The organism is Luteolibacter sp. LG18, assembly GCF_036322585.1.
GTDB lineage: Bacteria > Verrucomicrobiota > Verrucomicrobiia > Verrucomicrobiales > Akkermansiaceae > Luteolibacter.
The window spans coordinates 3,281,515-3,339,185 of sequence record NZ_AP024600.1; the positions used below are offsets into that span (position 1 = coordinate 3,281,515).

Consider the following 57,671-nt stretch of genomic DNA (forward strand, 5'->3'; position numbering starts at 1 on the left):
TCATCATGGTAGTGGACCGTGAAGGTCCCGTCCGGCTGCGGTTCGATGCCGGGGATACCGGCGCGCGCCGCCTCCGCCAACTGCAGGCGGTCGATCGCGGCCCGGCTGTTGGCCGCGCGTTGCTCGATGGGCATGGCCTTCCAGATCTCCTGGTGCAGGCGCGCCGCCGCGACCGGATCGGTGAGCGCCATCTGGGAAATGCTCCCCGCCTCCCGCGCCCCGATGCCCGCCAGCTCCAGCCCCTGGCGATCGCTGAAAACCTTGCGCAGCGCGGACGCGTTCGCCCCCTCGATCAGGGTGTGGCTGCCCGCGCCGAAGATGCCGTAGAGAAACGCCACGCCGAAGGCCTCCCCCAGGTGCTCGCGCTCCTGTCGCAGCAGGCTCTCCCACTCCGGACCGGGAATGTCCTTGCTCAGCGCGGAGGCGATCTGTTGGAGACCCGGTTCGGTCAATTGCTGCGCCACCCCGGCCGTGCCGCCCGCCGCGGTCATCTCCGCCAGGCGGATGCCACCGGCCGTGAGCTTGCCGCCCACGCCCCCGGTCGCCAGACGGGAAACCTCCCCCTCCAGCGCCTTGGAAAGGAACGGCATCTTGCCCGCGAAAATCCCGGCGTCCACCCGGTCCAGCGCCGTTTGCACGCCCGCGATGGCCAAGGCCAGCGCCGCCCGTTCCTCCGGCGGTGCATTCGGCGCCATCCGCTCCACCGTGCGCGCGGATCGCCCCAGCCGGGACTCCAGCAGGATCGGCAGCCCCGTGCCATACGGTGCCATTGCCGCGCCCATCTCCACCAGCCCCTGCGAGGCACTCACCGCCGCATTGTCGAAATGATCCCAAAAACCCTTCGCATCCTCCACCCGGGCGCGCGCCGCGCGGATCGGATGGTTGCCCATGTCCCCGAAAAAGGCCGCCGCTCCCTTCGAACGATCCGCGAAGATGCGGAGAGCCTCCTTCTCCTTCTCCGTCAGCTCGCGGCGGGGATCCTGCCCGCCCGGAGCCATGCCCCAGTGCTCCTCATCCCACTCCTGCTGCGCGTTCAGATACAGGGCAGGATGGTGCGGCAGCTCGCTGGCAGGCAGCGAGGTCCGGCCGCCCTCCAGCACCTGCCCGAACACCGCCGCGTTGAACCGCGCGTCCCCCCCACGCGTCCCCATCTCGAACTGATCCGCCCCCGTCCGGAAGCCCTCGAAGATCTTCGCCGCGTGGCCCTTCACATCCCAGCCATCCGCCTCCGCCATGGACATCATCATCCCCAGCACCCGGTCCTGCCCCCTCACGTCCAGCTTGCCATATCCCGATAGAAACGGCCCCAGCTCGTCCGTTGGCGCGCTCGCCCGATCCTTCTCCGCCGCCGCCCGCCATTTCCACAAGCCGTTCGCCACCGCGATCTCCCGGTCCGTGTAGCGGCCCAGCACATCCGCGTAGGCGCTCGAAACCGCGCTCCCGTGGAGCTTCGGATCCGCCCCCGGGAAATCCAGCGCTGCCTTCATCCCCGCCTCCAGCGGCAGCCCGCGGATCGCCGCGAGCCGCGCGTTCTCCGCCGCCCTCCGCAGTTTCACCGTCGTCGCCTCGCGCTCCTCCAGGAACCCCAGGCTCAACCCCTGGAAGCCCTCCTCCGTCCCCGGATCGTCCCGTTGGTAAATCTCCCGGGAAACCTGCGCCCGCGTCCACGGCCACGTCGCCTCCACCTCCGAGGGCGTCTTGCCCGTCCAGTACGAAGCCGTCAGCAGGTTCGCATAGTGGACCTTGTCCGCATCCGCCGCCGTGCCCAGGCGCGCGTCGAATTCCTCCCGCTGCTCCGGCCGGAACGCCTCCCGCATCAATGCCGGCCCGCGGTTGATCCGCCGCAGCACCTCCAGCTGCTCCCTCCGCTCCTGCGCCTGCGCCTCCGTCTGTCGGTCCGCCAGGTATTGCAGCGGCTCCTCGCCCCGGTTTCTACGGAAAGCCTCGTACATCGAGATCGCGGACTCCAGCACCGCCAGCTCCGGCGGCACCCGCCGCCCCGTGATCGGCATCGGATGTCCCGGCAGACCGTGCTTGGGATCCACCACCACGTTCCCCTCCGCATCGAAAAAGCCCGGCGTCGCCTCCACCTGCTTCCGCTCCTCCTGCCTCCGGATCCCGTCCGCCTCCTGGTGCCACTGCCAGGCCAGCTGATCCAGCCGCGCCTGATCGTTCTCCCGGGAAAAGTACGCATCCAGCGTGGCCCCGCTCCGGTCCCGCGTCGCCCGCTCATGCAAGATCGGAACCTCCAGCTCCACCCGCGCGTTCCCGTTCACCGGATCGATCCAGTCCGGAGACCGCTGCTCCACCACCGCCGGGGCCGATGGCACGACCGGAGCCGGAACCGGTGTCGGTGCCGGAACCGGCGAATGGGCAGGGGAGGGCGCCGGCATCTCCCCGGCTGGCAGCAGCTCCTCTCCGGTCGATTCCCCGGACGGATTCTTCAAAAGCTCGATGGACGCCATGTCAGTGGGAAGTCGGGTTCGATTGGGAAACACGGAGCATCGAGGCCGGCGCGCCCGGCTTGAACGCCATCTGCCCGCTGCCCGAAACAAACGGACTGAACGTCGAGACCATCGACGCCACACGCCGCCCCGCGATCGAGCGCTCCACGTGCGCCTGCACCTCCGGGTAGCTCTTCACCCGCCCCCCACGCACCGCCGTCGTCAAATCACTGCACCACATCCGGAACCGGTTCTCCGCCGCCCGCGCCGCCTCCGGTGTTCCTAGTAGATCCCCGAAGGCCCCCTCGTCCAGGTAACGCTTGTACGCCAGCGTTCCCTCCAGCTCCAGATCCTGCGGCGTCATCCTCTCCAGCGAGGCCTCCCGCTTCCCGCGGCTGCCTGGCGAAAGGTGGTCCAGCACCCGCTCCATCTCCGCGTCCCGCCCCCGCGGCTGCGTCCTCAGTAGCGCCGTCCGCGTGTCATTGAAACTCCGCGCGTAAACCTCCCGGCCCACCTCCGGATCCAGGAACTTTTCATAGAGCGAACCCACCGCACTCCACGTGCCCGATACCGCCCCCGCCGGCAGCGGCCGGCCCCGCGCCGCCTTGTACTCCGCCAGCGCCCGCACATCCGCCTCCGGCATTACCGCCGCCACCCCCGGCCAATCCACCGCCTTGCCACTCCCATCCATCGCCGCCTTCACCTCGTTGAAACGATCCGTCCGCAGCTCCTCCCCGCGGATCCCCGCCTTCTCCAGCAGATCCCGCCGCGTGTCATCGTCCAGCGGCATGTGGTGCTGGTAAAGCCCGTCCGCCCCCTTCGCCTCCAACTCCCGCGCCACCCCCCGCGGATCATGCATCAACCGCTCCTCCAGCGTCTCCCGCGCCGTCGTCCGCTCATAGCCCGCCCTCAGCCGCGCCTGTTGCTCCGCATCGATCAACCTCGCCGCCGTCGCACGGCCCATCGCCGCATCGAACCCCGCCCGATCCCGGTGGCGCGTCGCGTTCTCCATCTCCGTCGCCAGCGATCGCACCGACTCCTGATGCACCGAGCGGCTGATCGCCGCCGCGTTGTCCACCCGCATCCGGTGCGCGAAATCCTGGTGCCGCAGCTCCAGCTCCTGCCGCACCACCGGCGTCAGCTCCGATGACTGCACCGCCGCCAGCGCCCCATCCAGAAACTCACCCATCCGCCTCGTCCGGCTCGCCGGATCCGGATCCGCCGCGTTCTCCGCCCGCACCCGCGCCGCCCCATCCTGCCACTCGTTCAGCACCCGGCTCTGGTCCCCCGCGTTCTTCACCTCCTGCACGTTCTCCGCCAGCTTCCGAAATGGCTTGCCCAGGCTCGCGATCCCCTCCGCCAGCTCCCCCAGCGCCGCCCCCGGTGCCCGCGCCGCCGCCGCGCTCATCGGCGCCATCTTCAAGTGTGTTCCTTGCAACTGGGGCGGCACCAGCGCCGCATCGAGTCTCACTGGCATGATCGTTTCAGAAAAATGTTAGAAGTTCGAAAAATCAAAAAGGGCAGGGGCCCTCCTCCGCGTGGCCGCGGGACCGGACGACGGAGGAGGGGAATGCGAGCCCATCGCGCATCACGCCTCATCATCTCTCGGGGACTCCTGCTCCACAGCCTCCCCCGTCACCCGGTCCCACCGCCTCAGCCCATCCGCTTCGTCCTACCCGAATACAACCCGAACGTGTCCGGCATCGTCTTCCTGTACACCGCCTCATCATACTGCGAGATCACCGAGCCCACGCCCTTCACCCCCGTCGCGATCGCCCCGATCGTCGCCGCGCTCTTCTGCTGCTGGCCCTCCCAAAGTCCCATCGCCCCCTGCTGGCGCATCGCCATCGCCTCCAGGTTCGCCTCCCGCACCATGTCCTGGATCCCCAGCTCGAAGTTCGCCGAAGACTCCCCCAGGATCGTCAGCGGCGTCCCCTCCGTGCTCAGGGCCCCGCTGTTCGCCAGCTGCACCCGCACCTGACCCATTGCCTGCTCGTTCTGCTCCCGCTGGCGCTTCACCTGCTCCGCCACCTCCAGCTCCCGGTTCCGCGCCTCCTGCTGCGCCAGCGCATTGTTATACTCCGCCGCCCGCTGCGCCGCCTCCCCCTGCTGGACCTGCCCGTAGGCCGAAAGTCCCGCGCTGATCGCCGTCGTCGCCAGCGCAATTGCCGTAAGTGCTGCCATAATGATGCGTTCTAAAAATTCAAAAATCCGAAATCTTAAATGTGAGATCTGAAGTCTGAAATCCGAGATTTGAAATTTGAAATATCAGATCAGAAATATGAGATCTGAAATCTCTTCCTCTTCCCCTGGACTCTGGATTGCCCTTCGGGCCATGCCAGTCAGCGGCTTCGCCGTTCATCTAGCAGGTCGCTAGCGCTCCCGCCGCATTCTGGATTCTGGGCCTAGCCCTCTTCTCTTACTTCTTCCGTCTTCCCGTCTTCCGTCTGGAGCGAAGCGACATGATGAATCATCCCCCGGTCCATCACCTCGAACTCATGCCGCTGTAGTACTTTCGAAAGCGACTCCTGCCGGCACGTCCCCAGCATCGCCCCGTATCCCAGCGCCCTCGCCTCCGCCTTCAGGAACGCGATCACATGGCCCAGCCCCGTCATCACCTCCCGCGGTCTGGCATCCGGGTCCGCCACCAGCCACTCCAGCATCGCCACCCCCGTGCTGTTGTCCAGGTAGCACCAGCCCGCCGCCACCGGCCGACCGCCCACCTCCGCCATCACCCCCAGCGCCGGCAACATCGCCACCGGCACCGCCTGCCAACCATGCCCCCGCCACCACCCCGCCACCAGTGGATGGTCCGCCTCCTTCTCGATCAACCTCACGCGGAACCCGGATGCCATGCGAAAAAAATGCCACCGCCAGCGCAGGGGAGTAAGTGAACACATGGCCAATGTGCGAAATCCAAAGCACCAAATCCAAAACCAAGAACCAGATCCCCACCCATCCACCCGGCCCTCTTCCTCTTCGTTTCGGATTTTGAATTTGGGAGCCGGTGCTTGCTCTAACAGGAAGCTTGAACCCTCCGGCCCCGCGAACCACCCTCCCATCATGAACCACACCGCCTACCAACGCCTGATCATCGCCTATCATGGCTGTGATGCCGGAGTGGCGGACGAGGTCTTCAATGGAGGATCCCTCAAACCGAGTGAGAATCAATACGACTGGCTGGGAAGGGGAATCTACTTCTGGGAGCACGGTCCCACACGCGCTCTCGAATGGGCAGTCGAACAAAAAAGAAGGAGGCGGTTGAAAACACCCGCCGTGGTGGGAGCGCTGATTCAGCTGGGCAGTTGTTTCGATCTTCTGGACGTCCATTTCACCCGGGCGCTGGAACGTGGCTACCAATGGATGGATTCCATCCATCGGCTGAGTGGGAAGCCTTTGCCTCTAAACCTCCCCGCCAGGGAAGAGGATGGCGACCAACTCCTCCGGCATTTGGATTGCGCGGTGGTCAATTGGACTATCGAGACATTGGAACTCGATGACCCCTCCGTCAGATTCCAATCCGTCCGCGGTGTTTTCCAAGAGGGGCAGGAGGCTTTTCCAGGATCGATGATCCGGAGCAAATCCCACATCCAGATCGCCGTCAGGGATCCCGCCTGCATTGTGGGCTATTTCAGGCCGGTTTCCTGACCCGGATGCTACACGCTTGCCGAATTGCCGGTGAACAGGTAGTGTTCCGCCATGAGTCCAGTGCGCCCCTTTGTCCCCTACAACCCATTGGAAGCGTGGGATCGGGTGGAAGCGCGCCTCGAAAAAATGACCGATGAGGAAAAGATCCAGACCCTCATCGACGCGGGCATCCTGACCCAGGACCGCCAGCTCGCCGAACCCTACAGGACCGGCAAGAGACCGAAACCAGCCACCGTACGGAAAGTGGCCGCCAAGTCCGCGAAAAAGCCTATCGCGAAGCCGACGAAAGAGGCAGGCCCGAAGTGAGCCTGCTTCTTCATCTTCGTTTCGGATTTTGGATTTAGGATTTAGTGCTTCGAAGCTACGCTTCGCACACCTCCCAATCCACCACCGCGCTCCGCAGCGTGAACGGCACCGGCTCCTCGTGCACCACCTGGAATGCCACATCCCGCGAATGCCCCGGCCACAGCGCCGCCTCCAGCCACCCGCTGAAAAGCGGACCCGCCCCCGGATACACCACCGGCTGCGCCTCCGGCACATTCTCCGCCGGCACATACCCCAGCGTCCCGCCCGCCGATTGGTAAACATCCAGCCGCAGCCGGTGCGCCCGCTTCATCCGCCCGTGCGTCGTCCCCGCCTCCGCCTGCACATCCAGCGGCAGCGTCGTCAGCGCCGATGTCAGCCAGAATCCGATCACCAGCCACGGCCGGGACTTCCCGTCATCCGGCAGCGTCACATGCCCGCCCGTCATCTCCAGCCGGTAAGTCAGCCCGCCCGCGTTCACCGAGAGCGTCGGCCCCGTGCTGAACTGCGGATACCCGGATAGATCGATCGTCCTGTTCAGCGGATTCGCGCTGTTGTTGTACAGCACCCCGCAGTCCACGTGCCAGGCCTGCGTCACGTTCCCCGCCTCCTGCACCGCCTGCTGCCCCGCCACCAGCTTCTCCAGGTGCAGCTCATTGTAGCGCAGCACCACCGTGAAAACCTCGTCATCCCCGCCCTCGCTCCGCAGCACGCACACGCTCAGGAATTGCCCCACCGTCAGGTGCCGCGCCCACGCCGCCACCTTCTCCGCCCGGTTGTAGGTGAACGACACCATCTGTCCGTTCCCCAGCACCGCCCACAACGTCGGCTCCCGGCTCTGCTGCCACGCCATCTGCAGCACCCCCGTGTCCGTGATATGCTCCGCCAGCCGCGTCAGATCCGCCGCCTCGTAGGACTGGCTCTCCATCACGTACGCCAGCTCCCGTAGCCGTCGCCTCTGGCGCTCCATGAAAAGCACGCTGTTGCCCGCCGTCAGCGGCGGAAGTTTCCCCGAGCCATACCGCGAATACTCCCGCACCAGCAGCGTCCCCGGTGAAATCGGATTGTCCGTCGTCTCCGAGCCGAACACCCACTCCCCGCCGCTCGTCCCCACGAACAACCGCCGCTGCGACGCCAGCCACCGGATGTCATCCTGCCGGTTCGCCGCCAGCGTCACCTGGATCCCGTCGTCCGCCACCGTCCCCGTCTCGAAATCCAACAGATCGTCCGTCTTCGACATCCACAGTGACATCGGCTCCCGCGTCGTCCCCCCGTAAACCAGCCGCCGCTCATGCACCGCCACCGCCACCGGATACCCCTGCCGCGGCGAAAACGCCCCCTCGCTCCACACCTCCGTCTCGCACGTCTCCACCGGCGTCACCGTCTCCGCCACCGCGTGCATCCCGTCCGTCACCTTCGTCACCCGCACCAGCCCCCGGATGAACGGCTCCTCGGATGACAATACCGCCTTCGGCTTGTTCGTGTAGCTGTTCGTCTCCTCGTCCCACGTCAGACGCAGCAGCACCCGCGAATCCTCCTCACCCGCCTGCGACACATTCCGGTCCCCGCCCGAGGAAAAACTCCGCACCGCCGTCCACGTCGCCCCCCGGTCCTTGCTCCGCTCCACCACCCACTTCCCGTACCACGTCCCATACGTGATGACCGACCACTTCCCCTGCACCACCAGCGGGATCGACGACTTCCCGTCATTCGCATGGCTCGCCTCCAGCGAAACCTCGAACCCCGAAACCTCCCGCTTCTTCGAAATCCGCAACACCGCCCCCACGTGGTCCTCCGTGAAATAGTTCCAATTCGCCACCAGGGTCACCGCCTGACCCACCACCGACGAATGATCCAGGAAATCCCGCTTCCAATACGTCTGCCACGCAGCCCCCGTCCCCGGCTTGTTGCTCGCCGCATACGCCAGGTGCGGCACCACGCACACATACAGATCCGTCCCCACCGACACACGGTCGCCCACCTGGTACGTCACGAAGCCCGGTGAATCCGCCCACGCCGGAGGCGTCGCCGTTCCATCCGTGAAGCTCGTCTTCAGCGTCCGCTTCTCCTCCGTGTTCTCCGTCAGCAGCGGCGGCATTGAAAACGGCACCGGCTCCAGCGTCCACACCGTGTCGCTCGCCCGAGTCAACCGCAGCGGCTCCACACCCGCCGCCACCACGAACGCCACGTCGTTCACCTGGATCATCTGCAGCTCCAGTGGCGCCGGGATGCTCAGGTCATACCGCCAGCACGTCTGCCACCCCGATCCCGTCCCGGGCGCGTTCGTCCCCGTCACCGGCACATGCTCCGCCACACACCGCCACACCACCCCGCTGCGCTCCACCACATCATGGCGCTTGTATCCCGCCACCGATGACGACCACGCCGCCGGTGTCACCACCTGCCCCTGGTAATCGTAGCGCGTGATCGCCGTCACCACCGCCGCCTGGCTCCCATCCTGCTGCCGGAACACATGCACCCGGCTTCGTCCCGCCGCATCCAGCGCGAACACCACCACGTAGCGGCTCCCGTCACTTGCCTGGAATGCCTGCGCATTCACCTTCCCGGCCTCCTTGCCCGCCACGATCGAGCCCGTGTTCAGCCACCGCGTCCCCGGCCGCTTCCGCACCCCTCCATACGGCAGCGGCACGAAATTCTCCAGCCCCGCCAACCCGCTCGCATGCCGGTCCACGTCCGTCCGGTGCACCAGATACGGCGTCACCTCACCACTATTGAATGCCAGGAAACTGCTATGCATAAAAATGAAATGACTAATTCCTAAACCCTAATGACTAAATGAAGACCCCGGACCTCGACCGTTGCAGGGCAGGGGATCTCCTCCCGAAATCACCAACGACCCTCCTGAATCCCAACGCCTCCGATCCACCCATCCAGCCCTCTTCCATTAGTCATTAGGATTTAGTCATTAGTCATTGGCTCTTCGCTCTAGCGGAACCGGCTCCTCACCAACCCACTCTGCCCCACCATATGCGAAGTGCCGAAATTCTCCCCGCTCCGCGTCTCACGCGCGTCCGCCAGCTTCGCCTCCGGTAGCGCCAGCCGCTCCAGCCCCTGCTGCATCTGCTGCGCCAGCCCCGCGTTCTGCGTCACATCCAGCGCGATCTCATGCGCCAGCGCGTAGCTCATCGCCTGCACGAAAAGCCCGTCCCACTTCCCCATCTCCACCGCGTTCGAAACATACACGATCGACGGCCCCTCGCTCCCGTTCACCAGCAGCGACCTCCCCTCGATCGCAAAATCGTTCACCGCCTCGTCCACCGTCGCCCCCGCCACCCGCGTGAACCTCACCAGATCCACCGGCAGCGTCCACGCCGCCTCCCACTCCGCCTGCGGACTACTGGAAACATCGTACGCATAAGCCGCCGTCCAATACGTCAGCCGGCTCGCCCCCGCCACCGGCTCCGCCACCGCCACGCTTCCCGCGTGCCCCAGCACGCACCGGAAATTGCTCCCGTCCTTCGACGCCACATCCCCCGGAGCATACACCGCCGTCCCGCTCCACGCCGCCCCCTGCGGCACATACGTCTTCCGCGCCAGCGCGAAATTCCAATGATGCCGCCTCAGCAGATCATCCCGCACCACATTGAAATGCAGCGCGCAGCTCCTCGCCTCCGGAGTCGTGTCCGCATCCACATCCACCACCCGCCGCGCCCCCAGTCGCGAAAGCGCCAGATTCGAAATCTCCGTCTTTGTCATCGTAAGTAGCACAAGCATTCCTGCTTGTGAGTCAGCCCGGCCCCATTACCGGAAACGCCCGCTGCCATCACCCGCCCCCCCTAACTAGGCCTCCCTGGCTGGGAGTAGGGACATTCCTGTCCCGTTCTTAAAAATCCCATCCATCACTCATGGCTGGGAGTAGGGATATTGCCTCCGGCCATGCCAGTCACCGCTCCGCGCGCTGCTGGACCTTCCGCATTCCTATCCCGTTCTTCCTCTTCGTTTAGGATTTTGGATTTAGTGCTTCGGATTTGAATCCCCTCCACACCACCCGCCCGCGGAAAAATCCACGGGCGGGCAGGGGAGTCATGTATCACACACCTACACCCGGGAAAATCAGCCCTTCACCCGGTACGCGATCGTCACCACCAGCTTCGTGCCCCCTGGCACCGAAGTCACCGTGCCCAGCGTCGCGATCATCCGCACCGGGTCCGTCAGCCGCGCCGGTGTCACCGCCGCGGACGCCAGACCGTTGGATGAAAAGGTCGCCGCCGCGTTGCCCGTCATCGACACCTTGCCGAAACGGTTCGACGTGCCCGCATCGCCGATGTCCAGCACCAGCGTGCCGCTCACCGCACCCGTCACATGCGAAAGCTGCGGCACCACCACCGCTCCCGCCGGTAGATCCACCAACTGCAGCGTGTCACCCGCCGCCGGAACCACCGGGGTCGATCCACCCACCCCCGCGGTCACCACCGCCGTCGCATACAGCAAGTGACCCGCCAGGTCATCCCCATCGCGCACCCCCGCCGACTGCATCTGCGCCGCCGCCTCCTGCTTCGTCACCAAATCCGATTTATAATTGTTCGGCATATTTCTCTAATGTCTGAAATTTGAAATGTGAAATCTGAGATCCCAAATCCACCCACCCCCATCCCTCCACCTCTTCCTCTTCTCTGGACTCTGGCTTCTGGAATCTGGACTCTCGCCGAAGGCGCTTAAACCTTCGCCGCGATCTCCACCACCTTCTCCTCCTCCATGCGCGTCGCCCCGATCGCATACTGCGTCAGGAACTGCACCGCGTTCGAAACCTGCGGCAGCCGGTCGATCGTCGTCTGCATCTCCTGCCACACGTCGAACTGCAGGCCGTCCGTCACCCACACATACGCGTAGTCCACCCCGCTGCCCTTCAGGCCCGGTCGCGTCGACACCGTCCAATCGATCCCCAGGAACGACTTGATCCGCCCCTGGTCATCCAGCACCGGCGGCAGGAAATCCCGCGAAAACAAACGCGAGCCGCTCGCACTGTTCGCATCGATGCGCAGATACTCCTCGCACCGCGGCGTCATCACCCCGTGCAGCTTCATCCCGCTCGATGCCACATCGTCGTTCCACGCCTCCGTCTCCGTCAGGATCCGCAGCGCCGCGATGATCTTCTCCACCTGCAGCGACGTATCCGTGCCGCCGCCACTGTAGGCATAGTTCTTCGCCACCTTCTGCGTGGTCGGCAGGATCGTCCCCGTCAGCCCCTGCGCCCCCGTGTACGAAGTGCCGCCCAGCGCCGCGATGATCACATCATCGCAATCCCGCGCGAACGCCCCCGCGTGCGCCAGCGTGTGCGCCCCGCTCGGAGACACCGTCGGCAGCAGCCCGATCGCGTCCCACTTGCTCTCGCCCGTCGTCACCTGGAACTGGCTCGGACTCACCCACCGCTTCGCCGTCGGCAGATCCTTCAGCGCCGTGTGCTTGTATCGCTGGCCCGTCACGTTCTCCGAACTGACGATCCCCGTGTAATTGTGGCTCTTTCGCTCGCCCGTGCAACCCGTCTCCACCATGCACCGCTCGCGCAGCCGGGAAATCTTCTGTTGGGCGATCGATTTCCAGTTCGTGCTGAACTGGGTCGTGAAATGGTCTGGTACGGTCAAATCCGCGCTCATCGTCTTCTCTTCGTCTTTCTAGGAATCGGTTTTCTCCATCATGTCACCGGCTCCGATTGTCCGCCCGCGCGGGTCGTCACCTCCGGGTCATGCCCCCGTATGGCCGCCGCCTGCTACCAGGGGTCCCGTAAATGGGATTCTCCCCAGCCCTCACGGCCCCGCCACCATCCCACCCCGCCACCCCCACCGCCATGTAACACCTGGCCAAACCCACCCATCACCCCCATGAGTCTTATCGATCCCATGGGTCCTATGGGTCCTATGGGTCCTATGGGTCCTATGGGTCCTATCCACCTCTCCCCCCAAAAAAGAAGCCGTCCCCATCCCGGAGCGGCCCCTTCCACCAGCCACGGCCCACGCCGCGCCTCATCCTCTTCGTTTAGAATTTAGTGCTTCGGATTTAGTGCTTCATCCCACCCGTCCCGGCTGCGCCCGTCCCCATCGCATCCGGCTCCGCCGCGGCGTCCTCCCCCACACCCGCCACGCCTCCCGCGCGCTCTTCAAAAACCTCCACCCCGCGTATCCCAGCAGTGCGTAAAGCAGCGCCCACTTCAGCTTGTGCTTGAAAACGAATACCGGCAGCGAGCCCGGCATCGTCTCCGGCGGCACCCGCGGATCCGACACATTCCCGCCGCAGAACTCCCAATGATCCGCATAATCCCCGTCCAGCACCTCCTCCAGATACTCCCGTCGCTCCACCTCCTCCACCGGCGTCGCCGCGATCATCCGCTTCACCACCCGCCTCACCCGCCAATCGTCGCTGTTCGCCTCCAGGAAATGCGCCTTCCGCCACCACCCATGGAAGCCGCTTTCCGCCACCACATACGGAATCACCCCCTGCTCATACCAATCCAGCCACCGCCCCAGGAACTCCACATACTCCGCCGGCGGCAGCACCTCGCACGCCTGCGCCAGCACCCACGCATTCCCCATCCGGCCCCACTCCTTGGAATCCGTCCGCTCCGGAATCTCCTCCGGATGATCCATCATCCACCGCCAGTGTTCCCCCACATAATTCAAAAACACCCCCTCATCCACTCCCCGGATCACCACGCTCCCATCCCCCTCGAACACCCGGCTCTCCCGGAACCCCGCCTCGATCTCCCCCGGCAGCCCCGCCCGCGCCTCCAGCACCAATCCCGAAAACACCAGCGCCAGCACCATCGCTCTCATCTCTCCCTCCCATACACCCCACCTCCTCTTGATCTTCCAGCCCCACCTCCATCTTCACCCATATTTCACAAACGCCTCTCCCCCCAAAAAAGAAGCCGCCCCCATCCCGGAGCGGCCCCTTCCACCAGCCACGGCCCACGCCGCGCCTCTTCCTCTTCGTTTAAGATTTAGTGCTTAGGATTTAGTGCTTAAATCCTAGTGCTTTCTTCCAACAGGTTGCTCACCTGCAACATCGCATCCCGGTCCCCGTTCCGGTAACGCATCCCCCACACCGGATCCCGCCCCGCCATGATCTCCTCCGCCTGCTGGCGCGGGCTCAGCGCGTTCCCATGCCCCGCCGGCGCCCGCACCGCGTCCTCCGACGTCATCCGCGCCACCTGCAACATCATCTTCGCGAACGCCGGCATGTTCGCCAGTTCCTGCACCACCGGATCCTCCGGCCCGATCCCCGCCGCCTGCGCCAGCTTCGCCGTATAGTGCCGCGCCATCGACGAATTCGCCTCGAACTCCCCGCGCCACTCCCGCACCAGCGCATCCTGCGCCTCCCGCTGCCGCTGCGCCTGCCCGTCCACCAGCGCCTGCACCTGCTCCCCCTGCAGCTTCGAATACTCCGCCACCAGCGCCGCAAACCCCGGCCCCGGCAAATGATGCGCGTGCGCCACCTGCGCCATCCGCTCATACACCGCCCGGTCCTTCTCCGTCGCCAGCTCCGGCACCTTCAGCCCGTAGGCCGCCGCCGTCCCCTCCTTCGGCACCTTCGCCAGCGCCTGGAACCGCGCCACCTCCTCCGGCGTGCTCTGCTCCCCCGGATAAGCCGGCCCCGTCGACCTCAAATGCAGGTAGCTCTTCGCCAGCCCCGCCACATTCTTGAAAGTCCCCAACTGCGCCGCATGCGGGGCAAACTCCTCGCCCAACGCCGCGTGCCAGTTCTTCGAAAAACTCCCATCCGCCTGAAAGGGCGGGGGACCTACTGCCTCCGTCGTAGTCGTGTGTTCGCTCATGGAAAAAATAACCTCTAACCTCTAACCTCTAACCTCTAACCTCTAACCTCTAACCTCTAACCTCTAACCTCTAACCTCTAACCTCTAACCTCTAACCTCTAACCTCTAACCTCTAACCCCCGGCCCCTTCACCGGCTCATCCGCCGCCGTCCGCAGCCGGTCATGGATCTCATCCACCACCGACTTCCGCCCGTCCCGGATCGCCGCCGCCAGTGGATCGTATGGATGCCCCTCCGGCGGCCGCATGAAACTCGGCCTCCCGTAGCCCGTGCTCCGCTCCAGATCCGCCAGCACCAGTCTGCCCGCCTCCCCCGTGAAACACTCCCGGTAAGCCGCCAGAATCTTCGTCCGCGCCTGTTGAATCTCGTCCGCCTTCTTCATCCTTCGTCTCTCTTCCCCCATAGGTCCTATAAGACCCATAGGACCTATGCGTCCTATTCTTCAAAGCCCACCCCAGGCTCCCCCTTCTTCCTGAAAACTGAAAACTGAAAACCAGCAAACTCATCCCCCCATCACTCTCCCCAGCCCCTCGATCCCCTCCGCTCCCCCCAGATCCTTCACCGCCCCCGCCGCCTCCCGCGCCTGCGCCATCTGCTGTGCCTGCGCCCGCGCCGCCCGCAGCTTCTCCACCTCCTTCGCCGGCCGGATGAACTCCTCCGGCAGCCCCTTCGCCCGGAAAAGCGCCGGACCCACCCGGTCCACATCGATGAAATCCACCACCGCCGGATCCTGCGCCATGAACGGCTGCAACACCGACAAACAATCCCGCAAGTTCCCCAGATGCGATTGCTCCAGCGCCAGCGCCATCGAACTCACGAACTCCACCGCCGGATCCCCCACATACGCCCCCAGCTCATCCCGCATCACCACCGCAGCCGGCGGAGCAGGAAACTCACCCTGGCGCAGCAAAATCGAAAACGCCCGCCGCAACAACGGCACCAGGAACTCCCGCGTCAACCCCGCGAAGATCGGATGGAACAACTCCCGCGACTCCGTCACGATCGCCTGCACCTCCGTCGCCGTCGCATCATGCTGCAGTTGGCTGATCGAATTGAACAACGGCACAAAGAACGCCTCGTTGATCGCCTGCCGCTTGTCCCGCACCCGGTCCTTCCCCACATCGTAGCGCCCCTGCGTCAACCACTCCCGCGGAGCCTCGCCCGCCTGCGGATCATAGCACGTCAGCCCCAGCGCCCGGAAATCCACATCCCCCTTCAGGGATGCCCCGTACAGCACCCGCGGAAACACCGCCACCTCCGCCGCCGTGTCCAGCATCTGCTCCAGGAAATTCGCCTGCACCGCCTCCGGCAGCGCCAGATACGATGGCGCCCACCCATACGGCGCATCCCCCCACAACTCCCACCGCGACACCGCGCACGGAAACTCCTCGTAACCACCCTCCGCCAGCACCGTCTGCGTCTCCGGCAGCCAATGCACCGAAGCGAACGCCTTGTTCGCCCCATCCACCTTCCGCGGATCCCGGTCCAGCCGCCTGTACACCGCCTGCCGCACCGTCACCGGCTGATGCCCCTTCGCCGCATCCCGCGCTCTTCGGCGAATCTCCGCCGGACACGTCTCCGGAAACTTCTCCACCAACTGCCGCGGCGTCAGCGTGTAACTCCGGTGCAGCGTCTCCACCTCATCGTTCGCATTCTGCGCAACCGAGTAGCTCCCCACCGCGAACGACCGGAAATGCAGCCCCTTCCCGTGCTGCCCGCCCGTCACCTCCGTCGCCGCCGTCCCGAACGCCCCGCGATCCAGGAAATGCTCGTGCGCCCGCGCGTAGAAATTCGAAGCATAAAGCTTCGCCGCCAGCACCTCCGAACACCGCTGGTACCACGCCGCCGCCTCCGGCTTCACCGGAAGCTCCGCCGGAGGCTTGCACACGAACCACCGCGCCCCCATCGGCGTGATCCTCGCGAACTGCCCGTTCGCCAGCGTCCGGTTCGCCCGCGCCGCCGTCCCATCGAACGCCTCCGCCACCTTCCTTCGATCCGGTACGGCACCCATCGTAGACGATCGCCGTGTCACCATTCCCCGCCGCGGATGCACCACATCCGCCAGCTCCTGCCACAGGGAATCCCACGGCGCGCGCTGCCCATCCAGCACCCCCGCCTCCGCCGTCAACTGCTTCGCCAGCTCCTTGCTCATCCGGTTTCTGCTCTGATCAACCCAGCGTCTCCTTCGTCCCCTCCGGCCCCGGCAGCAGCCCGCCCGGCCTCAGGATCGTCTTCGAAAAATCATAACGGTTCCTCTCCCGCCGCTTCGCCTCCAGCTCCGCCTGCGCCTTGTCGGCGCCGGTGCTCTGGACAGGGGGTGGGGGAGGGGGCGGCGGAGGAGGAGTCTTGCCTGACATCTGGCCACCACCATCCCATCCCCACCGCCCCCCGCGCCACTGAACACCTGGCCAACCCTAACTGGGAGTAGGGACATTCTTGTCCCGTTCTTCTTCTTCTTCTTCTTCTTCTTCCTCCCGTAGCCGCGTTCGTGAGAACGTGGGCAGGGAACACCCCCGCCCACCCCCGCACATCCAGTCCGCCGATGAGTGGCCGGTGGTCAGTGAACCGAACGAAAGAACCACTGAGCCACCTCTTCCTCTCGACTCTTCGTTTCGAATTTCGTGCTTAGAATTTCGTGCTTTCACTCCCATGCCCCTCCCATCCCTCTCCCACAAGCGCCTCGAGCACTCCCGCCACCTCCTCTGGCTCGCCCTCCTCCTCGCCCTCGCCGGAGAAATCCTCCCCTGGCGCGTCGATCCCTACCACACCGGCACCGGGGAGGACATCTTCCGCCATCACCTCCGGCTGCTTCACCACAGCCTGCTCCTCCTCGCCAGCAGCCGCTGGAATCTCTCCAACTTCATCGGCCTCGTCTTGCTCCTCTGGAACCTCATGACCCTCGTCCTTCTCCTCTCCTCCCCCTGGCTCATCTCCTTCCACCGGCGTGCCCGTCCCATCCTCTGGCTCGTCCGTCTCCTCGCCCTCGGCTCCGCCGCCTACGGCACCTTGGAGTGGAGCTTCTCCGGGGCTGTCTTCCTCGATGCCGGCTCCGGCCTTGTCGCCCACGCCATCGCCTGCTGGCTCCTCCTCCTCGGCCTCCTCGCCATCCCACCCGCGGAACCCCATTCCTCCTAGCGGGGAGTAGCGACATTGCCTCCGGCCATGCCAGTCACCGCTTCGCGGGCTGTTGGACCTTCCGCACTCCTGTCCCGTTCTTCTCTTCCTCTCCCCCCGGCCCCTCGGACCACCCGTCCCCGGGGCCGTCCTCCATAGCTCCTATTCATCCTATCGGACCTATTGGTCCCATCTCTCCCGTCAGCCCCCGAGCAGGGCAGGGGAGGAGTTGAGGCTTCAGCCGAGGAAGGTCTTCAGAGGGAGGCGCAGTCCCCCGACCCACCATCGCTCCACCCACGCCCACCTACTCCTCCTCCTGTAGCCGCGTTCGTGAGAACGTGGGCGGGGCAGACCCGCGAACGCCCTCGCACCCCCAGTCCGCCGATGAGCGGCCAGGATTCAGGAGCTGAGGGCCAGGAAGAGAAAGAACCAAAGCAGCCCTCTTCCTCCGGACTCCGGACTCTGGACTCTGGACTCTGGACTCTGGACTCTGGACTCTGGACTCTGGACTCTGGATTCTGGATTCTGGATTCTGGATTCCCCCTCGCCAAACCCTCAACTCCCCGCCATATCCCCCGCGGCACCCATCCATCTCTTCGTCTCGGATTTCGTGCATGGAATTCAGTGCTTTCCCATCTCATGTTCCGCCCCTTCACCCTCGCCGCCTTCACCACCCCGCGCCGCTAGATCGCCCGCCGGGACCGCGAGCGTCCCGGCTCGCCCTCTTCCTCTTTTTCTTCTCCTTCATCATGCTCCCAGCTTTCCTCCTCACCGCTGCCCTCGCCGCCACCGCCGCCCTCCACGCCGCCCCCGTCTTCCAGCCCATCCAGGGCTTTCCCGCTGGCCCCTCGGATCCCGTCGGTGCTCCCGTTTTCGACACGGCCGGCAATCTCTACGGCGTCACCAAAGGCGGCGGCTGCAATCTCTGCGGGGCAGTCTTCCGCATGCCTCCCGGCGGGCCGGTATCCCGTCTCGCCGACATCCCTGCTGGTTCCGACATCGCCCTTGCGGGACTCACCCGTGGAGCCGATGGGAACTTCTACGGCATCCTGGGTGATGCCTCCGCCACCTCCACCACATCCGGTCAGTTTTTCCGCGTCACCGCCGCCGGGGATTTCACCCTCTTCGCCAGCTTTTCCGGAACCGGCCGTCCCTATCCTGTCTCCCGCCTTCTCGAGAGCGCGGACAGCAATGGAATCGAAGCCCGCTTCCACGGCCTCGCGCGTGATCCCGGCAGCTCCGATGGCATCTTCTACCGCGTCACCAGCCAAGGCACCCTCACCCCCCTCGCGGTCATCCCGCACGACGATGGCCTCGTTATCGGAGATCTCGTCACAGGTCCGGATGGTGACTACTACGGCGTCCTCGCGGCCTCCGCCACCGTCCCCGCGAGCCTCTACCGCATCACCCCCACCGGTGTCCGCACCACCATCTGCACCTTTGCGCCCCGCCTGACTCCCACCACACCCGTGCTCGGCCGGGATGGGAATTTCTACCTCACCCTCGCGGGGGAAACGGGAGCCGTGGTTCGGGTCACTCCCTCCGGCACTGTCGCCACCCTTTACGCCTTTCCAGTGAATTCCTCCTTGGGCTGGTTCCCTGGGCCGCTCGCATGCGGACCGGATGGCGGTCTCTACGGCGCGTGCCCTTCTGATGACTGGTATTTGCAAGGTATCCTCTACCGTGTCGGCTTCTCAGGAATCTTCACCAGACTTCACGCCTTCGGAACGCTAGGAAAGGGAGCCTATCCTGCCGGCGCTCTCACTCTCGGTCGTGATGGCTTCCTCTACGGCACCACCTCCAATGTTGATTCCCTTGGCGGCGAAGGCACCGTTTTCAAGCTTTCCCCCATCGCCGGGTTCGCCTCGCTTGGCACGCTGGGAGCCACCACCCCGTGCATGCCCGCAGGGGGCGTCGCCCAGGACAGTGCCGGAAATCTCGTCGTTCTCGCGGCCTCAGGTGGTGCCGAGGGGCGTGGCGGCATCGTTCGCATCTCACCCGCTGGTGAGCTCACTCCGGTTGCCGATTTCGGCCGGGCCTTCGGCTCACAGCCTGAATCCGGCCCGGTCACCGGTCCGGATGGCCATGTTTACCTCACCACTTCCAACGGTGCCGCCAATGGAATTGGTGCCTTCATCCGCGTTCTCTCCAGTGGCCGCGCATCCATCGTGAAACCCTTCCGCTACTCCAAGGAAGGCTACTTCCCCGGCGAACTCCACCTCGCCACCGATGGCTCATTCTACACCATCGGCATTGTGGAGATCCCCGATTGGGCCACCCCCGCCGTCCTCCGCATCACCACCTCCGGCCGTGTCACCCCTGTGGCCGCCTTTGATCCCGAGTCCATCCCAAACCCCGTCTACTCCCTCGTCCAAACCCCGGATGGTCTCCTCCGCGGTGTCATCTCCGGCGATCCCTTCAGCCAGGAGCCCGGCTCCCTCTTCCACGTCACCCCCGCCACCGGGTCACCTCTCGTCAGCGATCTCTCCCTGGTCGTCCCCGGAGGCATCAACCTCTACCCTTACTCCGGTCTTGCCGCCGCCGCTGATGGCACCCTCTACGGCCCCGCTTGCAAGGACTCCCTGACCCCCGATTCCATCTACCGCATCCGCCCCGGCCAAGCTCCCGAAGTCCTCGCTGACTCCTTTCCCCTCGGCACCAGCCCGGACTACAAGCTCGTTCTCGCCCCGGATGGCTTCCTCTACGGTGTCTCCCGTAGCGGTGGCACCCACGACTCCGGAGCCCTCTTCCGCGTCACCCCCGGCGGCGATCTCAGCCTCCTCCACAGCTTCTCCGGTCCCGATGGCATCCACCCCTCCGGCTCCCTCCATCTCGGAGCCGATGGCCACCTCTATGGTGCCACCGAGCTCGGCGGCACCACTTCCGATGGCCACCCCGCTGCCGGTGGCCAGCTTTTCCGCCTCCACCTCGGTGCCTTCGCCGTCATCGGCCAGCCTACCGACCTCACCTGGAATGGAGCCACCCTCCACGGCACCGTCGATCCCTCCGGCACCGACACCACCGTCACCTTCCAATACGCCACCGAGCCCACCTTCCGCCGCCCCCTCACCGTCTCCGCCGGCACCATCCCGGCAGGGCAGGGGAGCACCCCCGTCACCGCCACCCTCACCGGCCTCCAGGCCCGCCGCACCTACTACGTCCGCCTGATCACCACCAACGCCGAAAACCCCGTCCCCCAGGCCAGCGCCACCATCGCCCTCACCACCCCGCGCCGCTAAATCACCCGCCGGGACCGCGAGCGTCCCGGCTCGCCCTCTTCCTCTTCCCTTTGAAATCTCAAATCTGAAATTTCAAATCCCATCCCCGCCCGCCTCTCCCTCTTGTAGCCGCGTTCGTGAGAACGTGGGCGGAGAAGATTCGCGAACTCCCTCGCACGCCCGGTCCGCCTTTGAGTGACCCGTTGCCAGTGGCCCGTGGTCAGTGAAGAGAGCGAAAAAACCAGAGAAGCCCTCTTCCTCTTCGTTTCGAATTTCGTGCTTTCCCCTCCCATGTTCCGCCCTCTCCTCGCCGCCCTCGCCACCACCACCGCCGCCCTCCACGCCGCCCCTGTCTTCCAGCCCATCCAGGGCTTTGAAAACCCGCTGGCCCGGCCCGTGGGCGCCATGGCCTTCGATCCGGAAGGAAACCTCTACGGCTTCGCCACGGTGGGCGGGACCCATGGCGATGGCGGATTCTTCCGCATGGCTCCGGGCGGTCCGGTGAAAGCCTTCGCCGATCCCTGGTGGTCGTCCTACGGAGACCTCTTCCGCTCCGGGCCCACCGGCGGGCTCGTGCGGGCGGCGGATGGAAATTTCTACGGCATCATCCCGCAGGGCGGCTTCGCCGCCTGGGGGCTCATCGCGCGCCTCAGCCCCACCGGGGAACTCACCTCGGTCGTGGACTTCTACGGCACCGGCGCGCAGTTCCCCTCCGGCACCCTCGTCCCCGGGCAGGATGGCAGCCTCTACGGGGTCGCGCAGACCTCGGATGGCCGTGCCTCCGTCCTCTACCGCCTCACCCTCGCCGGAGACTTCACCACCATCCGGCTGGCCGGTGGCATCGCCCGGGATTTCCTCGTCGCCGCACCCGCTGGCGGCTTCTACGCCCACGGGTACGACCCGTACTCGAATGGGACGAAGATCGTCCATCTCGCCCAGGATGGCACCATCACCCCGGTCGGCACCATCCCGTGGGAAACCGGTTCCCCGTATCCCTCCTACATCTACACCATCTCGCCGCTCGTCCCCGGGCCGGATGGCGCGCTGTACGGCATCGCTCGTACTTCCGGATACCGCGGCTCCGTTGCTCTCGTCTTCCGCCTGGCCCTGGACGGCACCTTCACCCCGCTCCAATTCCTCGGCGGATGGTACGGCGACATCGACCCCCTGCAGCCCCTGACCCGCGGGGCTGATGGCCTCCTCTACGGCATCACCTCCAAGGTCATCTTCCGCCTCAATTCCTCCGGCCAGTTCATCGCGTTGCGCCAGCTCAACCAGGCCGATGGCCTCACCCCCTCCGGCCCCCTGGCTCTCGCGCCCGATGGCTCGCTCCACGGCACCCTCGTCGATGCCGGCACCTCGAACACCTTCTTCCGCCTCACCCCCGACCTCGCCTTCCAGACCCTCGGCAGCCTCGCGGAAACCCCCATCACCGCCCCGCGCACCGGCCTCGTCCAGGACGGTGCCGGAAACTTCTACGGCACCACCACCGCCGGCGGAAAACACGGCAGCGGCATCCTCTACCGCATCTCCACCGCCGGAGTCATCACCCCCGTGCGCGATCGCGAGCAAGGCGTGTCCGGCAGCCTCGCCACCGGCCGGGATGGCAATGTCTACGGCCTCGAAGACCGCCACTCCCCCTACGGCGATGTCGTCGACTTCGGCCAGTTCCACCGCATCACCCCGGACGGCACCTTCACCGTCCTCAATGACTACTCATCCTCCGGTATCGCCGCCTGCTGGAACCTCGTCCCCACCCGGGATGGCGATTTCCGCACCCTCGCCTGGGACAGCTTCGAGGCCGGTGCCCAGGCCCGCATCCTCCGCTTCAGCCCGTCCCGCCGGATGACCCCCGGCCGCACCTCCAGCGGTCCGGTCATCACCGACACCGGCACCCTCGGCCTCATGCCCGATGGCTCCTTCATCTCCGTCCTTGCCAATCCCGGCCGCCCCCTCCGCCTGTGCCAGGGCAGCTCCGCCACCGGCATGGCGATCGGCCCCGATCTCACCCTGCCCGGCGGTGCCTACCTCTATCCACCCAGCACCGGAGCTGGAGCCCCCCCGCCGCCGCCCGTCATCGCTCCGGATGGCACCCTCTACGGACTCGGCACCGACCTCCCATCCAGCTACCGCACCATCCTCTACAAGATCCCACCCGGCGGCACCCCCACCATCCTCGTCGATCGATTCCAGGAGCCATACACCCAGCGATTCTTCACCCCCTCCTGCCTCACCCTCGCGAAAAACGGATGCCTCTACGGCACCTCCCAAGCCGGTGGGCGCGCCTTCTCCGGCAGCGTCTTCCAAATCACCCCCTCAGGCACCCTGAGCATCATCCATCAATTCGATGCCTACGATGATGCCGGTGGCGCCTACCCATCCCCCGCGCTGCTCTCCGCCGCGGATGGCCACCTCTACGGCACCACCACCGCCGGCGGTTCCACCCCGGATGGCAAGCGCACCGGCGGCGGCGAATTCTACCGCATCTGGCTCGGTGCCCCCTCCCAGGCCGATGACCCCACCGCCATCACCTGGAATGCCGCCACCCTCCACGGTACCGTCGAACCCGGCGCACACCCCACCACCGTCTCCTTCCAATACGGCATCGATCCCGACCTGAAACGCCCCCTCACCGTCAAGGCCGGCACCATTCCGGCAGGGCAGGGGAGCGCCGAAGTCACCGCCCCCGTCACCCGCCTCCTGCCCGGCCGCACCTACTACGTCCGCCTCATCACCCTGAACGCGGAAAACCCCGTCCCCCAGGCCAGCGAGATCCACACCTTCACCACCCCGAAACGGCCCACCCTGCGCGAGCTCCTCGGCCTCGGCGGCTGAAAGCAAGGGAGTTGAGGCTTCAGCCGAGGAAGGTCTTCAGAGGGGGGCTGAGTCCCCTGAGCTTCCTCCGCTCCACCCACACCCATCCCTCCACCTCTTCCCTTTGAAATCTCGAATCTGAAATTTCAAATCCCACTCTCGTTCTTCTTCATCTTCTTCTTCCGGATTGCCCTCCGGGCCATGCCAGCCAGCGGCTTCGCCGTTCGTCTAGCTGGTCGCCATCGCTTCCGTCGCATTCCTGTTCCGTTCCTTTTGCTCGATTGCGCAATGGAGAAAAAATCTCTAGACCCTTCATCATCGTGAATGCGTGCGAACAATTCAGCGAGGAGGTGGCAAAGGCCATCGGGAACTATGTCTACCGATTGGTAGATCCCCGGAACGGAGAGACCTTCTATGTTGGAAAGGGGAAGGGGAACCGCGTGTTCCGTCATGCCGCCGCGGCTCTGGAGAAGGCGGACGAAGAGGAGATCGGAGGCGCTCCGAAATACGATCGAATCCTCGCGATCAGAAACGCTCACCTCCAGGTGATCCATGTGATCCATCGCCATGAACTCTCCGATGAGGCCGCGTTTGAAGTCGAGGCTGCCTTGATTGACGCCTATCCAGGACTCACCAATCAGCAAGGAGGCCACGGCAGCGGCGCCAAAGGCCCCATGAGCCACCTCCAGATCATTCACAAATATTCACTGCCGGTCCTCGAAGGAACAGCTTCCGAAAAGCTCGTTCTCCTCAACATCAACGATCTCAAAAACCGTGCAGACGTCGCTTCCGTTTACGAACAGACACGCTTGGCATGGCGTCTTTCACCGGCCAAGGCCGAGCAAGCCGACTACGTCCTGGGCGTTGTCCGTGGCGTCGTCGTCGGAGCCTTCAGGGTCGACCGCTGGTTGCCTGCCTCCCGCGAAAACTTTCCCGACTCCGATCTTCCCCTCGATGATCCCAAGCTGTCCGGCCGATACGGTTTCATTGGCACGCCCGCTCCCCCGGAAGATTGGGATCGCTACGTAGGGCTGGCAGGAAAGCGCATTGTCACGGAGGCTATGAAGCATATCCAGAATCCCGTTCGCTACTGGGGTTTTTGAGGGGCCTTGATATTCGGATCAAGTGGCTCTGGGCTCTGGGCTCTGGGCTCTGGGCTCTGGGCTCTGGGCTCTGGGCTCTGGGCTCTGGGCTCTGGGCTCTGGGCTCTGGGCTCTGGGCTCTGGGCTCTGGATTCTGGGCTCTGGATTCTGGGCTCTGGATTCTGGGCTCTGGGCTCTGGATTCTGGATTCTGGATTCTGGATTCTGGATTCTGGATTCTGGATTCTGGATTCTGGATTCTGGATTCTGGATTCTGGATTCTGGATTCTGGATTGCCCTCCGGGCCATGCCAGCCAGCGGCTTCGCCGTTATCTAGCAGGTCGCTACCGCTCCCGCCGCATTCCGGATTCTGCTCGGGCAAATTGCACCCTGCTTCCCACTGGCGCATCCCGCTTCCCGCGTCTATCAGCAGCCACCCTTGCTGCCATGATCCACCACAGCCTCCGCGCCCTCGCCGCCACCTCCGCCCTCGTCGCCGCCCTCCACGCCACCCCCGTCTTTGAGCCCCTCCAGGGATTCGCCCTCCCGCCCCTCCACAGCCAGGGCACCCTCCTCCGCGCCGCCGATGGAAACTTCTACGGCACCTCCGCCCTCGGCGGAGCCTACGGCCAGGGCACCGTCTTCCGCCTCACCCCCGCCGGCGCCCTCACCGTCCTCCACAGCTTCGAATCCGGCGGCCCCCAGGACGGCCTCATCCTCGGCCCCGATGGCGCCCTCTACGGCACCTGCCCCGCCGGTGGAAACCTCGGCGATGGCTGCGTCTTCCGCATCACCACCTCCGGAGACCTCTCCATCCTCGCCGACTTCTCCCAGTACAATTTCAAAGGCTACGCCCCCCAGGCCGCCCTCCTCCTCGGAGCCGATGGCGCCTTCTACGGCACCACCACCCGCGGCGGCCTCCACGGCTCCGGCACCGCCTTCAAGCTCACCACCGGCGGCACCCTCACCGCCTTCCACCACTTCGATCTCCTCGAAAACGACCAGCCCGGCTGCGCCCTCGTCCAGGATGCCAATGGCGACTTCTACGGCTCCACCACCGGCGACCTCACCTACGCCCCCGGAGACGAACACCGCGGCACCCTCTTCCGCCTCACCGCCGCCGGCGTCCGCACCACCCTCCACACCTTCCAGCCCATCGGCTCCGGCCCCACCGATGCCACCCTCATCCGCGGCCAGGACGGAAACTTCCACGGCACCGCCAGCAACACCGGCACCGCCGGAAAAGGCACCCTCTTCCAGCTCACCCCCGCCGGCACCCTCACCACCCGCTACGAATTCGACGGCCTCCACGGCCAGGAACCCGCCGCCCCGCTCCTCCGCACCGCCGATGGCACCCTCTACGGCACCACCGCCTACGACTCCACCTACCTCTCCGGCACCGCCTTCAAGCTCGCCGCCGATGGCACCCTCGCCACCCTCCGCTACTTCGGCACCGCCGCCGCCCCCCTCGGCGTCCGCCCCCTCGCCGGACTCGCCCTCGGCACCGATGGTGCCCTCTACGGCACCACCAGCGTGAACCAGCAGGGCAGCGAGGGTGGGGGAGCCTTCAAGATCTCCACCGCCAACGCCCGCTACACCCTCCTCTCCACCTTCCGCTCCCTCTCGCCCGCCCAGCCCCTCGGCTCCCTCCGCGAGGCCGCCGATGGAAACTTCTACGGCATCTCCCGTAGCGGCGGCACCCACGATGACGGCACCATCTTCCGCATCACCCCCGGCCACGCCATCGCCCCCACCTACCACTTCGATGGCTCCACCTACGCCGCCCGCCCCACCAGCCTCGTCATCGGCCGCGATCGCAACCTCTACGGCACCACCTCCTACGATCCCCTCCAGACCGCCGGCACCTTCTTCCGCTGCACCCCCGGCGGCGTCCTCACCCGCCTCTCCACCTTCGATCCCGCCACCTCCTCCCGCCCCCTCAGCCTCATCCAAGGCAGCGATGGAAACTTCTACGGCACCGCCGAACGCGGCTCCGCCGCTGGAAAAGCCTCCCTCTTCAAACTCACCCCCCGCGGCGTCCGCACCGTCCTCACCGATCTCGACTCCGCCACCGGAAACTTCCCCGTAGGCGACCTCCTCCGCACCTCCACCGGCACCCTCCTCGGCGTCTCCGGCGCCGGCGGCACCCAGGGCCGCGGCACCGTCTTCACCCTCCCGTCCGGCGGCACCGCCACCCCGCTCCTCAGCTTCGATTCCGGCCCCGTCACCGCCGATGCCCCCGCCGCCGGCCTCGTCCCCGGCCCCGATGGCTGGTACTACGGCACCACCCAGTTCGGCGGAGCCTATGGCAATGGCACCGTCTACAAGGTCAACGCCACCGGCACCTACCAGCTCGTCGCCTCCTTCCCCGTCAACTACGGCAGCAACCCGAACTCCAAGCTCCAGCCCGGCCCCGATGGCTCCCTCTACGGCACCACCGCCGGCACCAGCATCTACAACCTCGGCACCGTCTTCCGCGTCACCCCCGCCGGCCAGATCACCCTCCTCGCCAGCTTCGATGGCGACAATGGAGCCCAACCCACCGGCGACCTCCTCCTTGCCAGCGACGGCCACCTCTACGGCACCACCCTCGAAGGCGGCACCACCGCCGAAGGCCGCCCCGCCGGCGGAGGCGAATACTACCGCATCCGCCTAGGCGCCCTCACCACCCCCCAGGCCGCCGATGCCATCACCGCCCGCGGCGCCACCCTCCACGGCACCGTCCAGACCGGCGGCCTCGCCACCAACGTCGCCTTCCAATACACCACCGATCCCACCTTCCGCCGCTCCACCACCGTCCAGCTCGGCACCCTCGCCCCCTCCGCCAATCCCACCTCCGTCCAGACCACCCTCACCCGCCTCGCCCCCGGCCGCACCTATTGGTTCCGCCTCCTCACCCGCAACGCCGAAAACCCCATCGACCAACCCGGCGACGCCCTCTCCTTCACCACCCCCCGCAGCTAGATCCCCCGCACCACGGCCCTCCCGCCGGTACCGCGAGCGTCCCGGCTCGCTCTTCCGCTGGGATCGCGAGCGTCCCGGCTCGCCCTCTTCCTCTTCGTTTTGGATTTAGTGCTTGGGATTTAGTGTTTTCCCTCTCCCATCCCGGCCCCTCGGACCCACTCGTCCCAGGGGCCGTCTCCTTTTCCATAAATCCTATAGGACCTATTAGTCCTATAGGCCCCATCACCCCGCAGGGTAGGGGAGGGGAAGGAGTTGAGGCTTTAGCCGAGGAAGGTCTTCAGAGGGGGGCGGAGTCCCCTGAGCTTCCTCCGCTCCACCCACGTCCATCCTCCCCTCCGGCCTCCGGCCTCCGGGTTGCCCTTCGGGCGGGCCATGCCAGTCACCGGCTGCGCCGTTATCCAGCAGGTCGCCACCGCTCCCGCCGCATTCTGGCCTCCGGCCTCCTCTCATTCATCTTGCTCCCCGGCGAGATATCATGCATTCGCCGCGCGTGATGTCTCTCCCCGGCCCGCTTCTCCTCCGTCTGGCCCTGTCGCTGCTCGCCCTCTGCTCCGCCCTCCGCGCGGACACCGCCCCGGAAATCGTCCCCCTCACGCTCGCCTCACCCCTCGGCGCGTCCTATGGCGATTCCTCCCTCCAGCACTTCGACGGACACGACCAATACTGGGGCCTGAAAAAGCGCCTCCAGCTCGATCCCACCGTTCCCTCCCTCACCGGCGAAACCCACCCCTACACCCTCAACGGTGAAATCTGGGCCGCCACCTACGACCGCCTCCTCGTCAACGCCTACCTCTCCCCCGGCGTCTTCCAACCCCAGGCCCGGGACCTCGCCGATGGCGCCCTCATCGCCCCCGTCACCCTCTCCGATGGCTGGGCCTTCGCCTCCCTCGGAGCCCAGGCCCCCGGCTCCCGTGAGCGCCTCGCCGCCCGCCTCGTCTTCCGCCCATCCCCCGTCACCCCCGGCCGCCAGGAAGCCGGCTGCGCCCTCGTCGATCTTGACCTCGGCTCCGTTCGCATCCTCACCTTCGGCCTCGTCCCCACCGGCCTCGCCACCGCCGATGCCGTCACCGGCCTCTTCCTCAGCCCCGGGAAAATCGCCGCCGTCTTCCGCCTCACCGGCGGCCGCAGCCAGCTCCGCATCTTCGATCGGAACACCGGCTCCCTCCTGGCCGAGCGGGAACCCGACAGCGTCTCCCGCATCCTCGGATTCTCGGACGACTTCATCTGCCTCCTCACCTCCGGCGGCTACTTCGTCGCCCCCACCACCCTCGACTCACTCACCCTCCTGCCCACCGGCACCTCCTACTCCGCCACCGTCACCGGCGCCATAGCCGGAAACTCCGTCTGGCTCGCCGTCCGCGCCTCCGGTGCCGCCTCCACCCGCTTCCTCCGCTACAGCACCCTCTCCACCCTTCGCGCCCGCGTCCTCGATGACCTCCTCCTCCCGGACCCATCGGACACCCTCCGCGCCCATGCCGCCTACGGCCCCACCTGGCTCGCCATCCACCAGCCCACCGCCGGCGCCGTCCACTTCTACGACCTCGGAGACCAATCCCCGCTCCACTTCCCCGTCGCCCGCCTCACCACCACCCCCGCCACCGAACGCGAAGGCCGCCTCACCGCCACCATCACCCTCGACAAACCCGCCGCCACCCCCACCTCCGTCCGCCTCACCTCCGAAGACGCCTCCGCAAAGGCCGGCCAAGACTACACCCCCATCGACCTCCGCGTCACGATCCCCGCCGGAGACCTCACCGCCACCGTCGATATCCCCCTCCTCGAAGACACCCTCCTCGAGCCAAACGAATCCTTCACCCTCCGCCTCTCCCAGCCCGATCACCTCCGCCCCGGCACCGGCACCACCCCCGCCATCATCCGCGGCACCGGCTTCGGCCGCTGGGAACGCCCCCTCGCCAGCGGCCCCGTCTATCCGGACACCCAGCTCGTCGGCACCACCTTCGGCCCCATCCTCGCCGCCACCGATACCCGCCTCGCCGCCATCGTCCCGGCAGGCACCCCGAACGAGGGCAAGCTCGCCATCTACGACCTCGAAACCCTCCGCCTCCTCAAGCTCCTCACCGCCCCCCTCGGCTCCGGATACACCACCCGCGCCGCCGTCGATCTCGAAGGCTCCAAACTCCGCCTCCTCAACCCCGGCTCCAACCTCACCCACTGCCTCCAGATCGACCTCGAAACCGGCACCCTCGAAACCTCCGCCACGCTCCCCTTCGCCTGGGACGAAGGCCCCCTCGCCGATACCCACCTCTGGCAGGACTCCCGCCACCTCATCCAGCCCACCTACACCGGCGGCGCCAGCCACTGGACCCTCCACGACCTCCTCGATCCCGCCGCCACCCGCACCCTCCCCATGGACGGCGGCACCATCGTCCTCACCGCCGATGCCACCCGCATCGCCACCCTCCTCGAAACCCGGAACCCCGCCCCCCCCTGGGACTACCTCCGCCGCATCGAGATCCGGGACCGCGCCACCCTCGCCCTCCTCGGCACCATCCCCTGCGCCGCCTTCACCACCTCTCCCACCAGCACCGACTATCCCGCCCTCGCCCTCGCCCCGGACACCGTCGCCCTCACCCTCGCCGGCCGCACCGCCGCCTATCACATCGCCACCGCCGCCGAACTCTGGAACCTCGATGGCCCGCACCCCGGCTCCGCCATCCCCGGCCCCTCCGCCACCACCCGGGATGGATTCCTCCTCCTCCACGGCGGCGAAGCCACCGATACCCCCGGCCTCCAGATCCGGGACCTCCGGAATGGTGCCCTCCTCGATACCTACGATCCACGCCGTACCCCATCCGCCTTCTCCACCGGCGGCTACCGCCTCGATCCCTCCGCCGCCGGCTGGGCCGGCACCGATGGCCTCAAAGCCTTCCGCCTCCTCGCCACCCCCCAGGACCCCGCCTTCCTCCCCATCACCGCCACCATCCTCGAAAACCTCCCCCTCGCCATCACCCTCGTCCCCTACGAACGCTTCACCGGCACCCACCCGCTCACCTGCCGGGAACACCCCCGCACCCAGCTCCCCGCCGAATTCGCCGATCTCCCCGGCACCCTCACCACCACCCCCGGCGGAGCAGACACCCCCTTCACCCTCCACCCGGTGAACGACCGCACCCCCCGCGCCGGAAACCGCACCACCCAGGTCCTCTTCTCCACCGCCGCCCACCCCTTCAGCCTCGTCGGCACCCTCACCGCCACCATCACCGAGGATGACTCCACCATCTCCTCCTCCCCCTATGCCGTGAAGGCCGGTGCCGATCCCAGCCCCGCCGCCCGCCTCGCCGTCACCGCCGATTGGATCGCCTCCGATGATGGCACCACCATCCAGATCCACTCCGCCACCACCGGAGCCCACCTCCGCACCATCCCCGTTCCCGTCACCGCTGGCTCTCACTCCCTCGCCATCCACGGAAACCGCCTCTTCTACGGCTGCCCCGCCGCCGACTTCAAATCCGGCGCTAAAATCCTCCCCCGCGTCGGCGCCGTCTTCGTCTACGACCTCACCACCGGCCAGCTCCTCGCCACCCTCGGCAATGCCAACCCGAAGGAATACTTCGGAAACTCCCTCGCCACCAGCGATCGCTGGCTCGCCGTCGGCAGCATCCTCCACGCCACCACCGGCACCTGGGACACCACCGGCGGATCCCTCTCCGTCTTCGACATGACCACCCTCAAGCGCGTCATGCTCAAAACCTCCACCACCCGCGGCTACGGCCAATCCATCGCCCTCTGGCAAGACCGCGTCTACACCGGCGCCGGAGGCACCGCCGTCACCCCCCGCGGCGGCACCAAACAAACCAACGCCGGCAGCGTCCTCGGCTACACCCTCCCGCGCGGCACCGCACTCCCCGTCATCCTCCCGCCCGCCCCCGTCCAATACGGCCGCTTCGGAGACACCCTCGCCATCGCCGGAAACCGCCTCGCCGTCCTCCAAGGCGGCTGGTCCACCGGCACCGATCTCGGCGGCGTCCACCTCTACAGCCTCCCGGACCACGCCCTCCAGCTCTCCCTCAGCCCCACCACCCCCGCCACCTACGGCGTCACCGCCAATATCTCCAGCCCGCTCCTCCTCACCCCCGGCCTCCTCTCCTACGGCCCCGGCTGCACCTTCCTCGATCTCCCCACCCGCGCCTTCCTCGGCACCTGGCACCCCGATGGAAACATCCTCGCCACCGATGGCACCTGGCTCTACTGGGCCACCACCGGCGGCATCTCCCGCCGCGCCCTCTCCCTCCTCCCGCAGCCCAATCTCCCGCTGCCCCAGCCCCTCGATTCCTACCCCTCCGGCTACACCTCCTGGGCCTATTCCTTCCTCGGCGGCTCCGCCCCCCAATCCACCCGCCTCCCCGATGCCGATCCGGATGGCGATGGCCTCACCAACTGGCAGGAATTCGCCACCGGCTCCCACCCCGCCCAATCCGGCAAGCCAAGCTCCTTCCTCTACCGGAACCAAGGCTGGCTCATCCTCAACTACCGCCGCGCCAACCCCTCCATCGGCCGCCCCGTCCACCCCGAATACAGCACCGACCTCATCCACTGGACCCGCCAGCTCCCCCCCGGATGCGAAACCTGGAGCCAAGGCACCCAGAACGGCATCGAAACCATCGAGGTCGACATCAACACCACCGCCACCCCCCATCTCTGGCTCCGCCTCTCCTTCACCGACTGACCCGCCCCACAGGGCAGGGGAGGGGAGGGGAAGGAGTTGAGGCTTTAGCCGAGGAAGGTCTTCAGAGCGGGGCGGAGTCCCCTGAGCCACCGGCCGCTCCACCCACGCCCGCCCCTCTTCCTCTTCGTTTAGAATTCAGTGCTTGGGATTTAGTGCTTGGAATTCAGTGCTTCTCCAAAAGCCTCCTCCTCAACTCCGGCATCGTCATCGAAAGCGCCCCGCCCGGATCATTCTTCCGCCCCGGGCTCACCTCGTCGTGACCCAGCACATACTCATACCGGAACACCTCCGGATGATTCCCCTGCAGCCACCGCAGCAACCGGAAAAGCGCCCGCTCCTGCGCCTCCGTGAACTTCTCGTAAGCCCCCGCCTCCTGGTTCTCCGTCCGGCACGGCACCACCCGCACCCCGCCCGGCGGCACCGCCACGTGAAAATACGTCTCATACCCCGCGCCCTTCCTCTCCAGCTTCCCCGCCGCCTGGATCTCGATCCCCACCACCTCGTTGCTCACCCGCTCGTTCAGCCCCTTCCACCGGCTCTCCCCCGCGTGCGATCCCCATGAATCCAACGGGAAATTCTGCCCGATGTTCCCCTCCGCATCGATCACGAAATACGTGTGCCCGTTCCGCACCTGCTCCTCCATCCCCGCCTTCAGCCCGCTCCGCCGCCCCGCCGTGAAGTGCACGATCGCCCCCACCGGGTAACCCCTCTCATAGCGCCCCCGCGTCCGCGCCGCCGGGAAATCCGTCTTCGCGAACGGACACCACAACGCCTTCGCCCCGCGCCCCGGCACCTCCTCCTCCGGCACCGGCACCGCCCTCTCCGGTGAGGGCGCAGGCTTCTCCTCCGGCTCCAGCACCGCCGCCAGCAGCGCCAGCACCTCCGCCTTCGCCGCCGCATCATTCCACTTCTCCCGCACGAACCAGCGCACGGTATACAACTTCTCGCGATCCTTCTCAGTCATGGGGCTATTGGTTAGGGCCTATCCTCCATAACCCCATGACAACCCCATGGCAATCCCATGTCTCTTCCGTAAAGTAGCACAAGCATTCCTGCTTGTGGGTGGGGACACTCGCGAACACCCCCGCACCTCCAGTCCGCCAAGTAGCGCGAGGCTCCCGCCTTGCGTGTGGGGAAGACTCCCGGAGTTCCTCCCACCCCCAGTCCGCCCTCTCGCGCCCCATGGTACGTGGTCAACACAGAGACCCGAGGTCCCCCAAGGGACATCATCATCTTCTTCTGGATTCTGCAGGCGCGCGGGCGGCGAAACCCATGCTCGCATCCGCCGCCGCGCTCATCGGCGATCAAATGACCTATCTCTTTCCTCCGGATGTGAAGGGCGGCCATCTGCGCGTCACCCGCTTCGAACTGGAGACCGGCCACCTCCTCCCGCGCGCAACCGGAGACCTCTGCCTCTTCGTGGCCGCGTTCGTGAGAACGTGGGTGGCGCAGACCCACCCCGTCCCATGCCGCCTCCTCCAAGCCGGACCGCCTGCCAGAGGCGACCCGGCTGCTTGGCTCCGAAGATCCCTCCTCGTCAGCCCCGCTTGGTTCTGGCATCACTGCCGGACCGTGACCTCCGAAGCCACCCCCGATGAACCGGACCGCCAATCGGCCGCCGTCTACTGGCTGCTGCTCGCATCCGCCGCCGCGCTCATCGGCGATCAAATGACCTATCTCTTCCCGGTCGATGTGAAGGGCGGCCACCTGCGGATCACCCGCTTCGATCTCGAGATCGGCGACCTGCTTTTCCTCCTGAAACACGGCTTCGGCTCTCGCCTCGGCGAAATCCTCCTCCTCGCCTGGCGGCTGCTGGAGATGGCGTTGCTCTATGGCGCCCCGCTCTTGATCTGGCTCGGCCGCCGCAGCCGCCCGATCACGTTTATCGCCTTCGGCATCGGCGGCCTCGCCCTGGCCCGCTCCATCGGTCGCTGGACCCTCGATCCCGCCCCCATCGGCCCCGGCTGGGTCCTGTGGATCGTCGCCTGCCTCGCCCTCCTCACCGGCCTCTTTCTCGGCCGGTCCCGCGGCAGTGAAAGCCAAAGTTGTGCGCTAGGCTGAATCGACATTCAAAGAGGATGCGGGTGCCTCTGATGTGGAGTGCGGCGAGGCATCGCCGCTTTCAGCGGAGGCGAGCGATCGCCGGGTGTAACACCTGCATTCGCCAACCCGCTCCCACGTTCCAGAATCACCTCATCCTTGGCTCCGGCTCCTCTTCAGCCTCCTCTTCGTCTTCGCGGGAGCCTACTCCTGGTCCTACCTCAAAGGTCCGGCATGGGGCGCCTGGACCCACACCATCGCCGTGCTCCTCGCCTGCACCGGCTACTGGCTCATCCCGCCGTCCCCGCATCGTCCTCCCCATCCCTGAACGCCTCACGGTCCACGCGGCGCGAACGTCCCGCCACCCGCCTCATCACCCTTCCCGAAACAGGGCCCCGGGCCTGCCAACTGGCGGCTGCGCCGATGGGGGAGGGTCGCGTTCGCTCCCGCTGGCTTCTTCCGATTTTACTCCTGCGTCCTCGCCGTTTAGGATCCTGTGTTCCGGATCTAGCGCCTTCTTTCCATGCCCTCCCTCCGCCAAGCCGTGCTGGGTGCCCTCGCTGCCCTCGCCGCGCCCCTCGCCGCGCCCCTCGCGCGGGCCGAGCCGCCGCCCGTGGCAATGGTGAACACCTCCCAGCTCCTGGGATGGGACGAGGCGTACCACGCTCCTTCCCCTGACACCGATTTCGAGTGGATCGCCCGCGACTATCCCGAGCTCGCCCCGCGCGCCGGAAAGATCCGCGAACGCTATCTCGCCAGCCCCCTCCACCTGGGAGCCCAGGCGCTCCGCCTCGCCGAAAAGCAAGAGCACCCCGGCTACGACTCCGAAGCCGTTCTGCGCATTCTCGAAAAGGACCACCCGGAGACCATGAAAGGACTCTCCCACACCGGCTCCCGCGCCTCCGCCACCGCCTTCCTCGACGCCAGCGAAGCCACCCTCCACCACACCGGCACCGGCTACACCTTGTTCCAATCCGACTGCCTCGCCCACGCCCCCGCCTACCGGCAAACGCCCCTCCTCGAATACACCGATGGCTGGAAAGTCCGCTTCCAGCACAAGGCCGCCCCGTCCGATCCCGCCCGGACCGGCTTCACCCTCGATCTCCCCGCCTCCTGGATCCAGGCCTCCAGCCCGCCTCATGCCCCGGGCCGCTCCTTCACCCACGCCTTCATCAGCGGAGCGGGCAGGGGACCCGTCACCCTCTACATCGGCATCAAGCCCACCGGTCCCGCCACCCCCGGGGAACGCCTGCCGCTCCTCGCCCTGGCCGAAGCCTGGCACCGCCGCCCCACCGGCTCCCCGGCACCGGACAAAGCCGCCCTCACCCTCGCCGGCCAACCCGCCACCCTCGTCATCTACGAAACGCCCGTCCGCGACACCTGGTCCCGCACCCTCTACTACCACACCCTGGACACCAGCCCCCTCCAGATCGATCTCGCCTTCACCCTCACCCCGCCCCCCGTCATCCCCGCTCCCGACAAAGCCGCCACCCCCGTCACCCCTGACCCTCTCCACAAATCCTACGCCCCCCTCCTCACCGCCATCGCCAACAGCCTCACCGTGCCGTGAGCATGAGAAGCGTCCTCTCCGCCTCACCCTCCCCGCCGCCGGGTGAGGTACGGTGCACGCCGTACAAACACCCCCGCCTCCTCGCCGCGCGTCTCGCCTTCCTCCTCGCCATCGGCGCGATGGTCCTGCTCCAGTTCGCGAGTCTCGGCGAGTACAGCGGCGAACGCCCCTTTTACAGCATCTGGCCCCACATCGCCCGTAACCTCGGATGCGCCTTCACCGGTCGCTTCTATGTCTTCGATGTCGTCGTCTCCCTCTTCTTCATCGCCCTCCATCTCTTGACCCTCGCCCAGCCCTTCCTCGTTCCCCTCTACACCCGTGCCCGACCGCTGCTCTGGGCCGCGCGCCTCCTGTTCATCGGTCCGTGGCTCAGTCTCCTCCTCACCGGAAACCTCGTCCCCACGCTGCTCTTCCTCTACGAGAAATTCCCCTGCCTCGCGGCCAATCTCGCCCTCTCCGTTCTCCTTCTCATTCCGCTGGGCCTTTTCCTCATCCCCAGCGCCAACAGGGCAGGGGAGCCACCTTCTTCCGAGCCTTCCTCTTCGTCGCTGAACTGGAGTGTGTCGCGTTGTTCCGCAGTCAGGATCGGATATGGCATGGCGGGTTTCAGGATGATGGATGCCTTGGGATTCAGGCGAACCAACCTTCCAGCAGGTCCCGGATCTGGCGATGATCCGCCCGCTCCCATTGATCTTCGGTCATCATCATTCCGGGACCGTCGTCGGAGGAGAAATACTCCCGGGCAATCTCCCTGGCGCGGAGAAATGCTGGTTCATCGAGAAGGCTTTCTCTGATCTCGGAAGCGTGGTCAACCTCATCACGGGACGCCATCGCCACGATCCGGCACACATCGGACGCATGCTTCTTGGCTTGATCCCGATGGAACCTCAGATCCTTGTCGGAGATACCGTCCTTTTGGGAATTCGCGTGACGGTCAGCCATCGCGGTGAGTTTCATGATCGCCCAGGTGATCGCATTTGGCACAGGGATCTCCCGGTCCTCGTCGGGAACAAGGAACGGATGGAGATGGCAGCCGATGGCCTCGGGGTTGTGTCGGCCATGCACTCCATCCTCGTCCAGCGATGGCTTGTGCTTCACGCGGATCCGATCATGGGCGAGATTGCCGTGGGTTTCATCCGGCGTCTCCGCATGCAGTTCGAGAATGATCGTTCGTCCCCCGCCCAACTCCTTCTCGAACTGCCATCGTGGGTTCTCCTCGGTGACCTCGAAATCACACGCCGTCAGAACGTCCACGATCGTCCGCTGCTTGCCCTTGTCCGCCAGGAGGGCGCAATCGACCACCACGTCGAAATCCTTCGTCGCACGGGGAGTCCGGTTCCGCCATCGATCGAGCGGCACCACGATGTCCGCGGTGTCTCCCTGTCCGGTGAGCCAGAGTTGCTTCAGCAGCAGGCCGTGTCCTCCCGCCACCGCCAGGGGAGGGACTCCCGCCTCCTGCATCCGGCGGTAGAGCGTTCGGAACTCTTCCTGGAGGAGGTCCTCATGGGGTCGTGGATCATTGGTCATGTCCAGGGGGCTTGAAGAGGTGTTTGCCGATATCGTCGGCCGCGGCTTTCTGGCGCGCATCGCCGGCTTGCAGTTCCAGCCAAGTCTGTAGCGGGTCAGCCCAGCGCCATCCGGCCGCATCGGTTTCGTTGTGGAAAAAGTAGCCGTCGTCCTTGGTGCTCACGAAGAGGTAGCGGGCAAAGCCACGCACCTTCGGTATGGTCAGATGTTCCCGCATCCGGTGGCGGAATTCCTCGAAATTCGACACCGCGATCTTGAGGGGGCCTCGTTCGGAAAACGAAGCATGCCGGGACACGGACGATTCTCCCGTGATCGCCCAACGGAACCCGGGAATGAGCTCCCGGTGCCGCTCGAGTTCCGTCACCAGGTCCACGTCCGGCGCGACATCGTAGGGATGTTCGTCCTCAGGCGGAGCGGACTGCCAGTTGGACGCGAGCTTCCGTAGCAACCCGGTCCTCTCCCTGAGCTGGATGCTTCCACTGGACCTTGAAATGATACAGCGCTCCTTCAACGCCTTGAGAGCCTTGGACACCTGTGAGAGCGAAAGCCCCGCCCCCGCCTCCCGGATTGCCCCGTGGAGAGCATTGACGGAGTTCCATTCGCCCTGCAGGAGCAGCATCCTGGCCACCATGGCGGACCGGCCTTGAAAGGGATTGTTCAGCTCCTGGCGCTCACGGTAGCGGTTCGGCCGCCCTCCACGCATCACGAAGAGTTTGCCCGGCACCATCACGATCCCATTGCCGCAGTCATCGATGCCGCTGATGCCCTCTCGCTGGAGTTCCGCCAGATGAGCGTCCGAAAGGTAGGGAACCACCACCATCGGGTGTTGCGGTCTATCGTTCGCATACTCCCGGGCCTGAGCCATCGCGGTTCTGAGGGCCTCCAGATTGCTTCGGGGCTTAACCTCCACGACGAAGCTCAAAAGTCCTTCTTCGTAGTTTGGCCAAGTGACCTGGATTGACGGATTGGCTCCGGCTGGAAACAGAGTCACCAATCCCGTGTAGTCATACCGAAGAACCCCCAGAAGCATGGAAGATTGGGCGGCAGACGAATCCACTGCGTCATCGCATCCAAGGAGCCCCGTAACTAGGCGGTTTGTCAGGATCTCGCGTGAAATTTTCCCGGATTGGCTCATTTTCTCTCATGAGAAAATCACTATTTTATAGAAAATACAACATTTTTCTCAGAAATGAGAATTTTCCCAAATGAGAAAATTATTAATTTTAAGAAATTAAAATTCGATCCAGCGCACGCCCACCCATCCTTCTCTGCTTCGGATTTAGTGCTTCAAAAACCACCTTCTCACCCTCCCATCCGCCCTCACGAACGTCACCCCCTTCACCCACGGCAAACGCCGTAGCTCCGCCAGCAGGCCCCGCATCGTCCCCGCCGCCATCCACACGTGCAGCCCGTCCGCCTCATCGGCGGGGCGGGGGACCGATAGCGCCAGGTGCTCGTCGTCCCCGTCCGCCAGCCGCACCGGCCGCGCCATCACGAACAGCTCCGGCGTCGACACCACCACCCCGTGCTGGAAATGGAAATCCAGCGCATCGATCCAGGGGATGTCGGGCTCCTGGCTACGATACATATCGTAGGCCAGGATATAGGGACAGACGTAAGACTGGAAGACGCAAGACGTAAGACAAGATCCAGCTTCCGGAGTCATGCGCGAATCGGCGTCTTCTCTTGCTTCTTGCGTCTTCAAGTCTTACGTCTTCGGTCTCCCTACCTCACCGCCCTCGGAGGCCGCGGAGCTTCCGCCGCCCCGTCGACGAGCCCGAGCCTCCACGCCTCCGCGAAAGTCCGGAACGCGTCCGCGCTGTGGGAAAACAAGTCGTGCTTCGGCTGCTCGCGCAGGCTCTGGCCCGTCGTGTTCACGTTCTTCTGGTAGCCCTCCAGGCACGCCACCCCGCTCGGGTGCTCCTCGCCGTGCTTGCTGCGGGGAGTATCGCAGTTCGCCTTGTGGAACCAGAAATGCGGCAGCAGGTCCCGCACGTGGCCGATCCCCGTCCACACGTCCGGCGTCCGCGGCACCACCCGCGTGTTCGGCAGCCCCGCCTCGTGCAGGCACTGCCGGTATGTCAGCCCCGTCCCGCGGTCCCGGATGTTCGCGTCGTGCGGCAGGAAATGCATCGCGATCGGCCGACCCCACTTCGCCTCCCAGCGCCGCATCTGGTCCGCGTGGCCGCCCGCCGCCTCGCCATCGATCTCATGCCAATCCAGGCACAGGAACGAACGCCCCGCCGGCTGGATCAACCACACCGCCGTGTAATCGCTCAGCCCGATGTCCCAGAACGTGTACAGCGGCAGCTGCCCCTCCGGCTCGAACCCGCACACCCGCCCCTTCGCCCGCAGGTCCGCCATCTCCCGCCCGTAGATCGCATGATCGCTCACCGCCTCGAATGCCTCCCCCGGCGTGCTCGGAAACTCCTTCTTCATCCCATGTCCCTGTTCCAGCTGCTTCTCGTCATACCACCGCACCTGCTCCGGCGTGCACGCGATCCCCTCGCGCTCCCGCAGCCGCTCGAAATACCCCGCCACCTCCGGCCGCGGGCTCCACCCCGCCGCCGGCAGCACGTAACGCGGATCCAGGTGCCACGGGAAAAAATGAAACCGCGATTGGATCGTCGAAAGCGCCGCGTCGTCCTGCCGCATCGCCAGATTCAGCAGCCGGTAATGCTCCCCCGCGCGCCCGCCCTCGTGCGTGCTCTCGATGTTCCGCACGTTCCCCGGCGTCATCGCGTTGAACGCCCCGTTGATGATCTCCCGCGCCTTCTTCGGCGCCCACACCGCCGTCTTCCCCAGCTCCGAAATATGCACCCGCTGCGGCGTCGCCCCGCGCAGAGAGGTCGCGCACTTCGCCACCGACCCATTGCCAAACACCAGCTTCCGCGACGATTGAGACCGCAGCGGCACCGCCTGCTTGATCAGCCGCCCCACCTTCCACGTCCGCGGATGCAGGTCCCCGTTGTCCAGGTGCTCCCACGCCGTGTGCAGCATCGCCAGCTTCGACTCCGCGTCCTCGATCGTGTAATCGATGATCCCCGCCGTCAGCCCGCCCGGCGTGAACATCAGGTCATCCGCGAACAGGATCTCGATGAACGTCGAGAACCCCAGCTTCCGCGCCTTCAGCACATGGTTGCAAAACCACATCCGCCCGAAGAAATGCTCCTGCGCCAGATTCGGCCGGAATGGCACCAGCACCCCGTCCGCATCGCGGATCGTGTACAAGTTCCGCAGCCGCCACGCGCGGGAGGAGAGGGGAGTATCGGAAAACATAATGACTGAATGAAGAGGGGTGGAGAAGTAAGACTTGAAGAAGCAAGAAGTAAGAAAGAGAGGCATTTCAAAGCGCATGTCCGAATGAAGGTCTTCTCTTGCTTCTTACTTCTTGAAGTCTTCCTTCTCTCCTTCCCCCATTTCTCTCAGCGCCTCTTCCCAGAGCATCTCCGCCTTCCCCTCCGGCTCCCTCCGCTCCCCCTTCATCCACCCCAGCATCGCCACCAGCAGCTTCGCCGCGTCCATCTTCGACACCGACTTCACCTTCACCCGGCTCACCTCCCCGCCGCGGTAATCCCGCGTCACCTCCTGCGCCAGCGGATGCTCCTCGTCGATCCCGCCCACCGGCACCCGCACCGCGTTGCACAACCACGCCACCAGCTCGTCCCGGCTCATCGCCGCCCGCTCCGCCGCCTCCCGCTGCAGCCTCGCCAGCGCCGCCGCCACCTCCGGGTTTCCTAGTAGTTGGTTCGCGCCCTTGGACGCGTGCTTCGCTGTGCACCGGTAGCCGGCCCCCAGATACGCCTCCGTCTGGGACATCCCGGAGGCCAGCAGTTCCACGAATCGTTCTTGGCGCGGGAGCATGGGGGAGGGGAGTTTTCCAGTTTTCAGTGTTCAGTTTTCAGCAAGAGGGAAGAGCCGCGATCGGCCGGGACAGCCTGCCTCCGGCTCTTTCCTGAAAACTGAACACTGAAAACGAGCAAACTCATTTGAACTCATCGGCTGATCCTCTTCTCAATCCTCGCCAGCTTCTCCGCCCCCTCCTGGGCCAGCGAAACGCGCATCGCGCTCCCGCGTCCGCCCGTCGTCCGGAACCACGGCGTCCGTCGTAGTTGGTTCCGGGTCGCATGGTAGCTCATCCCCGCCTCCAGGCCCAGTTGGTTCACCGTGATCGCCTGCCCCGGGTGGCCGGAGAGCACCATCATTAGCGAGTAGGTGGTGAAGTTCACGTCCTCCGCCGATAGCGCCCGGCGGGTGGTGATGATGTGTTCCGCCTTCGTCATCCGCGTGGCCAGATGTACCCCGCCCCCGCATGCATTTCACCGTGGGTATCCCGTGCATCTCCGGTGCATAAGTAGTAGCGCAAGTTTCCAACTTGCGTATGCGAGCACCCGCGCCCTCCCTAGTGCCCCCAGTCCGCCCTCGAGTGCCCTCCCTCTCTTGTAGCCGCGTTCGTGAGAACGTGGGCGGGGAAGACCCGCGAACATCCTCGCACGCCCAGTCTGCCAGTGAGTGACCAGTTGCCAGTTGCCAGTTGCCAGTTGCCAGTTGCCAGTGGTCCGTGAAGAGAGGGAAAGCGCCGGAGGCATTCTTTCCACCAATAACCATTAACGATTCACCACTAACTCATTTCGTAGCCGCGTTCGTGAGAACGTGGGAGGGGAAGACTTACGAATACCCTCCTACGCCCAGTCCGCCTGTGAGTGGCCAGTTGCCAGTGGCCGGCGGTCTTCTTCTTCTGATCACTCCCCCGCCCATTCCCTCCTTTCAACTCCCGCCGCCACCCGCTATCCCATCTCCTCGCCCATGCGCCGCCTTCTCCTCCTCACCCTCCTCCTCGCCGCCTGTGACCGGTCCGAGGATCGCGCCACCGCCGCGCGCGAGGGCAGGGGAGCCCGCCGCCTCTCCCAGCGCGCCCGCGAAACCCTCCCCAAACCTCGCCTCTCCGCCCGCGACGCCTCGCCCCTCCTCCCGCGCGAAACCCTCGCCAAGAACCGCTTCATTCTCACACCCGCGACCGTCCGCCCGCCATCCGAGGAGCCTTTGGAAGACCTGCGGAAACGCTTCCGCGACCTCGCCCGCCACGACCCGGAACGCGGTCTCCGCGAGCTCGTCGAAGCTGATGCGTTCAGTCCTTTCGGCTCCGGAACGGCCCTGTGCATGTCCTGCTTCATCAGCGAACTCGTCACCGCCTCCCCCACCACCGCCATCGCCCTCACTGACCTCCTCGAGGACGACGAAATCCGCCACAACTACGCCAACCTCGTCTACATGGAAATCGCCACCCGCGATCCCGCCCTCGCCTGGCGTTATTGGGACGAGCGCCACGCCGCCGACCGCACCGACAGCCCCGGGGCCATTCTCTCCGTCACCGCTGCCTTTGGAAACCTCCGCGAAACCTGGCACACCTACCAAGCCCACGACCCCTCCGCCGATGCGGCTCTCTTCCTGACCCAGACCTGCGCCGCGCTCCATAGCTCCTCTCCGGACGAGCTCGACTTCGCCTTCACCCTCCTGCGCGGCCTCCCGGACGAGGCTCCCCTCGGCTTCGTCTGCCTCGGCGCCGGCTACGCCATCGCCCGCCACGATCCCGAGGGCTTCGCCGCCTGGCTCGATTCCAAGCCGCAGGCCACCCGCTACAACGAAGGCTACTACGTCACCGCCGCCACCTACCTCGAAAACGGCGACCCCGTCACCGCCGCCCGCTGGGCCGCCCGCCTCCCCGAGGACTACCTGAAGGAAACCTTGCTCTCCTCCTTCCGCTACAAAGGCGCCGCCGACATCCCCGAAGTCCGCGCCCTCCTCCCCAGCCTCGTCCCCCCGTAGCCGCGTTCGTGAGAACGTGGGCAGGGAAGATCCTCGCATATCCGTGCATGGCCAGTCCGCCAAGTAGCGCGAGGCTCCCGCCTTGCGTGCTGGGAAGACAGGCGAAGTCGTGCGCACCCCCAGTCCGCCCTCGAGGGGCCGGCCTCTGGGCTCTGAATCCCCATCTCCTGCTTTCATCTCCACCCGCCATCTGATAGGGCAGGGGATATGCGTGATATCTTCCGCCTCGCCGCCCTCACCTGGGCATCCATGGCCGCGCTCGCCCCCGCCGAACCCGCGCCGCCGTCCTCCGCCCGCGAGGCCATCCAGCGCCTTGGCGATGAAGACTCGAAGGTCCGTGACGCCGCCACCGAGGACCTCGTCCACACCGCCATCGACATCGATTCCCTCCTCATGGAAGCCACCCGCGCCACCGATCCCGAGATCGCCCGCCGCGCCGACGCCATCCTGAAACGCCGCCACCTCGAGCCCCCCGTGCCTCCAGAGCCCGCCGCCCCCCTTGGCCGGCTCCCCATCCACTCCCGTCCACCCGCCGTCCCGGCCAATCCCGCGCCCCCGGATCCCGCCACCCTCGTGCTCCCGGATCTCCCCGCGCTCCCACCGCTGCCCGGCCTCCCCGTCGTCCGGCCCCTCCCGGCGGATGACCCCCGCATCGCCGAGTGGAAGGCCCTCGGCGATCGCGCCCGCGTCGATTACCTCCTCGCCCAGCCCAGCACCCCGGAGGGCGAACTCCTGCTCCTCACCCTCACCGCCATGGTGTCGCCTGGGGAGCGCCAGGCCGCCTACCGCGGCCGCCTGGATGGCTTCCCCCGTGCCCACGCCCGCCTCGCCATCCTCCACGGAGACCAGCCCCTCGTCCCCGCCTTCCTCAAGTTCATCCCCCCCGCCGGGGAGGCGCAGCTCGCCTACGCCGATTACCTCCGCGCCACCAACCGCCTCGCCCCGGAGCTCGCGAAACTCACCGACCCCGCCGCCCGTCTCGACCCCGCCTGGCGGTTCGCCATCCTCCGTGCCGCCGGTCGCGATGCCGAGGCCCTCCGCACCGCCCCCGCCGGCTCCGCCATCCAGGCCCGCCTAGCCCTCCTCACCGGCGATCCCGTGCCCACCCTCCAGCGCCTCGCCGCCCCGGATCCCCGCCGCTGGAATGATACCTGGCACCGCTGCGCCACCGGTCTTCTCCTCGCCCGCTGGACCGGCACCGACCCCGCCGCCGAAGACCTCCGCATCCTCCGCACCTTCCCGGAGGAAGATAGCGGCCTCTTCGCCCTCGGGGACATCGACCTCGCCGAGGCCCGCCTCCGCGAACGCTCCCCCATCGATGCCTTCCGCTACCTCACCGCCCTCGAGCGCCCCGAGGAAGCCCTCCGCGCCCTCGGCCTCGATCCCGCCGCGCCCGATTTCCCCCGCTGGATCGCCGACCGTGCCGAGGCCCTCATCGCCGACCAAGCCCACCCGGCCCGCTCCGAATCGACACCCCGGCTCCAATTCGCGCCCGGAGATGTCTTCAGCCTCATGTCCGATGACCCATCCGCCCCGGAAAACATCGAGGCCTTCAACTCCATCCGCCTCGCCGCGACCCGCCAGGCCTCCATCGCCGACATCGCCACCGTCCTCGATTTCCTCGCCCGCCGCGGTGCCGAACAACCGCTCACCGCCAGCCTCCCGCCACTCATCCAGCTCGGAAACGCCGCCCCAGACCGCCTCCGCGACCTCATCCACCGGCTCCCCCGCACGGACGGCAGCCCCACCATCGCGTTCACCCACCGGCTCGCCCGCGCCTGGGCCGGAGACGATCCGGAACGCTGGAAACAACTCCAGCTCCCGGACCCCGCCGCCGACCTCCCGCGTGAAACCTATTGGGCCCGCGAACTCGCCCGCCTCAATGTCCCCCCGCCGCCCGATCGCGTGGACCGGCGCGCCCAGGACCTCGATGACCTCATCCTCCGCGCCCTCGCCGATGACGCCCCCGCCGCCGCCCTGGAAGCCTCCCGCCGCGGCCTCGCCCTCGCCCGCGAGTATCTCCAGGCCCACCCGGCCCCCTGCGGCCCGCCCGCCCCGCCCGAGGTCACCATCGTCCCCCTCCTGGGTCCGTCTCCCCGGTTCCCCCTGGACTACCCCCGGATCCGCTGGGAACTCTTCTTCTCCTCCCCGGACACCTTCGCCCGGCAGGTCCAGGCCACCCGTGCCGAGCTGGTGCACATTCCGTCATCTCCCTCCCTGCCAGGCTCCTTCCCCTGGTCCACCCGCTCCGCCCTCCTCGCCACCGCCGCGGGCGATTGGGACCTCGCCCGCGCCTGGTGGCAGATCCTCGCCGACGCCCAGCCCGCCATCGCCACCCACCGCGCCTTCCTCGCCGCTGCCCTCCGCCACACCGGCCAGTCCGAAGCCGCCTCCACCTTCGATCGGCACCTCGATGCCCTCGTCCTCGGCGAGGAAAGCACCTGCCTCCACCTCGCCTCCGTCTCCGCATGGAGCGGGGATTTCCCCCGCGCCGATCTCTGGCGCCAGCGCGCCCTCCAGCTCTCCACCGGCGAAAAGCCCTCCGATACCGCCGACCTCGCCGCCGATGCCATCCGCCGCGGCGAATGGGCCCGCGCCGCCGCCCTCCATGAAATCGCCGCCGCCAACCAGGTCCGCACCGCCTCCACCGTGCTTCCCCTCCGGTCACTCCGCCCCCGCATCGCCGCGGATGCCTGCCGCGCTCTCGCCCGCCTCCCGGACCACCGCGACGCCTCGCTCGATATCCTCCGCACCTGCCACTCCCACCTCGCCTGCGATCCCATCTTCACCGCCTGGTTCTTCCCCGCCCTCCGCCGCGCCGGCCTCCCCGCCCTCCACGATGAACTCCACGAGCTCTCCTGGCAGCGCCTCGCCGCCTCCCACCGTCGCTTCCCCGGCACCCCCGAAACCTGGAACGCCGCCGCTGCCCTCGCCGCCGCCGGAGCCCGCCACCTCGAAGAAGGCCGCGCCTTCTCCGACCGCGCCCTCGCCGCCGCTCCCACCTCCTCCACCGCCGCCCTCCTCAGCACCCGCGCCGCCCTCGAAACCGCCGCCGGCCACCCCCAGGCCGCCCGCGATCTCGCTACCCGCGCCCGCGCCCGCTCCCCCCTCGATCCCCTCATCCGCCGCCAACTCGCCGACCTCTCCCCCCCGTAGCCGCGTTCGTGAAAACGTGGGCAGGGAAGATCCCCGAACACCCTCGCACGCCCGGTCCGCTAAGTAGCGCGAGGCACCCGCCTTGCGTGCAGGGAAGACAGGCGAAGTCGTGCTTACCTCCAGTCCGCCGGAGAGTACTTCCTCTTCTCTGATCACAATGGAGCGTAGCGACATGGAGGCACTCGCTGTCTTCTGCTCCCTGCCTCCAATCACTGACGACTCGGCACTCTCCTCACCAACAAGCCCCCGCCTCCGCGGCGTTCTCTCTTTGCGGTTCCCCTCTCCGTGGGTTACCCCTTACCTTGCACCCCGCCTCATGCACCGCTCCTCCATTCTCCTCCTCGCCCTCTCCCTCGGGCTCGCCGCCTGCGATAAAAAGTCCGACTCCACCGCCGAGCTGAAGGGCAGCTCCGGCAACGGCCGCACGCCCCGCGAGGGCCGCGAGCACCGCGAGGTCCCCGATTACAAACGCCGCGCCAAAACCCCGCCCTCCGGTAGCGCCGAGCGCAGCCCCGAGGAAATCAACTCCCTCCGCGAGCAAGCCGCCGACCTCGCCAATACCAACCCCGCCGGCCTCGTCGCCTGGGCCGAAAAGAACTTCCCCGGCGAGGACCCCGCCCTCGAGTCCATCTACCAGGTCTTCGTCAACGAACTCCTCAAGAAAGACTCCGCCGCCGCCATCTCCCTGGCCGCCACCATCCCCGCCGGCTCCCACGCCCGCGACTACGCCTCCGCCCTCTACCGCGGCATCGCCACCATCGATCCCGCCAAAGCCTGGGCCCTCCTGAAGGAAGGCACCCTCCCCATCACCACCCTGGCCGCCATCCGCTCCATCTCCAGCGCCGAGGTCGATGCCCGCGGTCTGGAGGCCGCCCTCGCCTCCTACCGCGCCAACCGCTCCGATACCACCATCACCCCGTTCTTCGCCTTCCTCACCACCGAGAAAGGCTTCTCCCGCGCCGATGTCTCCCTCGCCCTGCGCGAGGTCCAGGCCCTGGAGGGCGAGACCGGCTACTCCGGCGCCCTCTCCGGTGTCGTCCGCAATACCCCGCCCGCCCAGCGCGACGTCGTCACCTCCTTCCTCGCCGACAAGCCGAAGGAGCCCAAATACAACCTCGCCTACGCCGCCACCGCCACCCTCATCCTCGAGACCGGCGATCCCCTCACCGCCGCCACCTGGGCCGCCCGCATCACCGATCCCGGCGTCAAGGCCGCCGCCGTCAAGAGCATCCGCGACCGCCTCGCCACCGTCGATGCCGGCACCCGCGCCAAGACCGAGGAACTACTCAAATAGTAGCAAAGGTAGGGTCGCACCGCCGGGGCGACCGGGGAGAAACACCCGCGTCCGCTGCCACCGGCCCGCCCCATTCCTCCGCCTGTTGGGACGGACTCTTTCCCGCGAACGCCCTCCACCGCCCGGTCATCTCGGCGAGATGCCCCTACCTTTGCCGCTCCCCCTCACAACCCCTCCCGCACCCGCGCGAAACGCTCCGCGTAGCGCGGCGAGCGCATCCGCTCCCCGTGCTTCCGCACCGCATGGATCACCGTCGTATGGTCCCGGCGGAAAATCGCCCCGATGTCCTCCTGCGTCAGCCCCTCCTCCCGCAGCAGCGCCATCGCCGCGTGGCGCGCCTCCGTGATGTAGCTCTGCCGCCGCGCCCCCGTCAGCAGGGAAGGCGCCACGTCCCATTCACGCCCGCAGGCCTTCAGGATCGCCAGCACCCGCACCGCCGTCCGCGGCCGCTCCGATTTCGCCGCCGGCGTCTCCGCCACCGGCCCTTGGTTGAAGATGTAGGTCAGTATCATCGGAAAGTTTGTTGGTTTTCAGTTTTCAGTTTTCAGGTCTCCTCTTCGTAGCCGCGTTCGTGAGAACGTGGGCGGGGAAGACTCGCGGACATCCCCGCACCGCCAGTCCTTCACCGGCATCCCCTCATCTCTTCTCTGGATTCTGGGTTCTGGATTCTTGTGTCTCCGTGGCCTCGCCACGGCCTCGATGACTCGGACCCGCCAGTTCGAGCACTCCCCCCGTCTCCATCAGCCGCGAGCAAATCGAATCCCCCAGGCACTCGATCAGCCCCTCCTGCGTCAGGTTCGCGATCACGATCGTCGGCCGCATCGCCCCGTAGCGCGCGTCCAGCAGGTGCGTCAGCATCCGGTCCTCCCACGCCGAGTCCGATCGCTCCTGGATCTCATCGAGCACCAGCAGCGGCGCCCCCGCCAGCTCCTTCACGATCTCCGCCTCCGTCTCCGCCGCCGTCTTTGAAAACGACGCCCGCAGCCGCAGGAAGAACCCCATCGCCGTCGTGTAGCACCCCAGGTCCGGCGAGTAGCGGCGCATCGCCTCCGCCGCCATCCGCGTCTTCCCCGTCCCGCGCGGACCGATCAGCGCCAGCAGCCCCTTGCCACGCACCCGCTCCCGCACCCGCAGGAAGCGCTCCCGCCACTCCGGCTCCCGCGGCAGCTCCCACGGCTCCCGGTAGCGTGCCGGCATCCCCGTCCCCGTCGAGATCCGCACGTGGCTCGCCCCCGATGGCGGCCCCGCTACGGCAGGCATCGTAGGTTCCTCCCGCTCCGGAGCCGCCGCCACCATCGCCTCCAGGCGCGCGGTCAGGGCATCCAGGCTCGAGGCCGGGGTCAGGTCCAGGATCGGTTTCATCGGAGTCATGCGGAGGGCAGGGTCGTGGTTCGGTGTTCGGGAAACTCGCGGCGGGACTTCTCCTGCCGGTGCGGATGCGGTTTGTGCCGGGATGGCCGGGCTTCCTGGTTCTGGCGCCGTGCCAGCGAATGTTGGTTCCAATGCGATGCCCATCGCCGCAGCGCCGCCCGCCAGTCGTGGACCGGCTGGCCTTTCCTCAACCAACCCGCGGCCTCCATTTCGTCATGGAACGCGATCGCGCAATCGGCGCTCATCGGCACCGGAGCACTCCGGGCATACCCGATGACCTCCGCCAGCGTGGCGCGATCGCTTGTGTGTGTGACGTAGTTCTCTCCCTTCTCTTCTTTCTTATGATTTGGTCTTCCACTGGTCTTTGAGTGGTCTTCCAGTGGTTTTTTTTCTTCGGGTTGGGAGTTCCAATGCCCGTAGTTGCAAAGGATTAGGATGGTATTTCCCTGGTCTTTTTTCATCTCGATCATGCGCTCGGCGAGCAACACATCGAGGTACTGGCGCAGTTTCGTGCGCGACCACTCCCAGCGTGCGCACAGATATCGTTCCGACGCCACCATGCCGCCACGCGGCACATCCAAGACGCACCCGGAAACGATCTGTTTCGTGGGCATGAAGCACGCAAGCTGCAGGAGGTCGAGGAAGGCTTCGGCGCGGCTCATCACGCGCTCCTCTTTCCAGAGCCAGTGCGTGAAGAAGCGCCGTTGAAGTTTGAAAAAGCCGTCGGTCATAAGTAGCACAAGCATTCCTGCTTGTGAGTGGGAGCGTCCGCGGAGGACCGTGCAGGTCAGTCCGCGGATGAGTGGCGAGTGATCAGTCATCAGTGATCAGAGAAGAGGAAGAGCCCAGGAGGAGCGCCCTCTTCGTAGCCGCGTTCGTGAGAACGTGGGTGGGGCAGACTTGCGAAGTGCCTCGCACCTCCAGTCCGCCCTTGAGTGGCCGGTGGTCAGTGAAGAGAGGGAAAGAACCAGAGGAGAACTCTTCCCCCTGGCCCCTGAATCCTGGCCCCTAGCCACTCGGAGGCGGTGGAGGCCTCTCCTCGGCACCGTCCAGCAGCTCCCGCCGCTCCAGTTCTTCCGCCAGCTCCCGGAAACGCTGCTTCTCCCAGCGCCCCGCGTTTCCGTGGCGGATCGTCCGCCCCAGATCGCGCAGCGCCAGCCGCAGCATCTCCATCGAGTAGCCCGCCAGGATGTTCGGATTCGTGTTCATGGTGGTTCAGTCTGTGAAGTCGTGTGTGGGTTCGGTCCGCCCTCGAGTGGCCGGTGGTCAGTGAAGAGAGGGAAAGAACCGGAGAAGCGCTCTTCCTCTTCACTGGCCCCTGACCACTGGCCCCTGGCCCCTCCAAAGCGGACAGGCCACGCGAGCTGCCCGATCCGGAAGGTCTAGTCCCTCCCCGGGAAATCCGCCCGGTGCTCGTCCCGCAGGAAATGCCGGTGCTCCCACGCGCAGTGCGGGCACGCCCCGGACAGCCAGCCCAGGTTCGCCGCCTCGTCGTCGCAGGCCAGGGCGATGTCCTCGTCCAGCGTCTCGGGTGTGCTCTCGATCGGGCCCTCCACCTCCAGCTCGCAGGGGCCGCAGAAGCGGCACTCCCGCCGCTGGACCAGGGCGTGGATGGTGTAAAGTACGGTTCTCATCGTAGGTCGGTGTCGGCGGGTTCGGGGTGCGTCCCGGCGGTGGCCGTCGTCCGGGCCAGCGCCTCCTCCACCCAGCCTTGCAGCAGGGCGGAGAAGGACAGCCCGCGGGCCGCCGCCTCGGCGCGCGCCGCCTCCAGCAGCGCGGCGTCCAGGGACAGGGTCGTGGTCGTCTTCTTCATCTCGTGTGGGGAACCGGTGGATCGGTGGTGGAGGAACCCATTCCCGCCCCCGGCCGCCATTGGTGTGATACACCTTTCGCGAGGTCTCCGGGAAGCGAGAAAACGGATATTGTATAGGATGGTGTATTAGGAATGGCGCGCCTTCCGTGCCAACGGCAGGGCAGGGGAGCGGCACCCGGAACCGCCTCCCGCCCGATGGACGGTGGCTGGCTCCGATGGGTTCAAGTGAACAGCTTTTCCCATCCCTCAACCAGCGGGAAAAGGTAACACCGGAGGTAATAACCTACGGCACACCGAGGTAATACCGCCCGGTGCCCGCCGCAGGCGAAGTAGCGTAAGTTTCCAAACTTGCGCGTGGGAAGACTCGCGAACACCCGCGCCCCTCCAGTCCGCCCTAGAGGGGCCAGGATTCAGGGGCTAGGGGCTAGGAACCAAAGAGAAGAACCAGAGCCGCGCCTCTGCTCCCCCGTGACCCGCGTGATTCATGGCTGCTGCCGACTCATGAAAAGGATTCCCGAAAAGATTCGCGGCATAACGTGAATTTTAAGCGATTGTTCGGCGTTATTGTATTGAATATGAATATATTTTGAGTGAAAAACATTTCAGAAAACATTCCCGAAAACATTCGTGAAACGCGCCCCTCTCTACACCGAGGTATCCTCCATGGAGCCGATGATCCCACGGGATGATCCGGCCGGATGGCCGGTGCTATCGCAGTTGAGCGTGGAGATCCACCGGCGGGCGGGCGCGATCCAGGAAGCCCTGCCCTCGCCCTCCACCCGCCGCGAGCTGGCACGGTTGGTCGGGAGCATGAACAGCTACTATTCCAACCTCATCGAAGGCCACAAAACCCTGCCAAAGGACATCGAGCGCGCGCTGAAGGAAGGCGAGCGCGGTGGCCCCGATGAACGGCGCAACCAGAGGATGAGCGCCGCCCTGGTGCGGACCGAGGACGCGATGCGGGCGCGCCTCGCGGAGCAGCCGGACACCGCTGTCTACTCCGCGGACTTCATCCGCTGGCTCCACCGCGAGTTCTACGGCCACCTGCCGGAAGAGGATCGTCGCGTGCAGCTCGAATCCGGTGGCTATCATCCCGTGCCGCTCGCGCCCGGCGTCTACCGGGATTTCAACGTCAGCGTCCATCGCCACGATCCACCGCCGCCCGGCGAACTGGAACGTTTCATGCAGCGCTACGAGACCGCCTACGATCCGGCCCGCATGATCGCGGCTGATCGCCTCATCGCCCTGGCCGCCGCCCACCACCGGTTGGCATGGATCCACCCCTTTGGCGATGGCAATGGCCGTGTCGCCCGCCTCCAATCCCAGGCCGCGCTGATCCATCTCGGCCTGGATGGCGATGGCCTCTGGACCCTTTCCCGCGGCCTCGCCCGGCGGCAGGCGGATTACTACCGCCACCTCCAGAACGCGGATGCACCGCGGATCAACGACTTCGATGGCCGGGGCGCGCGGAGCTGCCGCCACCTCGGGGAATTCTGCACCTTCTTCCTCGGCGTCATCCTCGATCAGATGGACTTCATGCTCGGCCGGATCCGCCCCCGCGCCCTCGTCGATCGCATCGAGGTCTACGTGAAGGTCCATCACTCCGCCCTGGATGCCCGGATGCAGGAGCGCCTCATCCGGCTGTTCCGCTGCCTGTGCCTGGAACCGGCGGACGTGCCCCGCGGCCGGATCGCGGAGGTTCTCAATGTCTCCGCCACCACCGCCACCGCCGTGATCAAGACCGCGGAAACCCTCGGCCTCGTCACCTCGGACAGCCCTAAAACCCCGCTCCGCCTCCGCTTCCCCGCCGAGGTCGCCGAGTTCTACTTCCCCGGCCTCTACAGCGATCTGCCGGTGGCTTCCTGAAGCTCCCCGCTACCGCTTTTCCTCTCCGCCGCAGGCGAAGTAGCGTAAGTTTCCAAACTTGCGCGTGGGAAGACTCGCGAACACCCGTGCACCTCCAGTCCGCCCTAGAGGGGCCAGGATTCAGGGGCTGGGGGCTAGGAAGAGAGTGAAGAACCAGTGCCGCACTCTTCCTCTTCCTCTTCCTCTTCCTCTTCCTCTTCCTCTTCCTCTTCCTCTTCCTCTGGATTCTGGATTCTGGATTCTGGATTCTGGATTCTGGATTCTGGATTCTGGATTCTTGTGTCTGGCCGCAGGCCCCACCGCAATTCCCCATCCACATCCCGCAAGCCACGGCGAGCGCCTTCCCGTCATCTCTGCTCCCATCACTGGCGATGAAAGCACTCATCTCCCGTGATGACACCACCGGCCACCGTTTCGAAGGCCACACCGCCGCCATCCTCCACCACCTCATCCACCTCGGGCCCTGCCATCTCCGGCTCCACCACGGCGGCCCGCTTTTGGAAACCGCCACCGCCTTCGGCCTCTTCCTCGCCCGCGGTCCCGTCCTCCACGATGCCGCCAGCGGCCTCGCCCTCGATCCCCGCCGCGTCCCGCTCGCTTACCTCCTGCCCGCCGCGGAGGGCGAGGGGGCCTTGCTCTGCCTCGCCACCGCCGCCGGCGAAATCACCGCCACCATCCGCCCCCGCGCCGCCGCCTGCGGAGGGTTCCACGACCTCGTCGCCATCCACCATCCGGCTCCCGTGGATGCCGCCGCCATCCGCGCCCGCCTCCACGCCGCCGCCCTGGTACGAGCCGCGTAGTAGCGCGGGGCTCCCGCCTTGCGTGCTGGGAAGACTTGCGAATATCCGTGCAGGTCCAGTCCGCGGATGAGTGCCTAGTCATCAGTGATCAGTGATCAGTGAAGAGGCAGAACCAGAGGAGCACTCTTCCTCTTCTCTGGGCTCTGGATTCTGGGCTCTTGAATCTGGCCGCAGGCCCCAAACGCAAAAGACCGCCCGCCTGGATAGTGGGCGGACGGCCGTTTGCCATGGACGGGCCTCCCTTGCAGGCCCGTCTCATAAAAGGGATGTGTCGCTTCAGCGGCGGCGGCGCAGCAGGCCCAGCGCCCCGAGCGCGCCCAGCAGCGCGGCCGCCGGCTCCGGCACCGCCTGGCCCGCGGCGTTCATCGTCGGCGAAAACGCGCCGAGCGATTGCCAGCTCGTCGTCGAAGTCAGCCCGCCGGTCATCTGCGCTACGTCCTGGTTCAGCGAGGTCGTCGCCGAGGAAGTGGCCACCACGTAGCGCAGGCCCGTCTGGTCCGTGATCGCGATCCCCTGAGAGTTCAGGAAACTCACCAGGTTTGCGAATGGAATCGTGAAGCTCACGTAGTAATCCGGATCGTCGTTCGAGGACGTGGAGAGATCGTTCGTCGTCCCGCCATCCGTCGTGTAGTTCACCGCCCGGTAATTGTAGTTCGCCGAGGTCGTCGCGTAGCTGAAGGCCGTGCTCGTCGCCAGTGCCGTCGAGCTGGGCGAGGTGTTCGCGCCGCTTCCGGAGTCCCGGATCTCGATCGTCGTGCTCGCGCCCTGGACATTCACGCCCACGAAGGCATCCACCGATCCATTCTGGTTCGCATCGATGCCCACCCACACCATGCCATCCAGCGCCGGGTTGCCCGATTTTCCGCCCGCCGCATCCAGCCGCACCCGGAAGCCCAGCGTGCCATCCGTGTGGCTCGCGCTTCCGTTGTCGCTGAAGGTCGTGAAAAACGCCGGATTCGTCGCCGTGCCCACGATGTCGCTGGAGGTATTGCCGTCCTGATGATCATCCGCCACATCGGCGCTCCCCGCCACGGCGGACCATTGGGTGCTCGGTGAGGATACTGTCGCCGCATCGATGCTGAAGCAGGGCAAGGCGGCTCCCAAGAAAAACAAAAGGGATTTCATCACAGGGGGATGTCGGGGGATGGCCCCGGCCGGTGGGGGAGAAGACCGGGCGGGGAAGGGGGGAAACAGCAGTCGAAAAAAAACGGGGGGGGGGGAGGGGACCCCGGACGGCCTGTGAGGGCAGGCCGACCGGGGAAAGGGGAGTGATCGAGGGATCTTGCGAACTCCGTGCGGGTCTGTGAGGGCAGGCCGTGCGGAGCGGGGGTTTGCTTAAGAACGGCGAACTTTTAACACGGACGATGCATTTTGCCACCTCCACGATCGCGTATGCCCGATGGCGGAATCGTCCAAGGCCCTCTAACCGAGCACTCTAACGGGATCTCCGCCCTGTGTGCACCCTACCTTTGCGGTGCGCCTCCGGAGGTAGGGTCATCTCGCCGAGATGACCGGGCGGTGGACCCCGTCCGCAGGAAGGACGCCGCCCCCGCAGACGAAGGGATGGGACGCGCCAGTGGCAGCGGACGGATGTGTTAGACCCGGTCGCCCCGGCGGTGCGACCCTACCTTTGCGGTGTGCCTCTGGAGGTAGGGTCATCTCGCCGAGATGACCGGGCGGGGGACCCCGTCCGCAGGAAGGACGCCGCCCCCGCAGGCGAAGGGATGGGACGGGCCAGTGGCAGCGGACGTGGCCCTTTCCCTCCGGTCGCCCCGGCGGTGCGACCCTACCTTTGCGGCGGGCCTCTGGAGGTAGGGTCATCTCGCCGAGATGACCGGGCGGGGGACCCCGTCCGCAGGAAGGACGCCGCCCCCGCAGACACCGGGAAAAGGACGGGCCAGTGGCAGCGGACGTGGCCCTTTCCCTCCGGTCGCCCCGGCGGTGCGACCCTACCTTTGCGGTGCGCCTCTGGAGGTAGGGTCATCTCGCCGAGATGACCGGGCGGTGGACCCCGTCCGCAGGAAGGACGCCGCCCCCACAGGCGAAGGGATGGGACGGGCCAGTGGCAGCGGACGGATGTGTTAGACCCGGTCGCCCCGGCGGTGCGACCCTACCTTTGCGGTGCGCCTCTGGAGGTAGGGTCATCTCGCCGAGATGACCGGGCGGGGGACCCCGTCCGCAGGAAGGACGCCGCCCCCGCAGGCGAAGGGATGGGACGGGCCAGTGGCAGCGGACGGCTGTGTTAGACCCGGTCGCCCCGGCGGTGCGACCCTACCTTTGCGGTGTGCCTCTGGAGGTAGGGTCATCTCGCCGAGATGACCGGGCGGGGGACCCCGTCCGCAGGAAGGACGCCGCCCCCGCAGACACCGGGAAAAGGACGGGCCAGTGGCAGCGGACGTGGCCCTTTCCCTCCGGTCGCCCCGGCGGTGCGACCCTACCTTTGCGGTGCGCCTCTGGAGGTAGGGTCATCTCGCCGAGATGACCGGGCGGTGGACCCCGTCCGCAGGAAGGACGCCGCCCCCACAGGCGAAGGGATGGGACGGGCCAGTGGCAGCGGACGGATGTGTTAGACCCGGTCGCCCCGGCGGTGCGACCCTACCTTTGCGGTGCGCCTCTGGAGGTAGGGTCATCTCGCCGAGATGACCGGGCGGGGGACCCCGTCCGCAGGAAGGACGCCGCCCCCGCAGGCGAAGGGATGGGACGGGCCAGTGGCAGCGGACGGCTGTGTTAGACCCGGTCGCCCCGGCGGTGCGACCCTACCTTTGCGGTGCGCCTCTGGAGGTAGGGTCATCTCGCCGAGATGACCGGGCGGGGGACCCCGTCCGCAGGAAGGACGCCGCCCCCGCAGGCGAAGGGATGGGACGGGCCAGTGGCAGCGGACGGCTGTGTTAGACCCGGTCGCCCCGGCGGTGCGACCCTACCTTTGCGGTGCGCCTCTGGAGGTAGGGTCATCTCGCCGAGATGACCGGGCGGGGGACCCCGTCCGCAGGAAGGACGCCGCCCCCGCAGGCGAAGGGATGGGACGGGCCAGTGGCAGCGGACGGCTGTGTTAGACCCGGTCGCCCCGGCGGTGCGACCCTACCTTTGCGGTGCGCCTCTGGAGGTAGGGTCATCTCGCCGAGATGACCGGGCGGTGGACCCCGTCCGCAGGAAGGACGCCGCCCCCGCAGACACCGGGAAAAGGACGGGCCAGTGGCAGCGGACGTGGCCCTTTCCCTCCGGTCGCCCCGGCGGTGCGACCCTACCTTTGCGGTGCGCCTCTGGAGGTAGGGTCATCTCGCCGAGATGACCGGGCGGTGGACCCCGTCCGCAGGAAGGACGCCGCCCCCGCAGGCGAAGGGATGGGACGGGCCAGTGGCAGCGGACGCTACCATTCGACCCGGTCGCCCCGGCGGTGCGACCCTACCTCCGCGGCCACATCCGTTAGACCCCGCCCTCTTCCACCATTAACCTCTAACTTCTAACTACTAACCTCTTCCTACTGCCTCCGCGTCACCGGCGCGAACGCCTTGTCCTCGTGCGTCCCCGAGCCGAAGTCCCAGCCCAGCACCAGCCAGCCCTCGAAATCCGGACCATCCTCCGTCGTCCCGAAGAGGGTCACCACATCCACGTGCGAATTCGTCGTCGGCCGCCACTGGATGCTCGGCCCGATGTTGAACTGGCTCTCCGGATTGTCCCGCGAACCGATCGAGGTCTCCCACTTGTAAGTCATCTCCAGGCCCACGGACAGCTTGCTGTCGATCAGCGTCTTGCTGATCGCCTGCGTCACCGCCCACTCCTCGCTCTGGCTGTCCGTCAGCTCCTTTTCCCACACGAAATTCATCGCCCAGTGCCAGCCGCAGCCGAAGTCCTCGCTCAGCAGGATCTTCGGCTCCACCACGTTGCCGCCGCGGTCCGCGTCCACCCACTTGTATTCGAAATACAGCGTCGGATTGAGAGGGATCTTCCCCCAGTTCGCCAGCGCCCAGCGCAGCTCCACCGCGGTGTCCTTGTAGTCCGTGTCACCGTCCTCCAGCGTCCAATCCGCGTACACATCCAGCTGGAACCGGTAGGGCAGGCCGATCTCCAGCTCCTCCTGGAACAGGTGGCTCCACTCGCCGCCATCGCTGCGGCTCCGCCACCACTGCTCCACGCCCACCTCCCACGGGTCCTGCTGGATGTAGGCCCGCGTCGTCGCGAACCGGCGGGACCCCAGCCACTCCGGCTGGTCGTAGGCCCCCGGCGCCTCCTCCGCCATCCCGCTGCCGCCCTGTGGCTGGCGCTTCCCGAACACGAACATGTTCGAAAGCAATTCACTCTCAGCGGAGCACAACATCGGCAGGCACGCGGCGGCGGCGATCAATTGGG

44 protein-coding genes (2 of these 44 only partly in view) are annotated in these 57,671 nt (G+C 66.4%); 15 read left to right on the forward strand and 29 right to left on the reverse strand.

Going from position 1 to position 57,671, the window contains the following annotated elements; all coding sequences use genetic code 11:
* From llg_RS13340 to llg_RS13355, 4 genes are all read right to left on the reverse strand, one after another.
* Positions 1-2,465 carry the beginning of a hypothetical protein gene (locus llg_RS13340; protein ID WP_338285167.1) on the reverse strand. It extends 3,334 nt beyond the left edge of the window, so the window shows 2,465 of its 5,799 coding nt (coding positions 1-2,465); it begins with the start codon at positions 2,463-2,465; its stop codon lies off the left edge, out of view.
* Between the two features lies 1 nt (position 2,466).
* Entirely contained in the window at positions 2,467-3,921 is a 1,455-nt protein-coding gene (locus tag llg_RS13345) for a hypothetical protein (protein ID WP_338285168.1), read from the reverse strand.
* Between the two features lie 176 nt (positions 3,922-4,097).
* On the reverse strand, positions 4,098-4,628 hold the full coding sequence (locus llg_RS13350; protein WP_338285169.1) for a hypothetical protein: 531 nt from the start codon (positions 4,626-4,628) through the stop codon (positions 4,098-4,100).
* A 221-nt stretch (positions 4,629-4,849) separates the two neighbouring features.
* Positions 4,850-5,299: a hypothetical protein gene (locus tag llg_RS13355; RefSeq protein WP_338285170.1), complete on the reverse strand. Its 450-nt coding sequence runs from the start codon at positions 5,297-5,299 to the stop codon at positions 4,850-4,852.
* 208 nt (positions 5,300-5,507) lie between these two features.
* Between llg_RS13355 and llg_RS13360 the strand changes: the two genes are divergently transcribed.
* Both llg_RS13360 and llg_RS13365 read left to right on the forward strand, forming a co-directional pair.
* Positions 5,508-6,092, forward strand: a complete 585-nt coding sequence (locus tag llg_RS13360) for a hypothetical protein (RefSeq protein WP_338285171.1) — start codon at positions 5,508-5,510, stop codon at positions 6,090-6,092.
* Positions 6,093-6,143: 51 nt separating this feature from the next.
* Positions 6,144-6,398: a hypothetical protein gene (locus llg_RS13365; protein ID WP_338285172.1), complete on the forward strand. Its 255-nt coding sequence runs from the start codon at positions 6,144-6,146 to the stop codon at positions 6,396-6,398.
* A gap of 55 nt (positions 6,399-6,453) precedes the next feature.
* On the opposite strand, the gene llg_RS13370 is transcribed toward llg_RS13365, so the two are convergent.
* The 9 genes from llg_RS13370 to llg_RS13410 all read right to left on the reverse strand — a co-directional run bounded on the left by llg_RS13370 (position 6,454) and on the right by llg_RS13410 (position 16,540).
* Positions 6,454-9,153 carry a hypothetical protein gene (locus llg_RS13370; RefSeq protein WP_338285173.1) on the reverse strand — a complete coding sequence of 900 codons (2,700 nt, stop codon included), beginning with the start codon at positions 9,151-9,153 and terminating at the stop codon, positions 6,454-6,456.
* 188 nt (positions 9,154-9,341) lie between these two features.
* Positions 9,342-10,112, reverse strand: coding sequence for a hypothetical protein (locus llg_RS13375; RefSeq protein ID WP_338285174.1), 771 nt, complete (start codon positions 10,110-10,112; stop codon positions 9,342-9,344).
* A 357-nt stretch (positions 10,113-10,469) separates the two neighbouring features.
* A complete protein-coding gene (locus llg_RS13380; RefSeq protein ID WP_338285175.1) occupies positions 10,470-10,946 on the reverse strand; it encodes a hypothetical protein in 477 nt (158 codons plus the stop codon).
* A gap of 125 nt (positions 10,947-11,071) precedes the next feature.
* Positions 11,072-12,010: a phage capsid protein gene (locus tag llg_RS13385; RefSeq protein WP_338285176.1), complete on the reverse strand. Its 939-nt coding sequence runs from the start codon at positions 12,008-12,010 to the stop codon at positions 11,072-11,074.
* A 408-nt stretch (positions 12,011-12,418) separates the two neighbouring features.
* The gene (locus llg_RS13390; RefSeq protein ID WP_338285177.1) at positions 12,419-13,183 is read right to left on the reverse strand and encodes a hypothetical protein; all 765 of its coding nucleotides are present in this window, start codon (positions 13,181-13,183) and stop codon (positions 12,419-12,421) included.
* A gap of 188 nt (positions 13,184-13,371) precedes the next feature.
* Positions 13,372-14,184, reverse strand: a complete 813-nt coding sequence (locus llg_RS13395; protein WP_338285178.1) for a hypothetical protein — start codon at positions 14,182-14,184, stop codon at positions 13,372-13,374.
* A 105-nt stretch (positions 14,185-14,289) separates the two neighbouring features.
* Positions 14,290-14,565: a hypothetical protein gene (locus tag llg_RS13400; protein ID WP_338285179.1), complete on the reverse strand. Its 276-nt coding sequence runs from the start codon at positions 14,563-14,565 to the stop codon at positions 14,290-14,292.
* A gap of 120 nt (positions 14,566-14,685) precedes the next feature.
* Complete coding sequence (locus tag llg_RS13405; RefSeq protein ID WP_338285180.1) at positions 14,686-16,335, reverse strand: portal protein; 1,650 nt, start codon at positions 16,333-16,335, stop codon at positions 14,686-14,688.
* 16 nt (positions 16,336-16,351) lie between these two features.
* Positions 16,352-16,540, reverse strand: a complete 189-nt coding sequence (locus llg_RS13410; RefSeq protein ID WP_338285181.1) for a hypothetical protein — start codon at positions 16,538-16,540, stop codon at positions 16,352-16,354.
* Between the two features lie 292 nt (positions 16,541-16,832).
* Between llg_RS13410 and llg_RS13415 the strand changes: the two genes are divergently transcribed.
* The 6 genes from llg_RS13415 (at position 16,833) to llg_RS13440 (ending at position 32,061) form a co-directional block, all read left to right on the forward strand.
* Entirely contained in the window at positions 16,833-17,318 is a 486-nt protein-coding gene (locus llg_RS13415) for a hypothetical protein (protein WP_338285182.1), read from the forward strand.
* 728 nt (positions 17,319-18,046) lie between these two features.
* Positions 18,047-20,536, forward strand: a complete 2,490-nt coding sequence (locus llg_RS13420) for a choice-of-anchor tandem repeat GloVer-containing protein (RefSeq protein ID WP_338285183.1) — start codon at positions 18,047-18,049, stop codon at positions 20,534-20,536.
* 270 nt (positions 20,537-20,806) lie between these two features.
* Positions 20,807-23,350, forward strand: a complete 2,544-nt coding sequence (locus llg_RS13425) for a choice-of-anchor tandem repeat GloVer-containing protein (RefSeq protein ID WP_338285184.1) — start codon at positions 20,807-20,809, stop codon at positions 23,348-23,350.
* A gap of 299 nt (positions 23,351-23,649) precedes the next feature.
* On the forward strand, positions 23,650-24,432 hold the full coding sequence (locus llg_RS13430) for a hypothetical protein (protein ID WP_338285185.1): 783 nt from the start codon (positions 23,650-23,652) through the stop codon (positions 24,430-24,432).
* A gap of 425 nt (positions 24,433-24,857) precedes the next feature.
* Positions 24,858-27,374 (forward strand): choice-of-anchor tandem repeat GloVer-containing protein, encoded by a 2,517-nt coding sequence (locus llg_RS13435; protein WP_338285186.1) that lies wholly within the window; start codon positions 24,858-24,860, stop codon positions 27,372-27,374.
* Between the two features lie 475 nt (positions 27,375-27,849).
* Positions 27,850-32,061, forward strand: coding sequence for a Calx-beta domain-containing protein (locus tag llg_RS13440; protein WP_338285187.1), 4,212 nt, complete (start codon positions 27,850-27,852; stop codon positions 32,059-32,061).
* Between the two features lie 163 nt (positions 32,062-32,224).
* On the opposite strand, the gene llg_RS13445 is transcribed toward llg_RS13440, so the two are convergent.
* The gene (locus llg_RS13445; protein ID WP_338285188.1) at positions 32,225-33,025 is read right to left on the reverse strand and encodes an N-acetylmuramoyl-L-alanine amidase; all 801 of its coding nucleotides are present in this window, start codon (positions 33,023-33,025) and stop codon (positions 32,225-32,227) included.
* Positions 33,026-33,333: 308 nt separating this feature from the next.
* Here llg_RS13445 and llg_RS13450 point away from each other — a divergent pair, with 308 nt between their 5' ends.
* Positions 33,334-34,122, forward strand: coding sequence for a hypothetical protein (locus llg_RS13450; RefSeq protein WP_338285189.1), 789 nt, complete (start codon positions 33,334-33,336; stop codon positions 34,120-34,122).
* Between the two features lie 502 nt (positions 34,123-34,624).
* Entirely contained in the window at positions 34,625-35,671 is a 1,047-nt protein-coding gene (locus llg_RS13455; protein ID WP_338285190.1) for a hypothetical protein, read from the forward strand.
* 23 nt (positions 35,672-35,694) lie between these two features.
* On the opposite strand, the gene llg_RS13460 is transcribed toward llg_RS13455, so the two are convergent.
* The 7 genes from llg_RS13460 to llg_RS13490 form a co-directional block, all read right to left on the reverse strand.
* Positions 35,695-35,946: a hypothetical protein gene (locus llg_RS13460; RefSeq protein ID WP_338285191.1), complete on the reverse strand. Its 252-nt coding sequence runs from the start codon at positions 35,944-35,946 to the stop codon at positions 35,695-35,697.
* 355 nt (positions 35,947-36,301) lie between these two features.
* A complete protein-coding gene (locus llg_RS13465) occupies positions 36,302-37,198 on the reverse strand; it encodes a hypothetical protein (RefSeq protein ID WP_338285192.1) in 897 nt (298 codons plus the stop codon).
* Positions 37,188-38,120 carry a hypothetical protein gene (locus llg_RS13470; RefSeq protein WP_338285193.1) on the reverse strand — a complete coding sequence of 311 codons (933 nt, stop codon included), beginning with the start codon at positions 38,118-38,120 and terminating at the stop codon, positions 37,188-37,190. The genes llg_RS13465 and llg_RS13470 overlap by 11 nt, the downstream gene beginning before the upstream one ends.
* Positions 38,121-38,477: 357 nt before the next feature.
* The gene (locus tag llg_RS13475) at positions 38,478-38,786 is read right to left on the reverse strand and encodes a hypothetical protein (RefSeq protein WP_338285194.1); all 309 of its coding nucleotides are present in this window, start codon (positions 38,784-38,786) and stop codon (positions 38,478-38,480) included.
* A 137-nt stretch (positions 38,787-38,923) separates the two neighbouring features.
* Positions 38,924-40,477, reverse strand: coding sequence for a hypothetical protein (locus llg_RS13480; protein ID WP_338285195.1), 1,554 nt, complete (start codon positions 40,475-40,477; stop codon positions 38,924-38,926).
* A 105-nt stretch (positions 40,478-40,582) separates the two neighbouring features.
* A complete protein-coding gene (locus llg_RS13485) occupies positions 40,583-41,062 on the reverse strand; it encodes a terminase small subunit (protein WP_338285196.1) in 480 nt (159 codons plus the stop codon).
* A 131-nt stretch (positions 41,063-41,193) separates the two neighbouring features.
* Positions 41,194-41,481, reverse strand: a complete 288-nt coding sequence (locus tag llg_RS13490) for a hypothetical protein (RefSeq protein WP_338285197.1) — start codon at positions 41,479-41,481, stop codon at positions 41,194-41,196.
* A 523-nt stretch (positions 41,482-42,004) separates the two neighbouring features.
* Here llg_RS13490 and llg_RS13495 point away from each other — a divergent pair.
* The 3 genes from llg_RS13495 to llg_RS13505 all read left to right on the forward strand — a co-directional run bounded on the left by llg_RS13495 (position 42,005) and on the right by llg_RS13505 (position 47,474).
* Positions 42,005-43,024 (forward strand): hypothetical protein, encoded by a 1,020-nt coding sequence (locus tag llg_RS13495; protein WP_338285198.1) that lies wholly within the window; start codon positions 42,005-42,007, stop codon positions 43,022-43,024.
* A 207-nt stretch (positions 43,025-43,231) separates the two neighbouring features.
* Positions 43,232-46,180 carry a hypothetical protein gene (locus llg_RS13500; protein WP_338285199.1) on the forward strand — a complete coding sequence of 983 codons (2,949 nt, stop codon included), beginning with the start codon at positions 43,232-43,234 and terminating at the stop codon, positions 46,178-46,180.
* 316 nt (positions 46,181-46,496) lie between these two features.
* Entirely contained in the window at positions 46,497-47,474 is a 978-nt protein-coding gene (locus llg_RS13505; RefSeq protein WP_338285200.1) for a hypothetical protein, read from the forward strand.
* A 164-nt stretch (positions 47,475-47,638) separates the two neighbouring features.
* On the opposite strand, the gene llg_RS13510 is transcribed toward llg_RS13505, so the two are convergent.
* The 6 genes from llg_RS13510 to llg_RS13535 form a co-directional block, all read right to left on the reverse strand.
* Complete coding sequence (locus llg_RS13510) at positions 47,639-47,986, reverse strand: helix-turn-helix domain-containing protein (RefSeq protein ID WP_338285201.1); 348 nt, start codon at positions 47,984-47,986, stop codon at positions 47,639-47,641.
* A 124-nt stretch (positions 47,987-48,110) separates the two neighbouring features.
* Positions 48,111-48,836 carry an ATP-binding protein gene (locus llg_RS13515; RefSeq protein ID WP_338285202.1) on the reverse strand — a complete coding sequence of 242 codons (726 nt, stop codon included), beginning with the start codon at positions 48,834-48,836 and terminating at the stop codon, positions 48,111-48,113.
* A 5-nt stretch (positions 48,837-48,841) separates the two neighbouring features.
* A complete protein-coding gene (locus llg_RS13520; protein WP_338285203.1) occupies positions 48,842-49,576 on the reverse strand; it encodes a hypothetical protein in 735 nt (244 codons plus the stop codon).
* Between the two features lie 277 nt (positions 49,577-49,853).
* Positions 49,854-50,054, reverse strand: coding sequence for a hypothetical protein (locus tag llg_RS13525; RefSeq protein ID WP_338285204.1), 201 nt, complete (start codon positions 50,052-50,054; stop codon positions 49,854-49,856).
* Between the two features lie 173 nt (positions 50,055-50,227).
* Positions 50,228-50,479: a hypothetical protein gene (locus llg_RS13530; RefSeq protein ID WP_338285205.1), complete on the reverse strand. Its 252-nt coding sequence runs from the start codon at positions 50,477-50,479 to the stop codon at positions 50,228-50,230.
* Complete coding sequence (locus tag llg_RS13535) at positions 50,476-50,658, reverse strand: hypothetical protein (protein WP_338285206.1); 183 nt, start codon at positions 50,656-50,658, stop codon at positions 50,476-50,478. Before llg_RS13535 ends, llg_RS13530 begins: the two co-directional genes overlap by 4 nt.
* 627 nt (positions 50,659-51,285) lie before the next feature.
* On the opposite strand from llg_RS13535, the gene llg_RS13540 reads away from it, so the two are divergent.
* Positions 51,286-52,524 (forward strand): Fic family protein, encoded by a 1,239-nt coding sequence (locus tag llg_RS13540; RefSeq protein ID WP_338285207.1) that lies wholly within the window; start codon positions 51,286-51,288, stop codon positions 52,522-52,524.
* Between the two features lie 371 nt (positions 52,525-52,895).
* Positions 52,896-53,324 (forward strand): hypothetical protein, encoded by a 429-nt coding sequence (locus llg_RS13545; protein ID WP_338285208.1) that lies wholly within the window; start codon positions 52,896-52,898, stop codon positions 53,322-53,324.
* 276 nt (positions 53,325-53,600) lie between these two features.
* On the opposite strand, the gene llg_RS13550 is transcribed toward llg_RS13545, so the two are convergent.
* Positions 53,601-54,449, reverse strand: a complete 849-nt coding sequence (locus llg_RS13550; protein ID WP_338285209.1) for a hypothetical protein — start codon at positions 54,447-54,449, stop codon at positions 53,601-53,603.
* A 2,353-nt stretch (positions 54,450-56,802) separates the two neighbouring features.
* Positions 56,803-57,671 carry the 3' portion of a transporter gene (locus llg_RS13555; RefSeq protein ID WP_338285210.1) on the reverse strand. It continues 7 nt past the right edge of the window, so 869 of the gene's 876 nt are visible here — the last part of the coding sequence; the start codon falls outside the window, past its right edge; it ends in the stop codon at positions 56,803-56,805.

Bases quoted from the DNA above. Each gene is read 5' to 3' on its own strand.
- llg_RS13425 (WP_338285184.1), top strand. From the start codon at position 20,807: ATGTTCCGCCCTCTCCTCGCCGCCCTCGCCACCACCACCGCCGCCCTC.
- llg_RS13505 (WP_338285200.1), top strand. From the start codon at position 46,497: ATGCACCGCTCCTCCATTCTCCTCCTCGCCCTCTCCCTCGGGCTCGCC.
- llg_RS13475 (WP_338285194.1), bottom strand. From the start codon at position 38,786: ATGTATCGTAGCCAGGAGCCCGACATCCCCTGGATCGATGCGCTGGAT.
- llg_RS13365 (WP_338285172.1), top strand. From the start codon at position 6,144: ATGAGTCCAGTGCGCCCCTTTGTCCCCTACAACCCATTGGAAGCGTGG.
- llg_RS13370 (WP_338285173.1), bottom strand. From the start codon at position 9,153: ATGCATAGCAGTTTCCTGGCATTCAATAGTGGTGAGGTGACGCCGTAT.
- llg_RS13435 (WP_338285186.1), top strand. From the start codon at position 24,858: ATGATCCACCACAGCCTCCGCGCCCTCGCCGCCACCTCCGCCCTCGTC.
- llg_RS13500 (WP_338285199.1), top strand. From the start codon at position 43,232: ATGCGTGATATCTTCCGCCTCGCCGCCCTCACCTGGGCATCCATGGCC.
- llg_RS13460 (WP_338285191.1), bottom strand. From the start codon at position 35,946: ATGGAGGGCGATGAAGAAGAGGGAGACGACGACATCGAAGACATAGAA.
- llg_RS13490 (WP_338285197.1), bottom strand. From the start codon at position 41,481: ATGACGAAGGCGGAACACATCATCACCACCCGCCGGGCGCTATCGGCG.
- llg_RS13350 (WP_338285169.1), bottom strand. From the start codon at position 4,628: ATGGCAGCACTTACGGCAATTGCGCTGGCGACGACGGCGATCAGCGCG.
- llg_RS13420 (WP_338285183.1), top strand. From the start codon at position 18,047: ATGCTCCCAGCTTTCCTCCTCACCGCTGCCCTCGCCGCCACCGCCGCC.
- llg_RS13485 (WP_338285196.1), bottom strand. From the start codon at position 41,062: ATGCTCCCGCGCCAAGAACGATTCGTGGAACTGCTGGCCTCCGGGATG.
- llg_RS13360 (WP_338285171.1), top strand. From the start codon at position 5,508: ATGAACCACACCGCCTACCAACGCCTGATCATCGCCTATCATGGCTGT.
- llg_RS13345 (WP_338285168.1), bottom strand. From the start codon at position 3,921: ATGCCAGTGAGACTCGATGCGGCGCTGGTGCCGCCCCAGTTGCAAGGA.
- llg_RS13355 (WP_338285170.1), bottom strand. From the start codon at position 5,299: ATGGCATCCGGGTTCCGCGTGAGGTTGATCGAGAAGGAGGCGGACCAT.
- llg_RS13535 (WP_338285206.1), bottom strand. From the start codon at position 50,658: ATGAAGAAGACGACCACGACCCTGTCCCTGGACGCCGCGCTGCTGGAG.
- llg_RS13450 (WP_338285189.1), top strand. From the start codon at position 33,334: ATGCTCGCATCCGCCGCCGCGCTCATCGGCGATCAAATGACCTATCTC.
- llg_RS13465 (WP_338285192.1), bottom strand. From the start codon at position 37,198: ATGACCAATGATCCACGACCCCATGAGGACCTCCTCCAGGAAGAGTTC.
- llg_RS13545 (WP_338285208.1), top strand. From the start codon at position 52,896: ATGAAAGCACTCATCTCCCGTGATGACACCACCGGCCACCGTTTCGAA.
- llg_RS13380 (WP_338285175.1), bottom strand. From the start codon at position 10,946: ATGCCGAACAATTATAAATCGGATTTGGTGACGAAGCAGGAGGCGGCG.
- llg_RS13445 (WP_338285188.1), bottom strand. From the start codon at position 33,025: ATGACTGAGAAGGATCGCGAGAAGTTGTATACCGTGCGCTGGTTCGTG.
- llg_RS13530 (WP_338285205.1), bottom strand. From the start codon at position 50,479: ATGAGAACCGTACTTTACACCATCCACGCCCTGGTCCAGCGGCGGGAG.
- llg_RS13375 (WP_338285174.1), bottom strand. From the start codon at position 10,112: ATGACAAAGACGGAGATTTCGAATCTGGCGCTTTCGCGACTGGGGGCG.
- llg_RS13440 (WP_338285187.1), top strand. From the start codon at position 27,850: ATGCATTCGCCGCGCGTGATGTCTCTCCCCGGCCCGCTTCTCCTCCGT.
- llg_RS13405 (WP_338285180.1), bottom strand. From the start codon at position 16,335: ATGAGCAAGGAGCTGGCGAAGCAGTTGACGGCGGAGGCGGGGGTGCTG.
- llg_RS13550 (WP_338285209.1), bottom strand. From the start codon at position 54,449: ATGAAATCCCTTTTGTTTTTCTTGGGAGCCGCCTTGCCCTGCTTCAGC.
- llg_RS13415 (WP_338285182.1), top strand. From the start codon at position 16,833: ATGCCCCTCCCATCCCTCTCCCACAAGCGCCTCGAGCACTCCCGCCAC.
- llg_RS13455 (WP_338285190.1), top strand. From the start codon at position 34,625: ATGCCCTCCCTCCGCCAAGCCGTGCTGGGTGCCCTCGCTGCCCTCGCC.
- llg_RS13515 (WP_338285202.1), bottom strand. From the start codon at position 48,836: ATGAAACCGATCCTGGACCTGACCCCGGCCTCGAGCCTGGATGCCCTG.
- llg_RS13480 (WP_338285195.1), bottom strand. From the start codon at position 40,477: ATGTTTTCCGATACTCCCCTCTCCTCCCGCGCGTGGCGGCTGCGGAAC.
- llg_RS13495 (WP_338285198.1), top strand. From the start codon at position 42,005: ATGCGCCGCCTTCTCCTCCTCACCCTCCTCCTCGCCGCCTGTGACCGG.
- llg_RS13400 (WP_338285179.1), bottom strand. From the start codon at position 14,565: ATGAAGAAGGCGGACGAGATTCAACAGGCGCGGACGAAGATTCTGGCG.
- llg_RS13410 (WP_338285181.1), bottom strand. From the start codon at position 16,540: ATGTCAGGCAAGACTCCTCCTCCGCCGCCCCCTCCCCCACCCCCTGTC.
- llg_RS13510 (WP_338285201.1), bottom strand. From the start codon at position 47,986: ATGATACTGACCTACATCTTCAACCAAGGGCCGGTGGCGGAGACGCCG.
- llg_RS13520 (WP_338285203.1), bottom strand. From the start codon at position 49,576: ATGACCGACGGCTTTTTCAAACTTCAACGGCGCTTCTTCACGCACTGG.
- llg_RS13525 (WP_338285204.1), bottom strand. From the start codon at position 50,054: ATGAACACGAATCCGAACATCCTGGCGGGCTACTCGATGGAGATGCTG.
- llg_RS13385 (WP_338285176.1), bottom strand. From the start codon at position 12,010: ATGAGCGCGGATTTGACCGTACCAGACCATTTCACGACCCAGTTCAGC.
- llg_RS13390 (WP_338285177.1), bottom strand. From the start codon at position 13,183: ATGAGAGCGATGGTGCTGGCGCTGGTGTTTTCGGGATTGGTGCTGGAG.
- llg_RS13395 (WP_338285178.1), bottom strand. From the start codon at position 14,184: ATGAGCGAACACACGACTACGACGGAGGCAGTAGGTCCCCCGCCCTTT.